The following is a 56,651-nucleotide window of genomic DNA, read 5'->3' as shown; positions in this document are numbered from 1 at the left end:
GGCGCGCGCCGCGCTGACCGCGAGCGCCGCGCCCGTGCAGGACCCCGTGGCCCGGCTGGTCGAGTCGCGCGGCGACCAGGTGGTCAACACCTTCTGGCTGAAGAACATGCTCCTGGTACGCGCCTCGCCCGCCACCCTGCGCGCCCTGGCGGGCAACGACCTGGTCGACCGGATCATCCCCAACTTCACGCTGACCGCCCCCGAGCCGGGCAAGCACGCCCTGCCGGCGACGGCGCAGGCCACGACCTGGGGCGTCGCCAAGATCGGCGCGGACCGGGTGAGCGCCGAGCACGGGCTGACCGGCAAGGGCGTGCGCGTGGCCGTGCTGGACACCGGCATCGACGCCGCCCACCCCGACCTGGCCGGCCGCCTCGTCACCGACGACGCCGCGGACCCCAGGCACCCGGGCGGCTGGATCGAGTTCGGCCCCGACGGCACGCCCGTCGCGAGCGAGCCGCACGACAGCAGCTACCACGGCACCCACGTGGCCGGCACGATCGCGGGCGGCGACGCCTCCGGCACGCGGATCGGGGTCGCGCCGGGCGCCGAGCTGATGGCCGGGCTGGTCATCCCCGGAGGGCGGGGCACGCTGGCGCAGGTGGTCGCGGGCATGCAGTGGGCGCTGGCGCCGTACGCGGCGGACGGGACCCCTGCGGGGCGCCCGGCCGACGTGGTGAGCATGTCGCTGGGCGTCGAGGGGTACGCCGACGAGCTCGTCGAACCGGCCAGGAACATCCACCGGGCCGGGGCGTTCCCCGCCTTCGCCATCGGCAACGACTGCGTGCCGGGCCGCTCGGCCACGCCGGGCAACGTGTACGAGTCGGTGTCCGTGGGCGCCACCGACGTCGACGACGACGTGGCCGACTTCTCCTGCGGCGGCGTGGTCGAGCGGGGCGACTGGTTCGACGCGCCGCCGGAGTGGCCGGACTCGTACGTCGTACCGGACGTGTCGGCGCCCGGCGTGGACGTGGTGTCGGCCGTCCCCGGTGGCGAGTACGCGGCCCTGAACGGCACCTCGATGGCCACCCCGCACGTGTCCGGCACGGTCGCCCTCATGCTCGAGGCCCGTCCCGGCCTGACCGTGGACGCGGCCACGGAGATCCTCACCGGCACGTCCGTGTCGGACGACCGCTACGGCCCGCGCCCGAACCCCCGCGTCGGCCAGGGCCGCATCGACGCCTACGCCGCCGTCGCGGAGGCGGCGCTCACGAGCGGCGTACGCGGCGTCGTCACCGACGAGCGCACCCGCCGGCCGCTGGCCGGGGTGCGGGTCGCCAGGCCGGACGGGCGCGGCGTCGAGACGGACGCGGAGGGCCGCTTCGAGCTGCGGCTGCCGGCCGGGGACCACGGGATCACGCTGTCCCGGTTCGGCTACGAGAGCGAGCGGGTCCCCGTCCGCGTGCGGGCCGACCGGCTCACGGAGGCGAGCCCGGCGCTGACGCCGACGCGCAGGGGCACCATCTCGGGCCGGGTGACCTACGGCCCGACGGACTCGGCGGTGCCCGGCGCCACGGTCACGGTCCTCGACGTGCCCGACCGGCTGACCGCGGCCACCGGCCCCGACGGCCGGTACACCCTCAAGGACGTCCCCGTCGGCGACTACCGGATCGCCGCGCACGCACCGGGGGTGTCGCGCTCCGAGCCCGTGCCGGTCGGGGTGAGCCGGGGCCCGGCCACCGCGGACGTGACGCTGCCGCGCGTGCCCGCCACCGAGCGGGTGTCGCTGGGCTCCGACGGGCGGCAGGGCAACCACGAGGCGTGGTGGCCCGAGCTGAGCGGCGACGGCTCCGTGGTGGTCTTCGCCAGCCCGGCGTCGAACCTGGGCGAGGACGAGGACACCAACGGCGAGCTGGACATCTTCGCCACCGACCTGCGTACGCGGGTGACGAAGCGGATCTCGGTGCCGTCCGGCGGCGGGCAGGGCGACGCGTTCTCGCTGTCGCCGACGATCAGCCAGGACGGGCGGTTCGCCGGGTTCAACAGCGGCGCCACGAACCTGGTGCCCGGCGACACGAACGGCCAGACCGACGCGTTCGTGCACGACCGGCAGAGCGGGACGACGGAGATGGTGTCGGTGTCGCCGGCCGGTGTACCCGGCGACGGCCTGTCGGGCTCGCCGCGGCTGAGCGCCGACGGCCGGTACGCGGTCTTCGTCAGCGACGCCGCCGACCTGGTGCCCGGTGACACGAACGAGCGTACCGACGTGTTCCTCCGCGACCGGCGGACCGGCACGACCGAGCGCGTCTCCATCGGGCAGGACGGCTCCCAGGCGGACGGGCATTCGCGCGAGGCGACGATCAGCGCCGACGGCCGGTACGTGGCGTTCCAGAGCGACGCCGCCGGCCTGGTGCCGGGCGACGGCAACGGCGTGATCGACGTGTTCGTGCGCGACCGGGAGACCGGGACGGTCAAGCGGGTCACGGGGCCGTACCCGGAGACCGAGAGCAGCGCGCCGGTGATCAGCGCCGACGGCACGGCCGTGGCCTTCGGCAACGGGGTGGGCCTCGGTGAGCTGTACGTGCACGACCTGGCCACCGGAAGGTCGGATCTGGTGTCGGTGACCACGGACGGCAGGCCGGCGAACGCCATGTCGTTCGCGCCCTCGCTCAGCGGCGACGGGGACAAGGTCGCCTTCTACAGCGACTCGGGCCTGCTCGTCGCCGGCGACGCCAACGGCCGGAACGACGTGTTCGTGCGCGACGTGGCGGCCGGCACCACCACCCGCGTCTCGGCCGGGCTCCAGGGCGAGGAGGGCGACGGCTACTCCGACCTGCCGTCGATCAGCGACGACGGGCGGTACCTGGTCTTCGAGAGCACCTCCGCCAACCTCGTCGAAGGCGACACCAACCGGCGCTCGGACGTGTTCGCGCACGACCTGGTGGCCGGGCCCGAGGCGCTGTTCGCGGTGGCCGGGCTGGAGGTGGCGAAGGTCCCCAGGACCGGGGACGTGCGCGTCTCGGCGCTGGTGAAGAACGTGGGCGAGCGGGCGGGCTCGTACGAGGCGGTGCTGCGGGTGAACGGGGTGGTGGAGCGGCGGCGTACGGTGGCGCTGGACCCGGGCCGGAGCACCACGATCGCCTTCGACGTGCACCGGAACGCCCTGGGCACCTACACGGTGGAGCTCGGCCCGCTGACCGGCCGATTCACGATCCCGTGACGGCTCGCTCCGGGCGGTTCACGATCGAGGACCGGCCGGAGGGGGGAGTTCGCCTGAGCCCCGCACGATGAGGCGGGTCGGCACCGTCGCCCGGCGGGCGCGGGACCGGTCGCCGTCGAGCCGCGCCAGCACCAGCTCGGCCGCCGCGGCCCCGACGGCGGCCGGGTCCTGGGCCACGACGGTCAGCGGCGGGTCGAGCACCTCGGCCAGCGGCAGGTCGTCGAAGCCCACGAGCGCCACGTCCTTGCGCCCCGCCCGCGACAGCGCCACCACCGCGCCCATCGACGCGAAGTTGTTGCCCGTGAAGACGGCCGTGGGCGGGTCGGCGAGTGCTAAGAGCCGCAGGGTGGCGGCCGCCGCGGCCTCCATGTCGTGACCGGTCTCCACCAGCGACCGGTCGAACGGCAGACCCGCCTCCTCCAGCGCGTCGCGGTAGCCCTGGAAGCGTTCGCGGCGGGTGTAGAGGGTGGCGGGCACGTCGGCCACGAAACCGATCCGGCGGTGGCCGTGGGAGATCAGGTGCGCCACCCCGGCCCTCGAGCCCTCCCGGTTGGCGCTGACCACGCAGTCGGCCGTCAGCCCGACGGCCGGGCGGTCGAGGAAGACGATCGGCAGGCCGGCCACGCGCTCGGAGCGCAGGTGGCGGTGGTCGCCGGCGGCGGCGGGCACGACCATGAGGCCGCTGACCCTGCGGGCCAGGAACGTCGCGATCAGCGACTGCTCCAGCCCGGCCGTCTCGTCGGAGGAGCCGACGATGAGCGTGAGCCCGCGGGCGCGGACGGCGCTCTCGACGCCGCCCGCCACCGTGCCGAAGAACGGGTTGCCCATCTCGGGGATGACCAGGCCGATCGCGGCGTCCCGCGCGCCGACGCGCATGTTGCGGGCCATCAGGTTGGGCTGGTAGCCCAGCTTCCTGACCGCCTCCATGACGCGCTCGCGGGTCTCGACCGCGACCGGGCCGTCGTCGTTGAGCACCCGCGAGACCGTTTTCGCCGTGACGCCGACCTCACGCGCCACATCTGTCATCGTCGGACGCCGCATTTCGCCCATGCTAGTGGCCCACGTCAGGACAGCCCGATCGCCTTGGCCGCGCTCGCGTCGCGCACCACGGACTTGCCGTCCGTCACCTGGAGCGCGCCCGTCATGATGGCCACCACCTCGGCCATGCTGTGGTCGCCGGGGTTGATCTCGGCGACCCGGCGGCCCAGCCGCTGGACGTGGATGCGGTCGGCGATCTCGAACACGTGCGGCATGTTGTGGCTGATCAGCACGACCGGCGTGCCACGGTCGCGGACCTGCTTGATCAGGTCGAGCACCTGGCCGGACTCCTTGACGCCGAGCGCGGCCGTCGGCTCGTCCATGACGACGACGTGCCGGGCCCAGGCGACCGCCCTGGCCACGGCCACACCCTGCCGCTGCCCGCCGGACAGCGACTCGACCGGCTGCGTGAGCGAGCGCAGCCCGATCTTGAGCTCGGCCATGTACTGGGCCGACTCCCTGCGCATGCGTTTCTTGTCGAGCATGCGGAAGACCGTGCCGAGCACGCCCGGCTTGCGGACCTCCCGGCCCAGGAACATGTTCGTCGCGATGTCGAGCGAGGCCGCGATCGCCAGGTCCTGGTAGACGGTCTCGATGCCGTGCCGGCGGGCGTCGAGGGGGTCGCGGAAGCGCACGGGCTCGCCGTCGAGGCGGATCTCGCCGGAGTCGGGCTGCACCGCGCCGGTCAGCGCCTTGATCAGGCTGGTCTTGCCGGCGCCGTTGTCGCCGATGACCGCGAGCACCTCGCCGGGCATCAGGTCGAAGTCGGCGCCGTCGAGCGCGGTCACGTGCCCGTACCGCTTGACCAGGCCGCGAGCCTGGAGCACCGGGGTGGTCATCGGGTCCTCCTGCGGGAGAGCTGGTCGACGGCGACCGCGAGGATCACCAGGATGCCGGTGATGAGCGTCTGGTAGATCGACGGTACGCCCATGAGCTGCAGGCCGTTGCGGAACACCCCGACGATGAGCGCTCCGACGAGCGTCCCCAGGACCAGGCCCCGGCCGCCGAACAGGCTGGTGCCGCCGAGCACGACCGCCGTGATGCTGTCCAGGTTGTCGGTCTGGCCGGCCTGGGGGTCGCCGACTCCGGTACGGGAGACGAGGAGCAGGGCGGCGATGCCGTACACGAGGCCGGCCAGGGTGTAGACGCCGATGGTCAGGCGGCTCGTCCTGATGCCGGTCAGGCGGGCGACCTCGGGGTTGTTGCCGAGGGCGTACACGTGCCGGCCCCACGCGGTGGAGCCCAGCAGGTACGCGAACAGCAGGAACAGCAGGATCGTCAGCAGCGACCCGTAGGTGACGTTCGTCTGCCCGACCTGGAACGTCTGCCCCAGGAACGTCAGCAGCGCGGGCAGGTCCGTGACCGTCTGCTCGTTGGAGTAGATGTGGGTCAGGGCGAAGACCACGTTCAGCATGCCCAGCGTCACGATGAACGGCGGCAGCGAGATCCGTGTCACCAGCAACCCGTTGACCAGCCCGAACCCGGCGCAGACGGCCAGCCCGGCGGCGACGGCGAGCAGCGGCGGCAGGCCGCTCTCCACCGCCAGCTTGGTCATCACGATCCCGCCGAACGCCATGATCGCGCCGCACGCCAGGTCGATGCCCGCGGTCAGGATGATCAGGGTCTGGCCGATGGCGAGCGTGCCGACCACCATGACCTGCTGGATGATCAGCGAGAAGTTGGAGCCGGTGAAGAACTGGTCGGTGTTGAGCCCGAAGAACAGGCAGGCGAGCAGCAGCGCGGCCAGCGGCCCGGCGACGGGCGTGCTGATCAGGCGGCGCGGCAGCGTGGCTTCCATCACGGCCATGCTCAGCCCCAGCAGTTGGCCAGGCCGAAGGCGGTGTCCTTGCCCTCGACCCCGGAGACGGCCTTGTCGGTGATCAGGGTGACGCCGGTGTCGGTGTACCCGGCGGCCTTCTGACCGCCCTTGGCGAACGTGGCCACGGCCTTGACGCCGTCCTCGGCCATCTTGAGCGGGTACTGCTGGCTCGTGGCGGCGATCTGTCCCGACTGCACGGCCTTGGTGCCGGTGCAGCCGCCGTCCACGGAGACGATCAGCACGTCCTTCTCACGCCCCTTGGCCTTCAGCGCCGTGTACGCGCCCAGCGCCGCGGGCTCGTTGATGGTGTAGACGAGGTTGATGTCAGGGGCCTTCTGCAGGCAGTTCTCCATGGCGGTCTGGCCCTTGGCCTGGTCGCCGCGGGTGTCCTGGGAGCAGACGATGGACGGGTCGCCCTCCGCGACGCCGAACCCCTTGAGGAAACCGTCGTGCCTGAGCTGGCCGACCGTGATGCCGGGGGCCAGGTCCAGCGTGGCGATCTTGGCGGGTTTGCCGGCCATGGCGCCCTTGGCGTACTGGCCGATCAGCTCGCCCGCCTTGAGGTTGTCGGTGGCGAACAGCGCGTCGGTGGCGTCCTGCGGCTCGGTCGGGGTGTCGAGCGCGATCACCATCACCCCCGCGTCCCGCGCCTTCTTGATCGCCGGGACGATGGCCTTGGTGTCGCTCGGCGTGATGAGGATGCCCTTCACGCCGGCGGCGACCATGTTCTCGATCGCGGTGATCTGGGCGGCGTTGTCGCCGTCGAACTTGCCCGCGGCGCTCATCAGCTCCATGCCGTTGGCCTGGGCGGCCTTCTGCGCGCCTTCCTTCATCTTGACGAAGAAGGGGTTCGTCTCGGTCTTGGTGATCAGGCCGACCTTGGCCGCGGAGGAGGAGGTGCTCTCCCCGCTCCCGCCGCTTCCGCCACAGGCGGTGACGAGGAGGGCCGTGGCCAGAAGTCCAGCCGAAAGCTTTGCAATCATGGGCGGTTCCTATCAGGGGGTACTCGATGTCATCGTTGACATATGTCAACGTTGACATCCGCTGTGCTGCGATGATGAACTCCGATTCGAGAAACGTCAATGCCCCCATGCCGTAACAAATCGGCAACGTGCCCCCGAAAGGCAGACCCGATGATCGCTGTCCTGGGCGAGTGCGTCGCCGACGCGTTCCTTACCCGGCCCTCGGCCTCCGACACACCCACGACAGACAGCGCCCTTGACACGAACGGCCTTTCCGCGGTCGGCGGCACCCTGACGAGCGGCACCTCCACCGTGGCGGTCGGCGGCTCCGGCGCGGCGGTCGGCGGCTCCGCCATGGCGGACGGCGGCTTCGCCGCGACCAGCGGCACCTCCGCCGCCACGGGCGGCCGTTCCGCCACGGTGGGCGGGTTTTCCGGGGTGGCGGGCGGGTTTTCCATGGCGGGTGGTGGGCTGACGTTGCGGGTGCTGCCCGGGGGTGGGCCGGCCAACACGGCAGTGGCGCTGGCCAGGCTGGGCGACCCCACACGCTTCCTCGGCCGCCTCTCCCGGGACGCGTTCGGCGAGCTGTTCCGCGCCCGCCTGACCTCCTCAGGCGTGGACCTGACGGCCGCCCCGGAGGCCGCGGAGCCGAGCACGCTGGCGGTGGCCGCCCTCGACGCGCACGGCCACGCCGAGTACACCTTCTACGCCGACGGCACCGCCGACTGGCAGTGGACCCCGTACGAGCTGGACCTGGCCCGGCTGAGGCCGCTCACCTGCCTGCACACCGGCTCCCTGGCCCTGGTCAGGCCGCCCGGCCGCGAGGCGGTGGAGGCCTTCGCCAGGGCGGCCGCCCGTGAGGCGACCGTTTCCATCGACCCCAACGTCCGCCCCAGCCTCGCCGCCAAGGACGACTACCAGGTGGAGCGCTGGTGCGCGTTCACCGACATCCTCAAGCTCAGCGAGGACGACCTGGACTTCCTGCTGCCGGGCGCCTCCCTGGAACGTGCCTGCGACACCTGGCACGCGGCGGGCGCCCGGCTGGTCGTCGTCACCCGCGGCGCGGCGGGCGCGCTGGTGTCTCTGGACGGCGAGCGGGCCGAGGTGCGTGCGCCGAAGGTGGAGGTCGTGGACACGGTCGGGGCCGGCGACTCGTTCACGGCCGGGCTCCTGCACGACCTCGGGGCGAAGGGGCTGCTGGGCGGCCGTCTCGACGGGCTCGGCCTGGAGGCGGCGGTGGAGGCGGCGACGTTCGCGGCACGCGTGTCGGCGCTGACGTGCTCGGTCGCGGGCGCCAACCCCCCATGGGCCCACCAGCTCACCGAAAGATGATCAAGCTCTGACGCAGCCCTCCAGGTCCTCCAGCAGGTGAGGCACCACCAGCTCCTCGGGCACCGCCACCCCGTGCGCGCGCATGGCCGGGGCGAGCCCCGGGTCCCAGGGCGCGTCGGTCACCCGGCCGGGTGCGAGGGCGGAGGGCGGGCAGCCGTCCAGGGCTCGCAGGTAGTCGGCGGTGGACATGCGCCACGGCACGGCGCCGGTCTTGGCCATCGTGTACGCGGCGATCCGCAGCCCCTCGCCGTCGAAGTCGCCGTGATAGTGCAGCCGAGCCCCCGGCAGCGAGCGCAGCAGGCGGACGGCGGCGCTGTTGGGCCAGCCCGAGGTGCAGACCATCGGCGGGCAGGAGGCGCCGAACCGCTGCTGGGCCAGGGCCAGGACGGTCGGGTTCTCGACGACCCGGATGTCCCGGTCCGGCAGGCGCAGCGGCTCTCCGAGCTGGGCGAGGGTGATCACGCTGGCCTCGCCGTCCCAGATGCGCAGCACCCGGGCCAGGGCGGTGTCGCCGGCCGGGCGTAAGCCGGCGACCAGCACCGTCGTGGACAGGGCGTCGCAGGCCACGCCCGCCCGCTCCCACAGCGCCCGCCTCGCCTCGGCGCCCTCCGGGGCGGGGACGTCGTACAGGATGGACAGGGATTTGAGGACCAGCGACGACAGGCGGGTGCCCTCGTCGAGGGCGTGCGGGTCGCCGGTCACGGCGGCGGCCACCGCCGCCAGCGGGCGGCCCGCGGCGGGCAGCGCCTGCAGCACGGCCAGGGCCCGTTCGAGCAGGTCGCGGCCCGCGCGTACGGCGGACAGCGCCAGCAGGGCGGGCTCGGCCACGACCGCCGGATGCGTGGCGAACCAGTCGAGCAGGGCCGCGCGCTCCTGCCGCCGCTCCGCCCGCCTGGCCCGGCGGTCGTCGACGGGGCCGATCACCGCCTCGGCGACGGTGCGTACGTCGAGCCCCAGCGCCCCTTCGAGCCGGCCCACGTCGATGGTGACGGCCGGGCCCGGGTAGCGGTCGAGGCCGAGCAGGTCGGCGACGGCGGCCTGCTGCTCGGCGTCGAGCCCGGACACCCTGACCCGGCTGACCCGGTGGCCGGAGGAGAGCCGCTCGTGCAGGGCCTGCCAGACGGGCCGCAGCTCCGCCGCCCGCAGCCGGTGGGGGACCTCGGTCATTCGCCCGGCACCGTCCGGTAGCCGTTCCACACGAACCGCGCCGTCGTCACCGCGTCGTCCCCGTCGCCCGTGATGAGCTGGTGGATCGCGATCCCGTCGAGCTCCCGGTATTCGCACCACTCGTGGTCGGAGGTGAGCACCAGGTCCAGCCCCAGATCCACCAGCAGGTCGAACACCTGCCCCCGGTTCGTCTTGTCCACGCCCACGAACACCTCGTCCAGCAGGATGAACCGCGGGCACCCCGGGTCGGTCTGGTAGTGCGCGGCCACGGCGGCGAACAGCGGCAGGTGCAGGGCGATCGCCTTCTCCCCGCCCGACAGCGCCCCGTGCAGCTTCCGTGTCAGGTCCTGCCAGCCCTGCCCGTCGCCCCGGTCGAGCCTGACCACGAAGCGGTGCCAGGCGGTGTAGTCGAGCACCTTCATGAGCTGGTCCTCCCAGCTCGCCGAGGAGTTGTCGGCCCGCGCCTCCTCCACGCGGTCCCTGAAGAAGAGGTAGAGGGCCTCCTTGTCGGCCTCGCTGAGCCCGGCCGGGTCGCGCAGCAGCAGGTCGCGGGCGGCCCGGGTGCCGGCCGACTGGGTGGGATCGACCTGCCACACCAGCCGCACGGCCACGCGGGAGGCGGTGCGGACGCGTTCGAGGCGCTGGTTCATGCCCTCGACCAGCGCGGTCGCCTGCCTGATGCGGTCGGCCAGGTGCCGCCGCGTGTCGCCGGCCAGCGTGCGGTCGAACAGGTCCCGCTCGGCCTCCGTGATGTCGGAACGCCGCTCGTCGCGCTCCTTGCGCAGCGCCTTGCTGAGCGCCGCCGCCCCCGCCCGGACGCCGCTGACGGTGGCGGTCAGCACCTGCACGTCCTCGTCCGGCGCCAGCTCCAGATCGGCCCGGTCGGCCAGGATCTCCCTGGCGTGGTGGAAGGCGTCCTGCAGCCGCGCCTCGGCCTCCCTGACGTTCTTGTGCTCGTACGGCACCGCCGCCAGCTCCTCGGCCACGGCCCTGGCCGCCTCCAGGACGGCGCGCACCCCGGCCTCGGGGGCCAGCTCGATCGTCACCCGCGCGTCGGCGGGCAGATGGCCGGCCGCCAGGCGCCGGAACCGGTCGGACACCTCGTCCCGCGTCAGCCCCGCCTCGGCGTGCCTGTCCTCGGCGATGCCGAGCTCGCCCTTGAGCCGGCCGAGCCGGGCGTTGAGCCGGGCCAGCTCGTCGTTGACCGACTTGATGCGGCGGCGGCACGCCTGGTAGGCGGTCTGGGTCTCCTGGAGCTGTTCGAGGACGCGCAGGTGCTCGACGCCGACCGTGGACTCGATCGCGGCCAGCCGCTCGGCCAGCACGACGGCGCCGGCCGCGGCCTCCTCGGCGCGTTCGACGGCCTCGACGGCGAGCCGCTCGTAAGCGCGGGCCGTCTCGGCGGCGAGGTCCGCGCGTTCCCTGGCGGCGCGGGCGTCGGCGCGCCGGTCGTGCCAGACGGTGCCGGTCGTCTCGGCCGTGCGCAGGGCCGCTTCGAGGTTGTCGAGCGCGGGCAGCCCGGTGGGCAGGGCGTGCCCGGCCGCCAGCTCGGTGAGCCGCCGCAGCGACCGGCCGACCTCCTGCTCGCGTTCGTGCAGGCGCCGCTCGTAGGCCCGCAACTGGTCCTCCAGCAGGGCCACCTTCTTCACCGCGCCGTCGAGGGCCTGGACCGCGTCGGCGTAGGACTTCCTGTCGGGCCTGCGGCGCACCTCGGCGGTCAGCGTGTCACGGTCGCCCTCGACCACGGCCATCAGGTGGTCGCACTCGGCGATGCGGCCGGCCAGCTCGCCGAGCCGGTCGTCGAGCTCGGCGACGCGGCGGCGCCTGGCGCGTTCGCGGGCGGTGGCACCGATGTAGGAGGGCTCGGGCTTGACCCAGCGGCCCGTGGCCGGGCCCAGCCGCCAGGTGCCGTCGGCGCCGATGACGGCCGGGTGGTCGACGCCGATCGCGGTGGGCGCGAAGGCGATCCCGGACAGCACCGTTTCGGCCTGGACCGGGGAGTCGACCTCGGTGAGGAGCACGTGGGCCAGGCTGTAGCCGGGGGCGGGCCTGGACAGCGCGGCCACGGCGAACGCGTCGTGCTCGCCCGGGTCGAACCCGCCGTCGGGCCGCAGCCACAGGTCGAGCAGGCCCGCGGCCTCGAGCCCGGCCTCCACCCCCGCCTGGGCGACCGGGTCGAGCCCGGACCGGAACGCGACGGCCCGCCACAGCGGGGTGCCGGGGCGTCCGGACCTGGAGGCCGTACGGGTGTGCGGGGCGGGCGGCTCCAGCACGGTCTGGTCGCCCAGCCGCTCGCGTTCCTGGGCCAGCTCGGCCCGCTCGGCCGCCAGCCCTTCGCGCAGCCCTCTCAGGTGCTGCTCGCGGGCGGCCAGCTCGACGGCGGCCATCGTCCGGGCCGTGCTCACCAGGTCGTCGGCGCGCTCGAAGTCCTCGGCCCAGCCGGCCAGCGTGCCGGGGTCGAGCTGGAGCTGGGTGCAGCCGCCCGCCCACTCGGCCAGCGCGCCGGACAGGTCGGCGGCGCGCTCGTCGCGCAGGCGTTCGGCCTTGTCGTGGGCGGCCTGGGCGCCGGCGAGGTCGTCGCGGGCCTGGTCGCGGTCGTGCTCGGCGACGGTGCGGCGGTTGATGGCCTCGTCGTGGTGGAGGGCCCCGGCCCTGACCTCCCTGATCTGGGCGCCCCGGCTGGTGACGGCGGCCCGCAGCAGCTCCCTGGCCCTGCGCACGGCCCCGTCACTGTCGACGACGTCGGCCTCGTCCTGCGCGGATCGGGCGCGCCCAGGCTCGTTCTCCGTGGATCGGGCGCGTTCGTGCTCGTCCTGGGCGGATCCCGCTCGTTCGGCCTCCTCGTGGACGGTGAGGAGGCCTGCGCGTTCGGCCGCGTGGCGGGCCTCCGCGCGGGCGCGGTCGGCGAGCCGCCCTGCCGTACGGGCCGTGCCGGCGGCCTCCGCGGACAGCTCCTGCTTGCCCGTGACCGACCGGGCCGCCTCCCCCGCCTGGTCGCGCAGCCGGGCCGCCGCCTCGTGCGCCGCCTGCGCCTGCGTACGGAGCCGGTGCAGGTCACCCCCGGCCCGGTAGGCCTCACTCTCCTTCAGCCCGTCGACCTGCGCGGCCAGCGCCAGTTCCTGGGCCTCCTCCTCCCCCAACCGCAGCGTGGCGGCGTGCAACTCGGCCTCGGCCTCCTTGAGCCCCTCCCGCCGGGCCTTGGCCTCCGCCGCCGCCGCGTCGATGGCGTATCCCGCCGAGGTCACCGCCGCCGCGGCGGCCCGCAGGACGCGCTGGGCGTAGCCGCGCTGCCGGGTGGCGAGCCGGTCGGCCTCCTCCACGTCGCGGTCGAGCAGGCGCAGCTCCTCGCGCTGCCGGTCGAGCCGCTCGAACCCCTCCGCGATCTCGTGGATCTCGCCCTCTCCCAGGGGCGGCAGGGCGCTGGACAGCAGGTCGGACAGCAGCCCGGGGTCGAGGCGCTCGGAGAGCTTGGGGGTGCGGAGCTGGCGCAGCGCGGTGAGGAGGGAGTCGTAGCGCTGCTCGTTGAGCGCCCGGTAGAGCGTCTGGCGCACGACCGTACGGTAGGACTCGGCGGACTCGTGGACCTTGCCCGACGCGCCCAGCTCGTCGGCGAGCTGGGCCTTGGTCAGCGGCTGGCCGCCCTCGCCGGTGAGCCGGATGCCGTCGGGGGTGTCGACGCGGGCCTCGGCGGTGAAGTAGGCGGCGGTGACGTTCTTGGTGTGGATGGTGGCCTGGAGCCGGGCGCCGCAGGTGAACCAGCGGCCGTCGGCGTGCCCGAACTCCAGCCACACGTAGCCGACCCGGGTGGCGCCGCCCGCGCCGTCGCCCATGAGGTTCCAGTGCATGGTGCGCTCGGTGCCGCCGAACGTGGACAGCCTGCTCGGCTTCAGGCTGGCGTCCAGCACGTACGGGAGCAGCAGCTCCAGCACCTTGGACTTGCCGCTGCCGTTGGGCCCGCGCAGCAGCAGCCGGCCCCGGTGGAACTCGAACACCTCGTCGTAGTAGCGCCACACGTTGAGGATCCCGGCCCGCACCGGAGTCCAGCGGGCGTCCACGCCGTGCCCGGCGCGCGACGGGGTGAGCTCGGTGACTGTCATGAGTCCTCCTGGATGGCCGCGCCACGGTCGACCCGGTAGCGGGCCGCGGCGGGCAGGGCGGTGACCTCGTCACCCGTACGGCGGGCGAGCCCGAACCACTCGAGCACCTCCAGCGCGTCGGCGGCCAGCCGCGGCCCGCCGCCGTCGGACTGGTAGGCCTTGGCCCACTGCGGGAACCGGCCCAGCAGCCCGGTGGCCTCGGTGTCGAGCCGGGCCGTGGTGACGGGGCCCGAGGTGACGAGCAGGTCGAGCATGAGCAGGGCGGCCACCTTGGCGTGGCTGCTGTCGTCGGGGAACTTCGTGTCGGTGGCCGTCGCGTCGGGATCGACGAGCAGGAAGCCCTCGGCGCGTTCCTCGAGCACGAACCCGGCCTCTTCGGCGGCGCGGCGGAGGATCTGGCGGCCGGTGAGGGAGGCGGCGTAGGCGAGCTGGGCGGGGGTCAGGTCGTCGCGGTAGACGACGGGCTCGTCGAGGAGGCCCCGGATGAGGGAGTGGCGGGCCCACAGGTTGCGCTGGGTCTCGGTCGGCTCGTCGCCTCCGTAGCGGGCCTCCACGGTGAGGGCGTCGAGCGGCTCCGCCGCGCGGGACGGCGGCATCGGGGCGGCCAGCAGCCTGATGACGCGGGTGGTGTCGACCCGGTAGAGGACCTTGGCGTCCTCGTCGTCGAGGTAGGAGTCGGTGGCGCCGTCCATGGCGGTGACGGCGCCGAAGTGCTCCAGCAGCTTGAGGGCGTCGACGAACGCGGCCCGCTCGTCGTTCCTGACCGGGTCGAACGCCGGCACGTCCGCCTCCACCGCGGCCGCCTGAACCACCCGCTGGGCCAGCATGCCGATGGTGGTGACGGGCGAGGTGAGCAGCTCGGCCGCGCACAGGCACAGCAGCGTGTAGCGGCGGCGGTCGAACGGCGCCCTCGTGCTGCGGCGGCGCCGGGCGGGCCGGGTGGCGCTCGCCTCGGAACGGACCTTGACCAGGCGCGCGTAGCCCTGGCGCGACTCGACGACGAGCCGCCAGCCGCAGAAGTAGTCGAACCACTGGATCAGCGGCTGCCGGCGTTTCCTGATCAGGTCGAAGGCGGCGGGATCGTCGTGCAGGGAGACGAGCGGCCGCCCGAGCAGGGTCCTGATCGCCCGCGCGATCTCCTCCTTCTCGGCCCTGACGAGCTGGTTGGCCAGACTGCTCACGCGCCCGCCACCCGCCCGTGCCGCTCCTCGGCCCCGGGGCCGCTCGCCCGCCGGTCACCGGCGTCGCCCAGCGAGCGCACGTCGATGAGATAGTCGGGCCCCCGGAACCAGCCCTCCGAGGTGCGCAGCACCGCCACCGCCCCGTCGTCGGGAGGCCGCAGCACGATCTCCACCCTTCCGTCGGAGGTGACCGCGCGCCGGAACCCGGTCGAGTCGGGCCGCTCGGCCAGCGCCCTGCCGAGCAGGTCGAGCAGCCGGCCGAACGTGTCGTGGCCGAGCTTGCCCAGCCGCGACAGCCGCATCGCGCCCGTCGTGGCCAGGGCCGACCAGGCGGCCTCCAGCTCGGCCCGCTCCTTCTCGGCCCGTGCCCTGCGCTCGGCCCGCAGCGCCGTCACGTCGCGCACCCTTCCCGTGCGCCCCATCCGCTCCGTGCGCCCCCGTGACCGCAGCAGCGCCGACACCTCGACCGGCTCCGCCTCCGCCCACGGCACCCCGGCCGGGATCAGCTCGGCGTCGGCGTGCCCGAGATGCGCGTGCCGGGCGGAGCCGAGCCCGAACGCCGCGTCCCACAGCCGGTGCGCGTCGTCCTCGCCGGCCGCGGTGGCGAACCAGCGGGCCAGCGTACGGAAGTCGGCGGCGGCGCTGGAGGAACGGCGGCGCGAGTCGGTGATCCGGTCGAGCACCTGCAACAGCGACACGATCGCCCGCCGCGCCACGTCGTGGAGCTGCCGCACCCGCGGCACGCCGCCGTCCTCGGGCGCGAACCACGACCGCAGCCCCTCCCATCGGGCCGCCCGCGCCGCCAGCCACGGCGTCACGGGATCGGCGCCCGGCACCTTCGGCAGATCGGCCCCGTCGAGCGCGCGGGCGTGCAGCACGCTCACGCCGTGGGCGGCCACCGCGCGCAGCGCCGCCGCGATGGTGTCGCCGCGCTGCTCCAGGTTGGTCACGAACTCCTGGAGGTAGGCCACCGTGGCGGCCTTGACCTCGTGAAAGGTCGCCAGGTCCGTGCCCTCGACCCGCAGCAGCCGCTGCAACTCGCCGTTGAACTGCTTGGTGTTGCCGCGCAGCCCGTCGAGGTGCCCCTCCAGCTCCTGAAGGCTGGTGAAGACGCGCCGGTTGCGGCCCGGGTCGGGGTCGCGCAGCAGGTCGTCGAGCTCCCCCAGCCGGTCGGCGACCGCGTCGAGCACGGCGGTCTGCAGCGCCCCCGCCGACGCCAGCATCGCCATGGCGTGCTGCACCCCGGCGAACGCGGCCTCTCCGCGCTTGGTCAGCGAATATTGCAGGTTCTTGCGTTCGTACTCCTCGGCGGTGGCGAAGCTGCCCGCGTGATTGAAGATCACGTCGAGCAGTTCCCAGCCGACGAGCTGCTTGAGCGTCCCGGCCAGGTCGGGCTCGGCGACCGGCGCGAACCACCCCACCGCGCGCAGCCGCTCGTGCACCTCCTCGACGGTCAGCGCCGTCTCGAGCCGTTCGTTGGCCTCCCCGAAGGCGTAAAGGACCGCGGTGTGCAGGTCGGCCCGCTCCGTGGTGGTGAACCGGAACATCTCCGGCGGCACCCGTGGCAGCTCCGCCATGGCCCCACTCCCCTCGCCCCATGACTCCCCACGCACGCAACCGTAGCGGGAGAGGCCGACGCGACGGCTGCGGTTTGCGAGCAGATCACAGGGGTACGGCGTCCGCATTAGAACCTGGGGGGCGATATGGCGGAGTTCGAGGCGACGCGTGGGATGCCCGCAGACAGCATGATCGTGTTCGGGATCGCGTCCGATTTGGAGGTCATGGACCGATGGATCCCGCAAGGCCTCTCGGTCCACGGCAGCGGCCCCGGCATCGTCGAGGCCGACGGCCCCCTGGTGCCCGGCTCCGGCAAGCATGAGGGCCTGCTCCGCACGTCCGAGGAGCAGCTCCGGGTGGAGTGGGGCGGGCGCGACCATCCCGGCTACGCGGGCTGGCTCCAGGTGGCCGACACGGCCGACGGCGCCAGCGAGGTGACCCTGCACATCAGCCTGCTCGACGAGCCCGACTCCGGGGAGCGGGCCGGGAAGGTGCGCACGCTGCTCGACCGCTCCCTCGACCAACTGGCCGAGGAGGTCCGCCTCCGGGTCGACGACGGCTCCCTCTGAAGAAAGGCCGTGTGACGGCCGTCACAGTCGACCGGCCTGACGCCCCCGCGGGCCGTCGAACCATGGTCTCCCGGCGCCCGGATGCGCCGGCGGATGCCCGCGCGCGCTCGTCCGGCCAGGCCGGGTTTCGCGGCGAAAAGGATCTCGTTTCCGATCAGAACCGCAGGTAAAAGAATGCGCGCCCGGCTTCCCGGGGTCGCTTGCATCCGATCCGTTCAGGTACCTTTAAAGGATTCCGCAAGCTTTAGAGCGCACTTTCATCCTATGCATCGACTGATCAAAACCCTTGCGCCTGTGATGGCAGGCTTGATCGCTTTGACCGGTTTCTCGGGCACGGCTCAAGCTGCGACGCCCGGGCGGCTCGACGGTTTCTACGCACAGCGTCTCACCTGGTCCGGGTGTGGCGGCGGCTATGAATGCGCCTCACTCCGGGTGCCACTCGACTATTCGACGCCCGGCGACCGGCAGATGAAGATCAATATGATTCGCCTGCCCGCCACCGGAAAAAAGATCGGCTCGCTACTGGTGAATCCAGGTGGGCCTGGAGCGTCGGGTGTGGACTTTGTGAAAGGAAACAAGTCCATTGTTTCGGCGAGCCTCCGGCAGCGGTTCGACATCGTCGGATTCGACCCGCGCGGGGTCGGCGGGTCCTCACCGGTGCGGTGCATGGCGCCGATCGAACTGGACGCGTTCTTCGCCGTCGACCAGACCCCGGACACGCCTGGCGAGGAGAAGCTGCTCAAGCGGTGGAACCGGACCTTCGCCCAATACTGCGCGAAGAACGCGAGCAAGAAGCTCCTGGCCAACGTCACGACCGTGAACGCGGCGCGCGACATGGACGTGATGCGGGCGGCGCTGGGTGAGCAGCGGCTGTCCTACCTGGGATTCTCGTACGGCACCTACCTCGGCTCGATCTACGCGGACATGTTCCCGAAGCGGATTCGCGCGATGGTGCTCGACGGCGCGGAGGATCCTTCCCAGACGATGGACGACTTCGCCGTCGACCAGGACAAGGGCTTCCAGGTGGCGACCGCGTCGTTCCTGCGCGACTGCTTCAAGACCAAGGGCTGCCCGTTCAAGAAGCACTCGGTCAAGGCCGCGCTCAAGCAGCTCGACCTGCTCTACCAGCGGGCCGACCTGGCCCCGCTGCGCAACGCGTACGACAGCAGGCAGGTCAACGAGGCCGTCGTACGCGCGGCGGTGGACTACTCGATGTACTCCACGCGGCTCTGGCCCCGGCTGCGGCAGGCGCTGACGGACGCCTACAAGGGCGAGGGCGCCCGGCTGCTGCTGCTGGCCGACGAGAGCAACGGGCGGCGCACCAACGGCAGCTACGACAACGGGTTCGAGGCCCTCATGGCCATCAACTGCGTCGACCACCCCGAGAGCCCCTGCCCCTACTGGCCGGTCAAGGGCACCCGCTACCCGAAGAAGGTGCGGGCCGCGGGTTCGCCGCCGATCGTGGTGGTGGGCACGACGCGTGACCCCGCGACCCCGTACAAGCTGGCCAAGGCGCTGGCGGCACAGTTGGGCAACGGCGTGCTGCTGACGAACGACGCCGACGGGCACACCGCGTACGCCGGGAGCTCGTCCTGCCTCGACCGGCAGATCGACCGCTACCTGCTCACGGCGCGGGCTCCGCGGCCCAACGCCTGCACGAAGGCCTGAGCGAAAGCCAGTCCCACACCACGGTGTGGGACTGGTCAACCTCTGTCGTGCCTGCGTGGCGGCGGCCCGGGGCGCGGGAGAGATTGGGCACGGACGGACGTAGCCGGAAATTCCGGCTGGAAGTCCGAAAGAGCCCGAGGAGCCCATGGAATCGCTGCTGATTCTGCATGCGGTCGCGGCGGTCTGCGCTCCCTGGCTCGCCGCGCGCATCGGGCGCGCCTCCCTGTTCGTCGTGGCCGTGGCCCCCGCGGCCGGTTTCGCCTGCACCGTCTGGCTGGCGGCGCGCGGCCTGCCCGCCTACGAGAGCACCCCGTGGGCTCCGGTCATGGGCCTGGAGCTGTCTTTCCGCGCCGATCCGCTCGCCGTGCTGATGATGTCGCTGGTCACCGGGGTCGGCGTGCTCGTCCTCGTCTACAGCGCCCGCTACCTCCCGCGGGGCGACGACGGGCTCGGCCGCTACGGCGGCGTGATGGTGGCCTTCGCCGGGTCGATGCTGGGGCTGGTGACGGCCGACGACCTGCTCCTGCTGTACGTGTTCTGGGAGCTGACCACGGTCTTCTCCTACCTCCTCATCGGCTACGACCCCCTCAGCAGGATGAGCAGGCAGGCCGCGATGAAGGCGCTGTCGGTCACCACGCTCGGCGGCCTGGCCATGCTCGCCGGGTTCGTCCTGCTCGGGCAGGCGGCGGGCACGTACCAGATCTCGGAGATCGTCGCCCGGCCCCCTGACGCCGGCCCGGTGGCCCTGGTGCTGGTGCTGGCCGGCGCGCTGTCGAAGTCGGCGATCTTCCCGTTCAGCACGTGGCTGCCGGCGGCGATGGCCGCGCCGACGCCGGTGTCGGCGTACCTGCACGCGGCGGCCATGGTCAAGGCCGGCGTGTACCTGCTGGCCAGGCTGGGCCCCGCGTTCGGCGACCTGGCGGTGTGGCGGGCGGTGGCGGTGCCGCTCGGCGTGCTGACGATGCTGCTGGGCGGCTGGCGGGCGCTGCGCGAGACCGATCTGAAGCGGCTGCTGGCCTTCGGCACGGTCGGCCAGCTCGGCTTCCTGACCGTGCTGTTCGGTTCCGGCACGCAGGCCGCGGCCCTGGCCGGGGCGGGCCTGCTGCTCGCGCACGCGCTGTTCAAGGCGGCGCTGTTCCTGGTGGTGGGCATCGTCGACCACGCGGCGGGCACCCGGACGCTGGGCGAGCTGAGCGGCGTGGGGCGGGCGATGCCGTGGGTGTGCGCGGCGGCGGTGCTCGCGGGGGCGTCGATGGCGGGGCTGCCGCCGCTGGCGGGGTTCGCGGCCAAGGAGGCGGCGCTGGAGGCGCTGCTGGACGCGCCGCTCGCGCTGGCGGGCGTGGTGGCGGGGTCGGCGCTGACGGCGGCGTACACGTTGCGGTTCCTGTGGGGGGCCTTCGCCGGCAAACCGGGCGTCGAGGCGCGGCCCGTGCACCGGGCGCCCGCGGCCATGACCGTCCCGGCCGCGCTGCTGTCGGTGCTGGGGCTGGTGCTCGCCCCCCTGGCCGGCTGGTACGCCGGCGCCGTGTCCGGCTTCACGGGGACCTACCGGGACCCTGGGCACGAGGCCCATCTCGCGGTCTGGAGCGGGTTCACCCTCCCGCTGCTGCTGTCGGCGGCGGCCCTGGCGGCCGGGGCGGCGTTGTTCCTGGCCAGGGAGCCGGTGGCCAAGGTGGGCACGGCGCTGCACGTGGTCGACTCCAGCCGGCTCTACTGGGCGGCCGTACGCCGTCTCGACCGCTTCGCCATCCAGCTCACCGGCCTCATCCAGCGCGGCTCGCTGCCCGACTACCTGATGCTCACCCTGCTGGCCACCGTCGGCGTCGGCCTGTTCTCCCTCCTCTATGGCGGCCCGCCCCGCCTGCCCCTCCCGCTCGTCGCCTGGCAGCGCCCCGAGCAGCCCGTCGTCACCGTGCTGCTGGTGGCGGCGGCCGTGCTGGTGCTGTTCTCCCGGGCCTACATCCTGCTCGCGGTCGTCGTCGGCCTCACCGGCTACGGCACGGCCCTGCTGTTCCTCGCCCACGGCTCCCCCGACCTGGCGCTCACCCAGTTCCTGGCCGAGACGCTCAGCCTGGTGGTGTTCGCGCTGGTGCTGCGCCGGCTGCCGATCGACCCGGTCAAGGGACGGCTGCCGGTCGCGCTGCGGCTGGTGATCGGGCTGGCCGTGGGCGTGGTGGCCGCGGGCGCGGGCATGCTGGCGATGAGCGCCCGGACCGTCGAGCCGGTGGGCGCGCTCATGGGCACGGCGGCGGAGGAGGCGGGCGCCCGCAACATCGTCAGCGCGCTGATCCTCGACATCCGCGCCTGGGACACGATGGGCGAGGGCACGGTGCTCGTCGTGCTGACGCTGGGCGTGACGAGCCTGGTGTTCCTGCGGCGCAGGTCGTACAGCATCGTGCGGGCCGCAGGCGGGCACCGGCCGGAGCGCACGCACTGGCTGGCGGCCACGCTGCCGCGCGGGCAGCGGGCGCTGGCGTTCGAGGTGGCGGCCCGGCTGACGTTCCACACGGTGCTGCTGTTGTCGGTGTTCCTGCTGTTCATCGGGCACAGCGGAGTGGGCGGTGGGTTCGCGGGCGGCATCGTGGCCGGGCTGGCGATCACCGTGCGCTACCTGGCGGGCGGGCGCGACGAGCTGGCCGCGGCCGTGCCGGTGCACGCCGGCGTGCTCATGGGGGCGGGCCTGACGCTGTCGGCGGGCACGGCGCTGGTCGGACTGCTGTTCGGCCGCGCGGCGCTGGACATGCTGGCCACGGACGTGGACGTGCCGCTGGTGGGCCACCTGCACCTGTCCACGGGCCTGCTGTTCGACCTCGGCGTGTACGTCTCCGTGATCGGCATGGTCCAGGACGTGCTGCGCGCCCTGGGCGCCGAGCTGGACGGCCAGATCGAGACCGAGCCGGCGGAGGAGAGCGCGTGACGATCGCCCTGCTGCCGTTCCTGGCCTGCTGCGTGCTCATCGCGACCGGCGCGACGCTGCTGCTCGAACGCAGCCTGGTACGCATCCTGGCCGGCGTCATCGTGCTCGGCAACGGCGTGAACCTGCTGATCGTCACCGCGGGCGGCGACGCCGGCGGCCCGCCCTTCGTCGGCACCCCCGGCATGGCCGACCCGGTGCCGCAGGCCATGGTGCTCACCGCCATCGTCATCACCCTGGGCGTGACGGCGTTCCTGCTGGCCCTCGTGCACCGCTCGTGGCAGCTCACCGGGAGCGACGAGGTCCAGGACGACACCGAGGACCGCCGCGTACGGCTGCGCGCCCGCCGCGGCGAGCTGGGCGACGCCGTACGCGCCCGGCGGGACGCCTACCGGCGGCTGGTCGTCGAGCAGCGGGCCGAGCTGGCGAACCTGGAGGCCGAGCAGGCCGAGCGGGAGCGGCTGGAGGAGGCCGACCTGGAGCGGCGCATCGCCCGCGTGCACGACGAGCTCGAGGAGTGGATGCGCCGGCTGGAACAGGAGGGGATCTCCCAGGAGGAGCTGGAGCAGCGCCTGGAGGAGGCCGGGCTGCGCGAGGACGCGGCCACCATGGACAACCTGCAGCGCATCGACGAGCTGCGTGAGGAGCACTCGCGCGGGCGGGAGGCGCAGGCGGCCAGGGAGCGGGCGCTGCGCAGGAAGCTGAAGGCGCGCCAGCGGGACGCGCGCAGGCAGATGCGGGCGGCCATCAGGGAGGAACGCGAGCGGCAGGCCCTCGCGCAGGACCCCGAGCTGGAGGGCGACGACTGACCATGGACGCCCCGATCCCGCTCGAGAGCCTCGTCTGCGTGCCCGTGCTGCTGCCGCTGCTGGCCGCCGGGGTGAAACTGGCGATCGGCGGCCGGCTGCGGCGGCTGCAGTCGCTCATCAGCCTCGGCACGCTCGGCCTCTCGCTGGCCGTGGCGATCGTGCTGATGATCGCGGCCGACGAGCGCGGCCCGCTGGTGACCGAGCTGGGCGGGTGGGCCGCCCCGATCGGCATCTGCCTGGTGGCCGACCGGCTCTCGACGCTAGTGCTGGTGGTGTCGTCGGCGGTGACGCTGTGCGTGATGGCGTACTCGGTGGTCAACGCCTATGACGAGCAGGAGCACGACGCTCCCATGGCGATCTTCCATCCGGCGTTCCTGGTGATGGTGGCGGGCGTGGCGGACGCGTTCCTGTCGGGTGACCTGTTCAACCTGTTCGTGGCGTTCGAGCTGCTGCTGAGCGGCTCGTACGTGCTGCTCACGTTCGGCGGCACCGAGTCCAGGATCCGGGCGGGCGCCACGTACACGCTCATGGCCCTGGCCTCGTCGATGCTGTTCCTGATCGCGCTGGCCATCTCCTACGGCGCCACCGGGACGCTCTCCCTGGCGCAGCTCGCCGAGCGGTTCGCCACGCTGCCGGAGCAGGTCAAGCTGCTGGTGGAGCTGACGCTGCTGCTGGCGTTCGGGATCAAGGCGGCGATCTTCCCGATGTCGGCGTGGCTGCCCGACTCTTACCCGACCGCGCCCGCCCCGGCCACGGCCGTGTTCGCCGGGCTGCTCACGAAGGTCGGCGTCTACTCGATCATCCGGCTGGAGGCGCTGCTGTTCCCCGGCGGGCCGGTGTCGACGCTGCTCATGTGGGTGGCGCTGGCCACGATGCTGGCGGGCGTGCTGGGCGCGGTCGCGCAGACCGACCTGAAGCGGATGCTGTCGTTCACGCTGGTCAGCCACATCGGCTACATGGTGTTCGGGGTGGGCCTGTCCACCGTGGCCGGGATGGCGGGCGCGATCTTCTACGTGGTGCACCACATCACCGTGCAGACGAGCCTGTTCCTGGTGACGGGGATGATCGAGCGGCGCACGGGCACCACGTCGGTGACCCGGCTGGGCGGCCTGATGCGGGCCACGCCGCTGATCGCCGTGCTGTTCTTCGTGCCGGCCATGAACCTGTCGGGCATCCCGCCGATGTCGGGCTTCCTCGGCAAGCTGATGCTGGTCCAGGCGGGCCTGGCCGACGGCCGCTGGCTGCCGGTCACGCTGGTGGTCGCGGGCCTGGTCACGAGCCTGCTCACCCTGTACGCCGTCGCCAAGGCGTGGGGCAAGGCGTTCTGGCGCGGCCCGCGCGGCGACCGGGTGGGCCAGGTCCTGGAGAGCGAGGAGAACACCGGCGAGGACCCGACCGTCACCACGGCCACGCTGCCCGTGGCGCTGCCGCTCTCGGTGGCGGCGCTGGTCGCGCTGGGGCTGTCGTTCACGGTGCTGGCCGGGCCGCTGTCGGCGCTGGCCGAGCGGGCGGCGACGGAGCTGATGGCCCGCGAGCCCTACGTCACGGCCGTCCTGGGGGGAACGCGATGAACCGGTACCGTCTGGCGCCCCGGCTGCTCGGCCGGCGCGTGCCGTTGCCGCTGGTGGCCTGGCTGACGCTGGTGTGGGTGACGCTGTGGGGCGAGCTGTCGCCGGGCAACGTGCTGGGCGGGCTGGCGGCCGGGCTGGTGGTGACGTGGCTGCTGCCGCTGCCGATCCTCGACCCGGGCGTCCGGGTCCATCCGGTGGCGCTGGCGCGGTTCCTGCTGCACTTCTCGTGGGACATGGTGACCTCGACCGCGCGGGTGGTGTTCTGGGTGGCGCATCCCGGGCAGCCGCCGGCGCAGATCGTCCGCGTGGGGCTGCGCACGTCGTCCGAGTCCATGACCGTGCTGGTCATGATCGCGCTGTCCACGGTGCCGGGCAGCCTCGTGCTGGAGGCCTACCCACGGGAGCTGGTGCTGCACGTGCTGGGACGGCCCGGCGACGTCACCGAGGCCGTGCGGGCCGACGTGGCGGGGCTGGAGTCGCGCATCGTGGCCGCGTTCGGCACCCGCCACGATCGGGAGGAGCTGCGATGACGGTGGTGTACCTGGTGACGCTGGGGCTGCTCGGGTGCGGGGCCGCGGCCTCGCTCTACCGGGTGGCGCGCGGGCCCTCGATGCTGGACCGGGCGGTGGCGCTCGACGTGGTGACGTCGCTGTCGATGTGCGGCGCCGGGGCGTTCGCCGTGGCCAGGGACGACTATTCGGACCTGCCGATCCTGCTGGTGCTGTCGCTGCTGGGGTTCGTGGGGTCGGTGTCGCTGGCCCGGTTCTTCTCCGGGAGGTCGCGGTGATGGACGTCCTGGCTGCGGTCTGCCTGCTCACCGGCGCGGTCCTGGCGCTGTCGGCCGGGGCCGGGCTGGTGCGCTTCCGTACGACGCTGGACCGCATGCACGCGGGCACGAAGCCGCAGGTGCTCGGCGTGCTGCTGGTGTTGCTGGCCATGTGGCTGCACCGGCCCACCTGGGCGAACGCCGGCCCGCTGGTGCTGGTCGGCATCTCCCAGGTGATCACCGTGTCGGTGGCGGCCTACATGGTGGCGCGGGCCGCGTACACGCGTCAGTCCTGTGACGACGACACCGAGCTGCCCCCGGAGCCTCCGGAGCGATCAGAGGGCTGACCGTCGGACGACCGGTCCATCGACGGCTGGCCGAACCAGGTCCACAGGGCCAGCGCGGCCAGGACGCCGGCGGTGACCCAGGCCAGCGTCGCGTCGAACAGGTAGTCGATCACGAACATCGTGGACGTGGTCATCGAGACCGCCAGCGACAGCGCCCCCAAAATGCCGTAGATGTTGGAGCGGCGTACCAGCGTCTCCTTGAGGCCCTGGCGGAACAGCACGCGGTGCTGCGCGGTCGGCGCGATGTAGAAGATCGACGCCAGCGCGGCGCTGCACAGCGCCGCGTAGTACAGCCACCGGTCGGCCTGGTCCAGCCGGGCGAACGACGAGGAGAAGGGCACGGTCAGCAGGAACGCGAACAGCACCTGCACGCCGGTGACCGCCACGCGGGCGCCCTGAAGGAGCTCCACGAAATTCCGGTCCGCGCGCTCCTCGTGCGACTCGTTCTTCAACGCCGCCTCCCGCTTGTCGACGAGAGAGTCCTTCTTCCGCGTCAAACGGAGCTAAAACCTCGCCATGAGGATCTTGGCGGGCGTGAGAGGGAGGTCGCGGATCCGGTGGCCGGTGGCGTGGTGCACGGCGTTGCCGATCGCGGCGGCGGTGCCCACGATGCCGATCTCGCCGATGCCCTTGGAGCCCATGGGATTGAGCTCGTCGTCGTGCTCCTCCAGCCAGTGCGCCTCCACGCCGGTCGCGTCGGCGCAGGCGGGCACGTGGTACTGCGCCAGGTCGCGGTGCAGGAAGCCGCCGAACTCCGCGTCGGTCAGCGTCTCCTCCATCAGCGCCATCCCGAGCCCCATGGTCATGCCGCCGAGGAACTGCGACCTGGCCAGCTTGGCGTCCACGATGTGGCCGCAGGCGAACACGCCGAGCAGGCGCGGCACCCGCACCTCGCCGGTCACCGCGCTGACGCGGACCTCGGCGAACTGGGCGCCGAAGGCCTGCCTGGCCAGCTTGGCGGCGTTCCTGACCTCCTCGGTGGTGTCGGCGCGGCCCTCCTTGCCGTCGCGCAGGAGCTCCTCGCAGGCCCGTACGACGGCCGTGCCCCACGAGGCCGTGCCCATGGAGCCGCCCGCGACGGGCGCGTCGGGCAGGGCGCTGTCGCCGAGCTCGAGGTGCACCCGCTGCGGGGCGACGCCCAGCGTGTCCGCCGCGATCCTGGTCAGGACCGTGCGCGCGCCGGTGCCGATGTCGGCGGCGGCCACCTGGACGAGGAAGTCGCCGTCGTCGCGCAGGGTGGCCACGGCCTTCGACGGGCTGCGGTACGCCGGGTAGGTGGAGGCGGCCACGCCGGTGCCGACCAGCCACTCCCCCATGCGCCTGATGCCGGGCCGCGGGTCGCGCGCGTCCCAGTCGAAGCGGCGGGCGCCCTCGCGCAGGCAGGCCACCAGGTGGCGGGAGCTGAACGGCAGGCCGCTGCCGGGCTCGGTGTCCGGCTCGTTGAGGACGCGCAGCTCCACCGGGTCGATGCCGGCCGCGCAGGCCAGCTCGTCGAGGGCGGACTCCAGGGCGTACATGCCGGGGCACTCTCCCGGGGCGCGCATCCACGACGGGGTGGCCACGTCCAGCCGGACGAGCCGGTGCGCGGTGCGCAGGGCCGGGGTGGCGTACATGACGCGGGCCGGGAGCGCGGTCTGCTCGGCGAACTCGACCAGCGTGGAGCTCTGCTCGTACGCCACGTGCTCCAGCGCCGTCAGCCTGCCCCCCGCGTCGGCGCCCAGCCGCAGCCGCTGGATGGTGGGCGTGCGGTAGCCGGTGACGTCGAACATCTGCTGCCGGGTCAGCGCGATCTTGACCGGGCGGCCCACGGCCCTGGCGGCCAGGGCGGCCAGCACGGCCTGGGGCCTGGTGCTGCCCTTCGAGCCGAAGCCGCCGCCCACGTGCCTGGCCACCACGCGCACGCCGTCCGGCGGCAGGCCGAGCGTCTTGGCGAGGGTGTCGCGGTCCGAGGTGGTGCCCTGGATGCTGTCGTACACCAGGAGCCGGCCGTCCTTCTCCCACAGGGCCACGCACGCGTGCGGCTCCATCGGGTTGTTGTGCAGGACCGGGGTCGTGTAGGTGACGTCCACGGTCGTCGCGGCCTCGGCGAGCCCGGCCTCCACGTCGCCGTGCCCGGTGTCGGCGGGGAAGTTCGGGTTGACGACCTCCGGCTTGTAGAGGCCGGGGTGGTCGGCGCGCAGGGTCACGTCGTGGTCGCCGGGGTCGTACTCGACGCGGACGGCCGCGGCGGCGGCGCGGGCGTTCTCGTAGCTGTCGGCGACCACGGCGGCGACGATCTGGCCGCGGTAGGCGACCTCCCGGCTCTGGAAGAGGGCCAGCTCGCCCTCGACGCCCTCGGCCAGGGGCGGCGGGTCCTCGCAGGACAGCACGGCCAGCACGCCGGGCAGTTCGAGCGCCGGGCCGCCGTCCACGCGCTTGACGCGGCCCTTGGCGATGCGCGACTGCACGGCGTAGGCGTGGGTGAGGCCCTCGGCCGGATATTCGGCGGCGTACGTGGCCAGTCCCGTGACCTTGACGCGGCCCTCGATGCGGTTCACGGTGCCAGCTCCTCCAGCGTCGAGACGATCAGGTTGCGGGCCAGCGGCACCTTGTACGCGTTGCGCGGCAGCGGCCGGGCCGGCTCCAGCTCGGCCTCGGCCGCCTCCAGGAACGCCTCGCCGGTCGCCGGCCCGCCGATCAGGGCCTGTTCGGCGCGTTCGGCCCGCCAGGGCACGTGGGCCAGGCCGCCGAGCGCGATCCGGCACGCGCCCACCGTGCCGTCGGGCCGCACGTCGAGCACGGCCGCGATCGAGACGAGCGCGAACGCGAACGACGCCCGCTCGCGCACCTTGCGGTAGAGGGAGGCGCCCGGGGGCGGCGGGGGCAGCTCCACGGCGGTGATCAGGTCGCCGGGTTCGAGCACGGTGTCCCGCTCCGGCTCGTCGCCGGGCAGGCGGTGCAGGCCGGGCATGGGGATGATCCGGTCGCCGGCCGGCCCCGTGACGTGCACCTCGGCCTCCAGGGCGGCCAGCGCGACCGCCATGTCCGACGGGTGGGTGGCCACGCACGCGCCGGACGTGCCGAGCACGGCCAGGCCCGCGTGGTCGCCCTCGATCGCCGGGCAGCCGGAGCCGGGGCGGCGCTTGTTGCACGGCCTGGTCACGTCCTGGAAATACGTGCACCGGGTGCGCTGCAGCAGGTTGCCGGCGACCGTGGCGACGTTGCGCACCTGGCCCGACGCGCCGCTGAGCACCGCGCGGGCCAGCATGGGGTAGCGGGCGCGGATCAGGGGGTCGAAGGCGAGGTCGGTGTTGCGCACGGTGGCGCCGACGCGGACGCGGTCGCCCACGGCCTCGATCCGGTCGAGCGGCAGCCGGCTGACGTCCACCAGCCGCTCGGGCTCGGCCACGCCCAGCCGCATGAGGTCCACCAGGTTGGTGCCGCCGCCCAGGTACATGGTGCCGGGGCCGAAGGCGCGCACCGCCTCCGTCGTGCTGGCGGCGCGGGCGTAGTCGAAGGGCTTCACGGTGCCACCTCGGCGATCGCGCTCACGATGTTGACGTAGGCGCCGCAGCGGCACAGGTTGCCGCTCATGCGCTCGCGGATCTCCTCGGGTGTGAGGCCGGGGTCGGCGGTGATGTCCTCGGTCACGACGCTCGGGCCCGGCTCGCCCAGCATGCCCAGGGCCGAGCAGAGCTGCCCCGGCGTGCAGTAGCCGCACTGGAAGGCGTCGTGCTCGATGAAGGCGGCCTGCAGGGGGTGCAGGTCCTCCCCGTCGGCCAGCCCCTCCACGGTGGTGACCTGCGAGCCGTCCACGGCCACCGCCAGCGCCAGGCAGGAGTTGGCCCGCCGCCCGTCGATGAGGACCGTGCAGGCCCCGCACTGCCCGTGGTCGCAGCCCTTCTTGGCGCCGATGAGGCCGAGTCTTTCGCGGAGCAGATCGAGCAGCGACATCCGCGGATCCACGTCCACCGCGCGCGGTACGCCGTTCACCTGCAGGGTGATCTCCATGGCGCACGACTACCCGACCTCCAGAAGAGACAACCTCTGAGCGCGGTAAAGCCGTTCATCCCGATGCGTCCGTTTTGCACTGAAGGTGGCGGGTAGCCCGGCGTTCATGGGCCGGGCCATGGACGAACAACTGACCGAGTCGGCGGCGGTGATGACCGTCAACGCCGGCTCGTCAAGCCTGCGCCTCGACCTCGTCCAGGGCGGGTGCGTGCTGGACAGCGCGCACGCCGAGCGGGCCGTCGACCCCGGCGCGGCCGCGGAGGAGGTGGCCGCGTTCCTCGGCGGGCACTTCGACCGCGACGTCCGGGCCGTGGCGCACCGGCTGGTGCACGGCGGCGACCTCGTCCGCGGGCCCACCGTGGCCGACGACGAGACGATCGACGGGCTGCGCGGCCTGACCAGCCTGGCGCCGCAGCACCTGCCGCCCGCGCTGGCCCTGCTGGAGGCGGCCCGCGAGCAGCTCCCCGCCGTGCCGCACGTGCTCTGCCCCGACACGGCCTTCCACGCCGGCCTGCCCGAGACGGCCGCCGTCTACCCCCTTCCGCAGGAGTGGCGCGACCGGTACGGCCTGCGCCGCTACGGCTTCCACGGCCTCTCGTACGCCTGGGCCGCCGACCGGGTGACCGACCTGCTCGGCCGGCCGCTGTCCGAGCTCCAGCTCCTGCTGACCCATCTCGGCGGCGGCTGCTCGGTGAGCGCGGTGTCGGGCGGGCGCAGTCTGGACACCTCGATGGGGTTCACACCGCTGGACGGCATGCCCATGAGCAAGCGCTCGGGCAGCGTCGATCCCGGGATGCTCATGTGGCTGCTGACCGAGGGCCACCTGAGCGCCGGTGAGCTGGCCGAGGGGCTCGAACGCCGCTCCGGGCTGCTGGGCCTGTCCGGCGGGCGCTCGGGCGACACGCGCGACCTGGTGGCCGCCGGGCGCGACGGCGACGAGCGGGCCACGCTGGCCCTGGAGGTCTTCGCCCACCGGGTGAGCAGGGAGATCGCCGCCGCCGCGACCTCGCTCGAGCGCATCGACGCGCTGGTGTTCACCGGCGAGATCGGCTGGGATCAGGCCGAGGTGCGCGAGGCCGTCTGCCGCCGCCTCGGGCTGCTCGGCGTCCGGCCCCCCGCACAGGGCAACCGCCACGACGACGGGCCGGTCAGCGCGTACGACGCGGCCGTCCCCGTCCTGGTGGTGCAGGTACGCGAGGAGCTCCAGCTCGCCCGCGAATGCCTGCGCATCCTCGCGGAGGAGGAGGAATGACCCACACCGACGAGGTACGGCGCTCCGCGCTGCCGCTGAACACCGCCGACGACCTCGGCCCGCTCATGGAACGCGTCGGCGCCGCCCGGTTCGTGCTCATCGGCGAGGCCAGCCACGGCACGCACGACTTCTACGCCTGGCGCGACCGGCTGACCCGCCGGTTGATCGCGGAGAAGGGGTTCGGCTTCGTCGCCGTCGAAGGCGACTGGCCGGACTGCGAGCGCGTCGACCGGGCCGTCACCGGCGACACGGACCCGTTCGAGGCCCTGTACGCCTTCCGCCGCTGGCCCACGTTCATGTGGGCCAACGAGGAGGTCACCGACTTCTGCCGCTGGCTGCGCCGCTGGAACAGCGACCTGCCGCCGGCCGGGCGCTGCGGTTTCCACGGGCTGGACGTCTACAGCCTGTGGGACTCGCTGCGCGCCGTCCACCGCTACGCCGCCCTCCACCTGCCCGAGCGGATGGAGGCGGTGATGGAGGCCCTGCGGTGCCTCGAGTCCTACGGCCACGACCCGCGCCAGTACGCGTCGGCCACCCGGCTGGTGCCCGGCACGTGCGAGGACGAGGTCGTCACCCTGCTGTCCGAGGTCGTCCGGGCCGCCCCCGACGACCTCGGGGTACGCCAGAACGCCGAGATCGTGGCCGGGGCCGAGCGCTACTACCGGGCCATGGTCCGCGGCGGCCCCGAGTCGTGGAACGTCCGGGACCTCCACATGGCCGACACCCTGGACCGCCTGGCGGGCGAGGAGGGGGCCAAGGGCGTCGTGTGGGCGCACAACACGCACGTCGGCGACGCCCGCGCCACCGACATGGCCGCCGCCGGGATGACGAACCTGGGCCGGATCGCCCGCGAGCGGCACGGCGACGACGCGGTGGTGCTGGTGGGGTTCGGCACCCACCGGGGCTCGGTGGTGGCCGCGAACCGGTGGGGCGCGCAGCACCACGTCATGCGGGTGCCGCCCGCGCGCCGGGCGTCCCTGGAGGCGCTGCTGCACGAGGCGGACCTGCCCGGCGGCCGGGCGCTGTTCATCGCGCCCTCCGGCGAGCGCCCGTACTGGTACGACGAGCCGCTCGGGCACCGTGCCGTCGGCGTCGTCTACGACCCCGGCCGCGAGGAGTGGGACAACTACGTGCCCACGGCGGTGGGCCGCCGCTACGACGCCTTCCTCTGGCTGGAGGAGACCAGGGCCCTGCATCCGATGCACGCCGAGCCGTGGGGCGACACCGAGCTGGAGACGTATCCGACGGCCATGTGAGCCATTGTCGGTGGCGGGTGGTTTGATCTCTGCTGTGGAGGCGTCGGTCGAGCAGCTCGTCTACGTCCGGGAGGACGAATACACCGTCGCGCGCATGAGCGCCGACGGCGAGCCCGACTTCGTGGCCACCGGGCGGGCGCTGGCCGGCGTCCAGCCGGGCGAGACGCTGCGGCTGCACGGCGACTGGGGCCGGCACGCCCGCTACGGCCGGCGGTTCGCGGTCGCCGGGTGCGAGCGGGTGACGCCGTCGTCGGTGCGGGCCATCCGGATCTACCTGGGGTCGGGGCTGATCAGGGGCATCGGGCCGCGGCTGGCCTACGCGATCGTCGACCATTTCGGCGAGGCCACGCTCAAGGTGATCGACGGCGAGCCGGGGCGGCTCACCGAGGTCGTCAACATCGGCCCGCTGCGACAGGGGCAGATCGTCCAGGCGTGGCAGGAGCAGAAGGCCATCGCCGCGCTGATGGTGACGCTGCAGGGGCTCGGGGTCAGCCCGCTGCTCGCGGCCAAGATCTACCAGGTGTTCGGGCAGGACGCCGACGAGGTCCTGACCACCGACCCCTACCGGCTCATCGGGCGGGTCAGGGGCATCGCGTTCCGCGTCGCCGACAAGATCGCGCTGCAGTCCGGGGTGCCCGAGCGCAGCCCGCAGCGGGTCAAGGCGGCGCTGCTCGACCGGCTGGAGTCGGCGGCCGGCCGCGACGGCCACTGCTTCGTGCCGGTGTCCGCCCTGGTCAGGGAGACGGCTGAGCTGATCGAGCAGGACCAGGAGCTGGTGAGCCCGATGGTCGACGCGCTGGTGGCCGACCGGCGGGTGGTCGTGGAGTCGGCGCCCGACCAGCCGGGGCAGGTGGTGGCCTACGCCAAGCACGTGCACGCCCGTGAGATGGCGCTGACCGCCCAGCTCACCGCGCTCATGGAGGCCCGCTCGACGCTGCCGCTGCGCTCGTTCCAGGAGGACCCAGAGCTGCACGAAGACCAGCGGGCGGCCGTCACGATGGCGCTGACCAGCACCGTCTCGATCATCACCGGCGGCCCGGGGTGCGGCAAGAGCCACACGGTCAGGGCCATCGCGGCCACCGTGCGCGCCGGGGGCGGCACGGTGACGCTCACGGCGCCCACCGGCAAGGCCGCCAAACGGCTGTCGGAGCTGACCGGGCTGCCCGCGATGACCGTGCACCGGATGCTGGCCCAGCAGCCCGACCCCGATCCGGAGACGCTCTTCGACGAGCGGCCCTCGCAGGCCGACCTGATCGTGGTCGACGAGGCGTCCATGCTCGACCTGCACCTGGCCACCCGGCTGACCTCCGCCGTCCAGCCGGGCAGCCACCTGCTCCTGATCGGCGACAGCGACCAGCTCCCCAGCATCGGCGCCGGCGACGTCCTGGCCGACCTGCTGCGCGTGACGGCGATCCCCCGGGTCCAGCTCACCCACGTGTTCCGGCAGGCGGGCGGCAGCGGCATCATCGACGCCGCCCACCGCATCCGCGCGGGCCGCCTGCCGGGCACGCCGGGCGGCGGCGGCTTCTGGTTCGAGGAGCTCGACGACCCCGAGCAGGTGGCCAGGCGGGTGGCCCACCTGGCCATGGTGGCGATCCCCCGCAAGCAGAACGTCGAGCCGGGCCAGGTGCAGGTGCTGTGCCCGATGCGCAAGGGCGACACGGGCGCCACCGCGCTCGGCCGGTTGATCCAGGATCGGCTCAACCCGGCCGCCGACGACAAGCCCGAGCACTGGTCGGGGGCGACGGTGTTCCGGGTGGGCGACCGGGTGATGCCGATCCGCAACAACTACGACAAGGGGGTCTTCAACGGGGAGACCGGCACGGTGACGGCGGTGGTGCCAGAAGAGCGGGTGGTCGAGATCCGCACCGACGACGGCGAGAGCGTGCGCTACGGCTTCGACGAGCTCGACGACCTGACCCACGCCTACGCGATCAGCGTGCACCGGTCGCAGGGCAGCGAATACCCGTTCGTGGTCGCGCCGATCGTGGCCGAGTCCGGCGGCATCATGCTGCGCCGCAAACTGCTCTACACGCTGGTGACCAGGGCGAAGGCGTGGGTGGTGCTGGTGGGCCAGCGAGAGGCGCTGGAGCTGGCGGTGCACCGGCTGGGCCACCGCCGCAACACGGGCCTGGCGCGCCGGCTGTCGCTGAGCCTCGGCGGCTGATCGCCGGGGGGCGGCCCCGGCGACGCGCGGTTCAGTCGCCCTTCCGATAGTCGCCGTCCGCGAAGTGGGCCAGCAGCTCCTTGCTGTGCGATCCCAGCGCCTCGGGATGGACCCGCCAGAGCGCGTACGCCTCGGCGTACATCTCCGTCGCGGACTTGTCCCCCTCGAAGAACTTCTTCGTATAGGGCGTCAGGTCGATGCCGACGCCCTTGCCCTTGATGAGGTCGACGAGGTTCTGTTCACGGTTGGTGACGGGCCCGCCGATCCTGACGTACTTCTTGCGCCACAGGGACATGAGGATCTGCAGATCGGCCCAGCGGCCGAGCTCGTCGGTGTAGGTGAGCCAGGGTCGGTGGTCCACCTTCCCCGCCAGGGCGATCTTGATCTTCCGGTACTCGCCGGGATCGAACATCCCCCCTGTCCCGTCTCTGCCGATCATGTCCCGGGCGTAGTCGTACCAGCTCTTCAGCTCCCGGTGCTCGGCCTGGAGCTCACCGCCGAGCGCCTTGGCCAGGCCGGAGTCCCTGCCCGCCGCCATCTCCTGCACGGCCTGGGCGAACGCCTCCATCTTCGGGCCCAGTCTCCGGCAGGCGGCGATCTTCTGCTCCGCCTCCGGATCCTTGGCCGCGGCGAGGTTGAAGGTCTCGCGGACGAGCAACTCCGCCGCGTCCGCCTCCTTGAGGTCCTGGTAGCGAAGCTGGATGCCCTTCTCGCAGGGCGCGTCCGACGGCAGCGAGCTGTTCTGCGGATAGGAGAGACCGCTGAAGATCTGCAGGGCCTGGTCCGCGATCGCCCGGGACTCGGCCCTGCGGACCTGGCTTTCGACCGCGTGGCCGACCTCGTGCAGAATGACCTGGATGCTCGGCGGGCAGGCGACCGAGCCCTCGCTGCCCCCGTAGAAGCCCCGGTCGTCGTCGGCGAACGCCGCGTCCGTCAGGGTGAGCGTGCCCCAGTCTCCCGAGACCGCTCCCACCGCGTGCGAGAACCTGCCCTGCGTGTGAGCCCCCCACCTGTCGGCGTCCAGCCGCGAGACGCGCTGCACCTGGACCCCGCGCAGGGCCGGCCGGTCCGGGCCGGGGACGAGGGCCAGCGCGTGGTGGAGCTTGGTCAGCTCCGCCATGGTCCAGGTGCCGCCGATGCCCGCGAGGTCGTAGTTTTTCGTGATGAGGGCCGCCAGGTCCTCGAAGGACCTGCGCGGATCCTGGCCGCCGAGCGGAAGACCGCGCCCGACGAGGGTGGCCTTCCCGTTGAGGTTCTCGTCGTAGTGCAGGATGACCTGCCCGCCGGCAGGGCTGCCGGGGATGGGGAGGATCACCCGGTAGGTCATGTTGCGCCTGTTCACCGAGCAGTAGTGGGCGAGGAGCCACAACAGGGCGACGCGCTCCGTCTCCGTGGTGTCCTTCGGCCCCCAGACCTCGTGCTTCCTGCCATTGAGCGGGCTCGCGGCGACCTTGTCGCGCGCCACCTCTGTGCCGAGGTCGCCGGGCAGCGTCACCGGCGGAAGCCCCGTGATCTCGTAGTTGATGCGGTTCTGGCCGACCAGCATGGGTTAGTCCTTTTTCGTGGATTCGTGGTTACGTGGCCGTTTGGGCAGTTGGGCGGGCTGGAGCGGGGCGAACTCGTCCCACCGGTCGCCCGGACCCGGGTTGGCCCTGGTGTCGGCGCCGAAGACGAGCTTGGCGATCCCCCAGGCGGCGTTCAGCCCCGACTGCAGGGCGTGGTTGACCCAGCCGGCCGACCAGGAGATGTCGTCGCCCGCGAGGAACAGGTTGTTGGCCGGTTCCCCGGCGACCTTGTTCTTCATGAAGTGGGAGAACAGGTTCCACTGCAGCTCGTACTGGCCGGGGCGGTTGAACTTGCACAGGCCGCGGAAGTTGGGCTCGTTCTCCCAGGAGATCGTCACCGAGTTGTCCGGCCGGCAGTTCGACCAGATGGCGTGGGAGAGCTGGGGGTGGATCCTCGACAGCTCACGGTCGAAGAGGGTCACGCGCTCGGCGAGCGTGGAGGCGCTGACCTTCATCGCGTCCTCGGCCCAGGTGTAGCTGAGGGCGACCGCGGCGGCGTTGCGGCCGGGCGGCACGGGGCCGTACTGGCCGTAGTCGAAGACGTAGGTGGCGCGGGGCAGGCTGTCGGAGAGCGTCACCCCCATCTGGTAACGGCCCGCGCCGTCCTTCCAGAACGGCGCCGGCATCATGGAGAAGGTCTTGGCCGACTGCCAGTAGCTGGTCTTGTGAATGGAGCTCCACAGCTTGTCGCCGAACAGCGGGACCTGGCCGGAGTTCGGCGGGTAGTTGCGCGGCATCGCGATCTGCGTCTCGACGGCGTGCAACTGCGGGGTGAGCAGGACGGCCTGGAAGGTCGCCGTGGCCCCGCCCTCCAGCGTGAGGTCGATCCAGCCGGGCTGCGCATGGCTGCCCTCCATGGCGATGACCCGGCCGCGCGGCGGGCCTCCCCCGTGCAGGGCGGCCAGGGTGGTGCCCTTGGCCCAGTAACGGATGTCGGCGGGGGCGTGGGTCCAGAACCCCTCGGCGAACGCGCTCGAACCCTCCACCAGCAGCAGTTGGTCGGAGTCCATGCCGGTCACGAGCATGCGCAGCATCTCCAGCCAGGAGATGTCGTAGAAGGAGTCCCAGCCGCCGGTGCCGAACCCGACCAGCCCGAAGACGCGGATCTGCTCGCGCGTCATGGTGCCGCTCTCCACCAGGAACTCGAAGAAGCTCGTGCTGTCGTAGCGGCGCACGAGCGGGTTCCAGATCCGCTTGACGCCCTCGGTGTCGCCGCTCTCGATGGCCTTGACCAGGTCGGTGAAGCCGATCTGCTCGAGCGCGTCGTTCCACGCCTGGCTGATCTGGGCGAACAGGGGGAAGCGCCGCTGGAAGTCGTCGATGTTGGCGGCCGAGAACTGCTTGCCGTCGATGTCCACCGTGGTCAGGCCCACGGCCTCCTCGGTGAAGGGGTCGGGGAAGAGCTTGTAGGTCAGGCCGAACTGCTCGGCGTACTGGTGCTGGGTGACGGCCGAGCTGGGGAAGCGCATGCAGCCCATCTCCGCCTTGGCGGGGTCGGCCGGGTTCAGCGAGAGGGTGTGCATGCGGCCCCCGACGCGCGGGCGGCCGGCGGCGTCGGTCTCCGCCTCGAAGACGACCGGCCGCAGGCCGATGCGCATGAGCTCGTACGCGGCGCACAGGCCCGCGGCGCCCGCGCCGATGACGGCGACGGTCCTGCCCTGGGCGGCCTGGGGCAGGGTGCCGATGAACTTGCGCTGCCCGTTCTGGTCCGGGGCGAGGTAGTCGCCGTAGTCGAAGGGGAAGTCGGGCAGCCGGTCGACGGCCTGGGTGGTCCGGATGGAACGTGGCCGGGACGGGATCATCGAATACCTCCAGTGGTGGTGATGACGGGGAAGCCGCCGGACAACCGCTCGTACGCGGCGGCGGCACGGAGCAGGGTGGCCTCGCCACCGTGGCGGGCGACCAGCATCAGGCCCACCGGCAGCCCGCCGACGAGGCCCGCCGGGACGCTGATCGCCGGATGCCCGGTCACGTCGAACGGGCAGGTGTTGGGGATCATCTCCAGCGCACGGCCGGCCTGCTCGCGCAGCGACGCCCCGGGCGACGGGAGCGGCGTGGCGGTCATCGGCAGCGTGGGCATCGCCAGCACGTCCACCCGGGCCAGCGCCGCGTCGTAGGCCGCGGTGAGCCGGCCGGTGAGGGCCCGGGCCGTGGCGTAGTGCGCGCCGCCACCGGTGCGGATCATGTGGGCGCCGAGCAGCGCGACCAGCTTGACGGTGACCGACAGCCGCGCGGCGTGCTCGCGGGACCCCTGGTGCAGGGCGGCGGCGAGCCGCGGGTCGCAGCCGGCGACGGCGCCGCCGGCCAGGTCGACGAGCTGCGTGGTGGCGCCCTCGACGACGATGACGGTCCACAGGTGGGTCGCGTCGCGATGCTCGGGGACGCTGACGTCGCGCACGTCGGCGCCCGGCCCGACCAGCCGCCCGGCGAAGGCGCGCACGGCGTCGTCCACGGCGGGGTCGCTGCGTCCCGGCCAGCCGAAGCCCTCGGCGAGCAGCCCCACCCGCAGCCCGCCGGCGTCGCCTTCGACAGCGGGGCGGTAGTCGGGGACCGTGGTGCGGGGGTCCTGGCGCGGGTCGCGGCCGTCGGGGCCGGCGATGACCGACAGCATGGCGGCCACGTCGGCCACGGTGCGCGCCATGGGCCCGAGGTGGTCGACGCTGGGCTCGATCGGCACCGATCCGGTGCAGGGCACCAGGCCGTACGTCGGCTTGAGCCCGACGACGCCGCACCAGGCGGCGGGGATGCGCACGGATCCGCCCTGGTCGCCGCCGATCGCGAGGTCCACCTCCCCGGCGGCGAGGAGGGCGGCGCTGCCGGAGGAGGAGCCGCCGGCGCTGCGGGTGAGGTCCCAGGGATTGCGTACGGGGCCGGTGGCGGAGGTGTGGCTGCCGCCGGACAGGCACAGGTCCTCGCAGACCGACTTGCCCACCACCTCCGCGCCCGCCTCGAGCAGCCGGGTGACCACCGTGGCGTCCTGGCCGGGGACGAAACCCTCCAGCGCGGCCGAGCCGCCCGACATGGGCACGCCCGCCACGCACACGTTGTCCTTGACGACGACCGTGCGTCCGGCCAGCGGACCCGTGGGCGCGCCTTTGATCGAGGTGCGCCGGTACCAGGCGCCCAGACGGTCGCCCTCCGGCCGGTGGCCGGGGTCGCGGTGCGGTACGGCCTGCTCAAGGGCCGCCGCCTGGCGTTCGACGACGGCGTACGACTCGAAGGTCTCGGTGATCAGTTCGTGGCAGGCGGCCAGGTCGTCGGCGGTGAGGCCGAAGCCATAGCGGTCGGAGATGGCAGCGAGGTCGGCGGGGGTGGGGGGCAGGGCACGCATGCTGTCCTCCAGGCGGTCGGTTCGACTGCCGCGGACGCTATGTGGAGCACTCCCGATATGTCAATGAGTCGCGACGTATTGACTTTTTAGTCACGGCATTTGGGTACGGCCGTAGCCTCGTGCACGAAGCCGCCCGGAACCGCTCGTACCAGGTGCATGTCCTGCTCCAGGAGGTCGAGGCGGGCCACCCTGATTCGGCCCCTCGGGCCCCGGAGCGTGCTGCCGGGCATCGCGCGGCCGATGTCGGCGGGCTCGTCGCCGCGCGTTCGGCGGGCCGCCGCGGCGTACAGGAGCACGGCCTCGTAGAGCGACTCGCTGATGCTCGACACCGGCGGGGCCACGCAGCCGTAGCGCTCGCGGTAGCGGGCGAGGAAGGCGCGGTTGTCGGCGATCGGGAGTTGCTGGTAGTAGCCGAAGGCGGTGTAGAGGCCCGTCGCCGCCGCGTCGCCGGCGTGTTCGCGGGTCGCCTCGTCCAGGGCGAGCGAGAGCGTGCGCACCCGCGCGCGCAGCCCGGCCGCGTGGCAGGCCCGTTCGAAGAGGGCCTCGTCGGCGCCCACGAACGTGGACACGACCAGGTCGGCCCGCGACCGCTCGATGTCCTCGACCAGCGGCTCGAACCGGCGGGTGCCGATCCTGGCGTAACGCTCGCCCGCCACCTCGCCGCCGGCCGCGTCGATGATCCGCCGCGCCTGCCGGTTGCTCGCCCTCGGCCACACGTAGTCGTTGCCCGCCAGGTACCAGCGCCGCCCGCCGCACTCCCGCATCAGGTACGGAACCGCGAGCGAGAGCTGCCCCGCCGGCCGCTCCCCCAGCCGCAGCAGCCCGTGACCGGTGCGGCCGCCCTCGTTCACCGGCGTGTAGATCAGCAGGACACCGGCCGCGCGGGCGATGGGCTCGATGGCGGCGAACGTGGCCGAGGTGACGTTCGTGAACACGGCCCGGCAGCCCGCCCGGACGAGCCACCGCATCCGCGCCGCCCCCACGCGCGCGTCGGTGGCGTCGTCGGCCACGACCAGCCGCAGCGGGTCGCCGCGCACGCCGCCGTCGGCGTTGGCCTCGGCCACGGCCATGCGGGCCAGGTTCTCGCTGGCCGCGGCGAAGACGCTGGCCGAGCCCGACAGGCTGACCAGCAGCCCGATCGGGTGCGTGCCCGGCTCGGCGTCCGGGCCCGGCACGTCGTATCCGCTCCTGGCCAGCAGCCACTCGATGCCGCTGTCGTCGATCTCGGCCACGATCCTGACCTTGGTGCCCGTCCCGTCGGGGACGAGCGTGCAGACCACCCGGCCGCGCCACGGCGTCTCGTGGGCCAGCACCACGCGGCTGCCCGGTCGTACGGAGACGATCCGGCCGGTGGCCTCCAGTGTGCCGTCGCCGCCGAACCTGGCGGGCCAGGGGATGCGGAAGCTCACCACGGCGCCCGGCCGCAGGGTGTCGAAGGCCGCGTCGAACAGCCACCCGGCGCCCGTGCCCTGTCCGAACAGGGCGAACACGTCGCCGGGAGGAGCGTTGACGCGGGTCTCCTCGTTTAGGAAGATTCCGCCCACTTCGTCGCCTCGCTCTGGTCAGGCGGAGCCTCGTGCTCCATCCTGTCTCTGAGCGCGGCGAGAGAGCCCTGATACAGGCCCCGCAGGAATTCCACCATGTCCTCGGCGGGTTTCCTGGCCAGTGAGTAGTAGCGGAAGCGGCCGTCGCGGCGCTCGTCGACCAGGTTGGCCACGCGCAGCACGCGCAGGTGGCTCGAAACCGTGGTGCGGCCGACGTTGGTGATGGCCTCGGAGATCTCGGAGGCGGCGCATTCGCCCCGCTCGGCGAGCAGGCGCAGGATCCGGCGGCGGGTGCCGTCGGCCAGCGCCTCGAACGCGAGATCCTCGGGGTCGGCCATCTCACTCCCGTCGTGACGATGCTTCAAGAATCATCGACATGATAGATCGCCGCCGTGGACGGCGGCAAGGCCATTACGGCCCGGCGGTCAAGCCGGTCAGGAGGCCGGCCAGGAGTTCGGCCAGGTGCCGGCCCTCGCGGCCGGTGCCGGAGTGGGCGATCTGGGTGCGGCAGGAGAAGCCGTCGGCGAGGATGACCCGGCGGGGCTCCGCCGCGCGGAGCGCGGGCCACAGGCCCTCCTCCGCGCAGGCCACGGAGACGTCGTGGTGCCCGCGTTCGAACCCGAAGTTTCCGGCCTGTCCACAGCAGCCCGAGTCGAGCACGTCCGTACGGACGCCGAACCGGTCGAGGACGGCCCGGTCGGCGTCGTACCCCATGACCGCGCTCTGATGGCAGTGCACCTGCGCGAGCGCCGCCCCGCCCGGTGAGGGCGGCCGCCAGTCGGGGGCGTGCCGTTCGAGCAGCTCGGCCAGCGTCAGCGTCCGCTCCGAGACCAGCCGGGTCTGCGGGGTGTTGAGCAGTTCGGGCCCGTCGGAGCGGAACACGGCGGTGCAGCTCGGCTCCAGCCCCACCACCGGCACCCCGGACTCGGCCCACGGCAGCAGCGCCCGCACGCTGCGCGCCAGCACCCGCCGGGCCACGCCGAGCTGCCCGGTCGAGATCCACGTCAGCCCGCAGCACAGCGCCACCGGCGGCACGTGCACCGCGAACCCGGCCGCCTCCAGCACCTCCACCGCCGCCCGCCCCACCCGCGGGTCGAAGTTGTCGGTGAAGGTGTCCGCCCACAGCACCACCCGCCCCCGCGTGCCGGGGCCCGCCGGCCCGCGTCTTCGGAACCAGTCCCTGAACCGCTCGTCCGCGAACCGGGGCGGCTCCCGCCGGGCGGAGATCCCGGCGGCGGCCTTGAACAACCGCGACAGGACCGGCGCGTGCGTGAGGGCGTTCACGGCCCGGGGAGCGGCGGCGGCCAGCGCCGCCCACAGCGGGAGCCAGCCCATCGAGTAGTGGGCGGCGGGGCGGAGCCTGCGCCGGTAGTGGTGGGCGAGGAACTCGGCCTTGTACGTGGCCATGTCCACGCCCACCGGGCACTCCGCCCGGCAGCCCTTGCAGGCCAGGCACAGGTCGAGCGCGTCGCGCACGGCCGCGGACCGCCAGCCGTCGGTGATCACCTCGCCGCGGGCCATCTCCTCCAGCAGCCGGGCCCGCCCGCGCGTGGAGTGCTCCTCCTCCCGCGTCACCCGGTAGCTGGGGCACATCACGCCGCCCTCGGACGCCGGCCTGCGGCATGTGCCGATCCCGACGCAGCGGGTGGCGGCGTGGCCGAAGCGCCCGTGGTCGTCCGGGTAGCCGAAGAACGTGCGGCGGGGCTCCAGCGGGTAGAAGTGCCGCTGGGCGAGGTCCTGGTCGAGGCGGCGGGGGTGGACGACCCTGCCGGGGTTCATCCGGTCACGGGGGTCGAAGACGGCCTTCAACCGGCCGAACGCCTCCACGAGGCCGTCGCCGAACATGCGCGGCAGCAGCTCGGCCAGGGCCTGCCCGTCGCCGTGCTCCCCCGACAACGACCCGCCGTAGGAGGCGACCAGGTCGGCGGCCTCCTCCGCGAACGCCCGGTACGTCGCGATGCCGTCGTCGGTGTGCAGGTCGAGCGGCAGCCGGCCGTGCACGCAGCCCTGGCCGAAGTGGCCGTACAGGGCGGAGTCGCGGTAGCCGTGGCGGCGCAGCAGCCGGTCGTAGTCCCGCAGGTACGCCCCCAGCCGCCCCGGCGGGACCGCCGCGTCCGACCACCCCTCGTACGTCTGCCGCCCCGCCGGCGGGTACGCCTCCACGCCCAGCCCCGACTCGCGCAGCCCCCACAGCCGGTCCTCCCTGGCCGGATCGCCCAGGAACAGGTGCGTGGGCGCGGGCACCCGCTCCCGCCGCCCCACGTCGCGCATCATGACCTCGGCCCGCTCGCGCGCCTCCGCCGGCGTCTCCCCGCCGAACTGCACGAGCAGCCACCCCGCCCCGGCGGGCAGGTCGCGCAGCGCGGGCTCGCCCGGATGCTCGGCGCGGGCCAGCCGGCACATGATCTCGTCCATGGCCTCCAGCGCGAGCGGCCGGTGCGCGGCCACGGCGGGCACCGCGTCGGCGGCCTGGAAGATGTCCCCGAACCCGAGCACGGCGAGGGAGCGGGCGGGCGGCCTGGGCACCACGGCCAGCTCCGCGCGCAGCACGGTGACGAGCGTGCCCTCGCTGCCGACCAGGGCGCGGGCCAGGTTGAAGCCGTTCTCGGGCAGGAGCTGGTCCAGGTTGTAGCCCGACACGCGCCGCTCCAGCCTGGGGAAGCGGGTGCGGATCAGCTCCATGGTGTCGTCGCGCAGGTCGCGCAGGCCGCGGTAGATCTCGGCCACCCGCCCGCCCTGGGCCTGGACGCGGGCGTACTCCTGCTCCCCGGTCGGCCCCACCCACGCGCGCACACCGTCGTAGGTGAGGATCTCCAGGCGCAGCACGGAGTCCGCCATCTTCCCGTACGCCTGTGCGGACGCGCCGCACGAGTCGTTGCCGATCATGCCGCCGATCGTGCAGGCCGCATGGCTGGACGGCCTCGGCCCGACCATCAGCCCGTACGCCCCCAGCACCCGGTTCACGTCGTCCAGCACCGCCCCGGCCTGCACGACGATCCGCCGCCGCACCGGGTCCACGGACTCGACCCGGCCGCAGTGCTTGGACCAGTCGATGACCACGGCCGCGTTGCAACACTGCCCGGCCAGGCTGGTGCCGCCGCCCCGCGACAACACCGGCACGTCCCCGCCCCGGCAGACCGCCACGGCCGCCGCCCCGGCGTCGAGGCCGCGCGGCACGACGACGCCGATCGGGACGTGCCGGTAGTTGGACGCGTCCCTGGCGTAGGCGGCACGGCTGCCCACGTCGAAGCGCACTTCGCCGTCCACGGCCTCCTCGAGGCGCAGGCGCAGCGTCTCGACGTCGATCTCGCGCCGCGCGGGCGGGCGGGTGGCGGGCGTGGCTTCGTGCCGGGCCGGGCTGTCCATGTCCCGGCCCGTACCCCGGCCGCCTCACGGGGGCCTCAACCGCGCGCCAAGGCGGGCCCTAGACTCCGAGCAGGTCGGTCAGGTCGTCGGCGTGCTCCTCCTCCTCCAGGATCGACTCCATGAGCCGCCGGGTGGTCGGGGCGCCGTCGCCCAGCCAGCGGATGATCTCCTGGTAGGTGGAGATGACGATGCGCTCGGCGTACAGGTTCGCCTCCAGCCGCGCGCGCAGGTCGGTCGGTGTCCGCGGGGACCTGGTCGTCGGTGTGGGAGCGCTGGACGAGCTTGGCCGGGTCGAAGTCCGGCTCCCCGCCGAGCCGGCTGACCCGTTCGGCGGCCCGCAGCGCGTGGTCGAGCTCCTCCTTGGCGTGCTCGGTGAACTCCTCGGCCACCTGCGCGCGGTCGATGCCCTTGGCCGAGATGGCGTGCCTGGTGTACCTGAGCCGGCACACCACCTCGGTCGCGATCACGTCGTTGAGCACGTCGACGATCTTCTTCGGGTCGCGCCCGAAGGTCTGCGTGATCGGCCCGTCCTTCCCCCCGGCGAGGAGTTCCCCTGGTCAAAGGTAACTTTGGGCGGCCTTCCCGCCCGGCTGCGACACCCGGCGCACGATCATCCGCCTCCGGTCATGCCAGAATGGGCGGCAAATGTCAGCCGATTCCCTGGCCCGCGCCACCGCCTCCCTGCACGGACTCCTCGTGGGCGACGCCCTCGGTTCCCAGTTCTACGTCCCGGCCAACCGGCAGGCGCTCACCGAACGCGCGCTGCCGCCGGGGCCGTGGCAGTGGACGGACGACACCGAGATGGCCTGCTCGGTCCACCGCGTCCTGGCCGGCCACGACGGCATCGACCAAGACTCCCTGGCCGCGGGCTTCGCCGCCCACCACGACTTCGACCGCGGCTACGGCCCGGCGACCGGCCGGATGCTCCGCCTGATCCGCCAGGGCGGCGACTGGCGGGCGCTGGCCTCCGAGCTGTTCGACGGGAAGGGCTCGTGGGGCAACGGCGCCGCCATGCGGGTGGCTCCGGTGGGGGCGTGGTTCGCGGGGGACCCGCCGCGGGCGGCGGCGCAGGCCCGGCTGTCGGCCGAGGTCACGCACACGCATCCGGAGGCGGCGGCGGGCGCGATCGCGGTGGCCGTGGCCACGGCCGTCGTCTCGGCCGGGCCGCGGCCGGCTCCCGGGCGGCTCCTCGACCAGGTGCTCGAGCACACGCCGGCCGGCCTCGTCCGCGACGGGATCGCCGAGGCCCGGCACCTGCTGACGATCGGCGATCCGGTGCTCGCGGCGCGGGCGCTCGGCAACGGCCGGGAGGTCTCGGCCCAGGACACCGTCCCCTTCACCCTGTGGGCCGCCGCGCGCAACCTCGGCGACTACGCCGCGGCCTTCTGGACGACGGCGGCCGCGGGCGGGGACGTCGACACGACGTGCGCGATCGTGGGCGGGATCGTCGGCGCCGGGACGAGCCCGCCACGGGAGTGGCTGCGGCTGTGCGAGCCGCCGCCGGACTGGGCGGACGTCCCATGGCCGGATTCGGGCGCATAGCCGAAATCCGGTTGGCCGGAACCTCCGCCGCGCGGGAGCATTGGTGACGATGATGATGACGATGGACGAGCGGCGCATGGTGCGCATTTCCAAATACCTGGCCAGGCATCTGCGGCACGACCCGCAGCGCATCGGCCTCACCCTCGACCCCGGCGGCTGGGTGCCGATCGCGGAGCTGCTGCGGGCCGCCGCCGAGCACGGGTTCCCGATCACGGCCGAGGAGCTGCGGCAGGTCGTGGCGGCCAACGACAAGCGGCGTTACGCGATCGAGGACGGCCGAATCCGGGCCAGCCAGGGGCACTCGGTGCCGGTGGATCTCGGCCTGCCCCTGACCGAGCCGCCCGAGGTGCTCTACCACGGCACCGTCGCGCGCTTCCTGACGGCGATCAGGCAGGAGGGGTTGCGGCCGATGAGCCGGCACCACGTGCACCTGTCGCCCGACCGGGAGACGGCCACGCGGGTGGGCTCGCGGCGGGGCGTCCCGGTGGTGCTGGTGGTGGCGGCCGGAGTGATGCACGCCGACGGGCACGCGTTCCGGCGCAGCGCCAACGGGGTCTGGCTGGCCGACCACGTGCCGCCCGGCTACCTGCGCTTCCCGTCCTGAAGCCCGTCGCGGGCGTCCTGAGCGGTCTCACGGGCGTCTCTGGGAGGGTGTCGCGGGCGTCATGAATCGCGGGCCTCTTGGAGGGTGCCGCGGGCGGCCATCAGGGCGAAGCCGAGCAGGTTGAGGCCCTGCCAGGTGGCCGGGGCGGCGGCCCGCTCGTCTGACGCCGTCAGGCCGATGCCCCACACCCGGTCCTGCGGGCCGGCCTCCACCAGGACGCGGTTCGCGGTGCCCAGCAGGAACCCGCCCAGTTCCGCGCTCTGCCCGAACGTGGCCACGTTGCCGCGGACCACGATGGCGAAGCGGCCGGCGTTCCAGACGTCCTCGTCGAAGCCCCGTACGGTGCGGCCGATCGCCTCGGCCACCGTCATCGGGAGCTTCTCGGACATGCCCCCTACCGTGCCACATGCCGGGCGGCCCGCCCGATCCGGTCGGAGATCGCGCGCAGCACCGGCACCAGCTCCGGCGGATCGAGCACGTCGAACTCGAAGCCCTTGGCCGCGATGTAGACGGCCAGCTCGTCCAGGGAGTTGGACCCGGTGCTGTAGAGGCACGTGCGCTCGTCCACCGCCTCCAGCCGCCCCGCCCCGGCCGAGGTCCGTGGCGCGACCGACGCGAGGGGCGCGTGGAAGAGGATGCGGGCCTGGTAGCGGTAGGGGGCGGAGCTGATGGCGCGGGACACGTACACGGCCGCGTCCTCCTCCGGCAGCGGCCGCGGCTCGAACCGGGCGCCCGGCATCCCGGGCGGCTCCTCGACCCGGTCGACCCGGAACGTCCGCCAGTCGTCCTTGGCCACGTCCCACGCCAGCAGGTACCAGCGGCGCGGCGTGTGCACCAGCCGGTGCGGCTCCACCTCGCGCGTTCTGCCCTGGTAGCGCAGCCTGACCCGCCGCCGGTCGCGGCAGGCGGCGGCGAGCGCCGTCAGCAGGTCGGCGCCGACCGCCGGGACGTTCGCGCCCGCCAGCGGCACCGTGGCGGCCTGGAACGCGCTCACCCGGTGCCGCAGCCGCGACGGCAGCACCTGCTGCAGCTTGGTCAGGGCCCGCAGCGAGCCCTCCTCGATCCCGGCGACGCTGCCGGTCGCGGCCGTGCGCAGGCTGATCGCCACGGCCACCGCCTCGTCGTCGTCGAGCAGCAGGGGCGGCAGGGCCGCGCCCACGCCGAGCCGGTAGCCGCCGGCCACGCCCGGGGTGGCGTCCACGGGATAGCCGAGGTCGCGCAGCCGGTCGATGTCGCGCCGCACGGTGCGCAGGCCCACCTCCAGCCGTTCGGCCAGCTCGCCGCCCCTCCAGTCCCTGCGCGACTGGAGGAGGGAGAGCAGGCGGAGCAGCCGGGCCGAGGTCTCCAACATGGGACTCATTGTGACCGTCGATTGGTGCCAGAAGCTGACACCAATGCTTTCTACCGTCGGGGACATGACGAACACCGACATCCGGCCGTACCGGATCGAGATCCCCCAGGCGCGGCTCGACGATCTGCGCGACCGGCTCCGGCGTACGCGCTGGGCCCCCGAGCTCCCCGGCACCGGCTGGGAGCGCGGCGTACCGACGGGCTACCTGCGCGACCTGGCCGGTTACTGGGCCGACGGCTTCGACTGGCGCGCCCAGGAGGCGGCGCTGAACGCGTACCCGCAGTTCTTCACCACGATCGACGGGACCGGCGTGCACTTCCTGCACGTCCGCTCGGCCGCGGCCGATGCCACGCCGCTGCTGCTCCTGCACGGGTGGCCGGGCGGGGTGGTCGAGTTCCTCGACGTCATCGGCCCGCTCACCGCCCCGGGCGACGACGGCCCCGCCTTCCACCTGGTGATCCCGTCGCTGCCCGGCTACGGCTTCTCGGGCCCGCTCACCGAGGCCGGCTGGACCGACGGCCGCACGGCCGCCGCGCTGGTGGAGCTGATGGCCAGGCTCGGCTACGACCGGTACGGCGTCCAGGGCGGCGACGTCTCCGCCTTCATCGCGCCGCTGATCGGCCGGGCCGCGCCGGAGCGCGTCATCGGCGTGCACGTCAACGCGCTGCTGACGTTCCCGACCGGCGATCCCGAGGTCATGGGCTCGCTGTCGGAGACCGAGCGCGGGCGGCTGGCGGGGATGGAGGAGTGGCAGGAGAGGCTGGGCGCGTACATGCGGCTGCAGGGCACCAGGCCGCAGACCCTCGCCGCCGCGCTGCACGACTCCCCCGCCGGGCAGCTCGCCTGGATCGTGGAGAAGTTCCAGGACTGGACGGACCCGGCCGCCAAGCTGCCCGAGGACGCCGTGGACCGGGACCGGATCCTCACCGACGTGAGCGTCTACTGGTTCACGGAGACGGCGGGCTCGTCGGCGCACACCTACTACGAGCGGTTCAACGACGTCGGCGCGTGGGGGCCGGTCGAGCGCGGCACCGTGCCGACGGCGGTGGCCGTGTTCCCCCGAGACCTCTCGATTCGTCCGCTGGCCGAGCAGGTGCACAACGTGGCGCGCTGGTCGGAGTTCGGCCACGGCGGCCACTTCGCCGCCCTGGAGACGCCGGACGTGCTGGTCACGGAGCTGCGCGCGTTCTTCGCCGAACTCGATCGATGAGGACCGGGCGGTCGGGCGGTAGAGAGTCGGGCGGTAAAGAAAGGCATGCGTTTCGCGGCGGCTATCGGGAGCCGCCGCGGGTAGCCCGCGCCGCATGACGAAGAAGGAGCCGTCCCCGGGTGACGAGGTCACCTGGCGCAGCCACGGCAGCACCGCCAAGGGCAAGGTCGAGAAGAAGGTCACCAAGCGGACGAAGGAGGCCGGCCGTACGGTCGCCGCCTCTCCGGAAGAGCCCCAGTACGTGGTGCGCAGCGAGAAGAGCGGCCGGAAGGCCGTGCACAAGGGTCCGGCGCTGCGCAAGGACGGCACATGAGCGGGCGGACGGCCGGGCGGACCGGCAGGCGCGCACACGGGCGGACCGGCGAGCGTACGAACGCGAAGACGAACGGGCAGCCGGCCGCCGAAACCGACGCCCAGGCCGACGGGGACCGGCGGCGGGTCGCGGACGAGTTCGGCAAAGCCGTGAACATGACCGCCGGCGAGCTGGAACGCTGGCTGGACACCGACGAGTCGAAGTCGGTGGGCCAGAAGGACGGCGGCGGCGAGTCGGTCGGCCACGAGTCCGGCCGGAAGATCATCGAGCTGCTGCGGGGCAAGCGGTCCGACCGGACGGACGCCGACTACGCGCACATGAGCAAGGTGGTCGGCTACGTCCACCGGCACCTCGCGCAGCGCCCGTCCGGCGACGTGACGAAGACCCGGTGGCGGTACTCACTGATGAACTGGGGCCACGACCCGATCAAGTGAGCATCCCGTGTCAAGAACGCATGGTCACGGCGTCAAGGAGGCGCAGGTACGCTGGCGCTCCCGAGGGCTGTTACGGTAGTGCGCGGTGCGCCGGGAAGTCTGGTCGGCATGAACTGGCGGCTGGAGTCTCTCGGGGGAGGCATTCGCGATGCGTGGCCCGTGTTGGGGAGCCGGATGATGCTCGGGCTGTCCTCGTTCTCGTCCAAGTTCCGTCACCCGGCACAGGTCGTGGTGGCCGGGTTCGGCCTGGCCGTGGCCATCGGCACCGTCCTGCTGTCGCTGCCGATCTCCACCGCCTCCGGCGAGCCCTCCGACTGGGTGGCCGCGGTGTTCACCTCGACCTCGGCCGTCTCCGTGACCGGGCTGGCGGTGGTCGACACCGAGGGGCACTGGTCGGTGTTCGGCGAGGTGGTGATCGCCGGGCTGGTCCAGGTGGGCGGGCTGGGGATCATGACGATGGCCACCCTGTTCACCCTGCTGCTGTCCGGCCGGTTAGGGCTGCGGGCCACGATCGCGGCGCAGGCCGAGACCAAGACGCTGAGCACGAGCGACGTACGCCGGGTCGTGCGCAAGGTGGTGCTGTTCAGCCTGGTGTGCGAGGTCGTCGCCGCCGTCCTGCTCACCGGCCGCTTCGTGATCGGCTACGGCGAGCCGTTCGGCCGCGGCGTCTATCTGGGCGCCTTCCACTCGGTCATGGCGTTCAACAACGCCGGTTTCGCGCTCTGGCCCGACAGCCTCATGCGGTTCGTCACCGACCCGTGGATCTGCCTGACCATCGCGATCGCCACCATCGTCGGCGGGCTCGGCTTTCCCGTGGTCTTCGAGCTGGCCCGCACCTGGCGGCACCCGCGCAAGTGGACCGTGCTCACCCGCATCACCGTGGGCGTGACCGTCGTCCTGCTCTCGCTGGGCACGCTGGCCTTCCTGATGACCGAATGGCGCAACCCCGAGACGCTCGGGCCGCTCGACGACCCGGGCAAGCTGCTGGCGGCGTTCTTCACCGCGGTCATGCCGCGCTCCGCCGGGTTCAACACCCTCGACATCTCCGAGATGTACCCGTCGAGCTGGCTGGTCACCGAGCTGCTGATGTTCATCGGCGGCGGCAGCGCGGGCACCGCGGGCGGGCTCAAGGTGACCACGCTCGGGCTGCTGGTCTTCGTCGTGTGGGCCGAGCTGCGCGGCGAGAGCCGGGTCAACATCGGCCACCGCAGGCTGCCGGAGGCCACGCAGCGGCAGGCGGTCACGATCACGACGCTGGGGGTGGCGCTCGTGGCCGCCTCCACCTACGTGCTGCTCGCGCTCACCCCGCACGGGCTCGACCAGGTGCTGTTCGAGGTGGTCGCGGCGTTCGGCACCGCGGGCCTGTCCACCGGCATCACCGCCAGCGTGGGCACGGCCGGGCAGTTGCTGCTGGTCGTCCTGATGTTCATCGGCCGGCTCGGCCCGCTCACCCTGGGCTCCGCGCTGGCCCTCAACAGGCGTGCCCGCCACTATGAGCTACCCGAGGAGCGAGTCATCGTTGGCTGATCACAAGAACAACCCGGTGGTCGTCATCGGCCTGGGCCGGTTCGGCACGTCGCTCGCGCTGGAGCTCACCCGGCGCGGCACCGAGGTCCTGGCCATCGACCACCGGCCGAAGATCACTCAGAGCCTGTCCGGGCAGATCACCCAGATCGCGACCGCGGACGCCACCGACATGGAGGCCCTGCGCCAGCTCGGCGTGCCCGACTTCTACCAGGCGGTGGTGGCCGTCGGCAGCGACGTCGAGGCCAGCATCCTGGCCACGTCGCTGCTGGCCGAGCTGGAGATCAACGACATCTGGGCCAAGGCGGTCAGCACCCAGCACGGCCGGATCCTGAGCCGCATCGGCGCCCACCACGTCGTCTTCCCCGAGCACGACATGGGCGAGCGGGTGGCCCACCTGGTGAGCGGGCGCATGCTCGACTACATGCAGGTGGACGCCGACTTCGCGCTGGCCAAGACCACTCCGCCGAAGGAATACGTCGGCATCCCGCTGGGCCGCTCCAACCTGCGCCGCAAATACGGCGTCACGATCGTGGCGGTCAAGCCTCCGGGCGAGGAGTTCACGTACGCGACCGCGGACACCGAGCTGACCTACGGCGACGTGGTCCTCGTCTCCGGCCGCACGGAACAGGTCGAACGCTTCGCCGAACTCCCCTGAGGTCCGCCGGGGCCGACGGAGGCAAGATCCACGGCCTCCCCGGCCCCAGCGACCCGGACACGACCACCCCACGCCGTCCTGCTGGGCCTCCCCTTTGGGCCTCCCGCGTGCGACACCGGGCACGCCGGCCGCTCGGGGTGCCCTTGGTGTGAAGCCGTCGAGCCGCACCACCACCTGGCCTACATGCCGGGTGCCGTCGTGCCAGGCGGAGGGATGCCGCGCGGAGGGGGTTGATGTGCTTCTCCGACAGGGCGGAGGGCGGGGTTAGGCTGTGGTGCGGAGGCCACATGCGTGCACGCGATCTCGCCGTCGAGTTCCCGGCGGTCACCCTGGACACCCCGGCCCTCGAGGCCGCCAGGCTGCTGGCCGAGCGCGACCTGCCGGGGCTCATCCTGGTCGACGAGGACGCGCGGCCGCTCAGCATCCTGCCCGGCACACAGGTGCTTCGGCTGGCCGTGCCGGCGTACTGCCAGGACGATCCGGCACTGGCCCGGGTGGTGGACGAGGCCCACGCCGACCGGTTCCTGCACCGGCTGGGCGGCAAGACCGTCCGCGAGTGCCTGCCGGAGCAGCCGCGCGAGCTGCCGGTGACCGACCCGGAAGCGACGGTGCTGGAGATCGCCGCCTTGATGGCCAGGACGCGCAGCCCGCTGGTGGCCGTGATGGACGAGAAACGGCTGATCGGCGCGGTCACCCTGCAGTCGCTCCTGGACCACGCCCTGGGGGTTTGACCCCGCCCTCAGCCGCAGCGGGCCCGGTGTGCTTGCCGATCGCGGGGCCGGCCGCGTCGTAGGGTGGTTCCATGGGGAAGACCGCGGCACGACAGCCCGTACCCGCCCGGCGTGCGGACGCCGAGCGCAACATCGCCGCGATCCTGGAAGCGGGGACCCGGCTGCTCAGTGCCGACCCCACCGCCAGCGTGGCCGAGATCGCCAAGGCCGCCGGGGTGGGCCGGGTGACGCTGTACGGGCACTTCCCCTCGCGGGAGGCGCTGGTCGACGCCGTGCTCGACCACGCGGTGAGCCTGGCCGACGCGGTGCTGGGCGACGAGTCGATCGACACCCTGCCCGCGCCGCAGGCCATGGCGGCGCTGCTGCGGTCGTCCTGGGAGATCCTCGACCGGCATCGGCGGCTGTTCACGGCCGCCGATCGGGTGCTGGCGACCGAGCGGATCAGGGAGCACCATGAGGCGCCGCTGCGCCGGGTGGAGCGGCTCATCGCGCGGGGGCGGCACGATGGGGACTTCCGGCTCGATCTGCCGCTGCCGTGGCTGGTGACGACGTTCTTCTCGATCATTCACAGCGCCGCCCAGGAGAGGGAGACGGGGCGGCTGGCCGCCGAGGAGGCGGAGCAGGTGCTGGTCAAGACGATGCTGTCGCTCCTCGCGCAGCCTGCCGGCTGACCTTCGGAGGAATAGGGCCGGGCCCTTTCCGCAGCGTTCAAAACCCTACCCGCGTATGGTTCATGCGTGCTAACTTGAACATCACTGTTCAAGTTAAGGAGTTGCGCATGAGTCTGGACACGACTTCCGCCACGGCGCGGACCGGCGGCGGGTGGGCCGTGCTGGTGCTGCTCTGCCTGGCGCAGTTCATGCTGATCGTGGACATCACCGTCGTGCAGGTGGCCCTGCCCACCATCGGCGCCGACCTGGCGCTCGGCCGGGAATCGCTGACCTGGGTGGTGACCACGTACACGCTCTGCTTCGGCGGGCTCATGGTGCTCGGCGGGCGGCTCGCCGACTCGCTCGGCGCGCGCCGGACGCTGCTCGCGGGGCTGGGGCTGTTCACGGTGGCCTCGCTGGTCTGCGGGCTGGCGGGGAGCGGTGGCGTGCTGATCGCCGGAAGGGCGTTGCAGGGGGTCGGCGCCGCCCTGCTGTCGCCCGCCGCGCTGGCCGTCATCACGAGCACCTTCCACGGCGAGCGCCGTGGGCGGGCGCTCGGCGTGTGGGCCGCCATCGGCGGTACGGGGGCGGCACTCGGCGTGCTGCTCGGCGGGGTGCTGACGGCCGGGCCCGGGTGGGCCTGGGCGTTCTTCGTCAACGTGCCGATCGGCGTGCTGGTGCTGGCCGCCGTGCCGGTCGTGGTGCCGCCTGCGGCCGGGCGGCGGGAGCGGCTCGACATTCCCGGCGCGGTCATGGTCACGGTGGCGACCGGGCTGCTGATCTACGGGCTGGTGGCGGCGGGCGACGCGGGCTGGACGGCGGCGGGCACGGTGCTGCCGCTGGCCGGGGCGCTGGTGATGTACGTCCTGTTCGTGATCGTCGAGAAGTCCGTACGGTCGCCGCTGATGCGCGCCGAGACGCTGGCCCGCCGGCCGGTGATCTCGGGGACGTTCGTCATGCTGGTGGCGACCGGGCTCATGCTGGGCCTGTTCTTCCTCAGCTCGCTCTACCTGCAGCACGTGCTCCGATTCAGCGCGCTGGAGACGGGGCTGATCTTCCTGCCCGTGGCCGTCGCGATCACGGTCGGCGCCCAGGCCGGCGGGCGGCTCATCGGCAGGCTCGGCGGGCGGCCGGTGGCGGTGGCCGCGTTCGCGGTGACGGCGGCGGGCGCGGCGCTGATGACGCGCATCTCTCCGGACGCGAGCGCGTACACCACGCTGTTGCCCGGCTTCACGCTGGCCGCGCTGGGCATCGGGCCGGCGTTCGTGACGGCCACGACGACGACCATGGCCAACGTTCCTCCCGGCGAGAACGGTGTCGCCGCCGGGGTCATCAACACCTTCCACGAGCTGGGTGGTTCGATCGGGGTGGCCGTGGTCTCGACGGTCGCGGCGGCGAGCCTGGCGCCCGGGTCGGGGGCGGGCGCGGCGGGCTTCGTCGACGGGCTCGTCCTGTGCGCGGTGGTGGCGGGCGTCGCGGCCGTGGTCGCGCTCGGGCTGGTGCCTCCGGGCAAGCCGCCGGCGGCTTTCGTCGGGCACGGCCACGGCCACGGGCACTGAGACGGGCGGCTGAGACGGGCGGCTGAGGCAGGCGCTGGGACGGGCCCGGCGCGGGTGCTGGGACGGGTGCTGGAACAGGCTCCGACACGGGTTGGACACGGGCGCTGACGGACGGCACACGGCCTGGTGGCGGGGTTCGCCGAAGATCGCGCGCGGCGGCGCGATTCTCCCGCGACACACGGAAAACCGGGATTTCGCCGACGACTCCGGCGGTCTATCCTTCATTGATGGTCATGTTCCGCCGGCGAGAACGGTGAAGCCGTAGATGCCACCATTAACGTTGGCGCACCAGCACCTGCCCGGGGTGACCGTGCTCGCCGTCACCGGTGAGATGGACGCCACCAATCGAGCCCAGCTCGAGGGCTACCTCCGTGACGTCCGGAGAGAGCCGCCGCAACGGCTGGTGTTCGACCTGTCGCAGGTTCCCTTCATGGACAGCTCGGGCCTGCACGTCCTGCTGACGTGCACGACCGACTGCCTCAAGAAGGGGGGCGCCGTCCACCTGGCCGCCGTGCAGCCGTTGCCCGCCCGGCTCTTCGAGATCACGGGCGTCCTGTCGCACGTGCCCGTGCACGGCACGGTCGAAGACGCCGTCACCGCCGCGCTGACCTCCTCGGAACGCTCCATCTGAGGCCGGCTCAGGATCCCCCGGCGGGCGACCGCGTGGGCGGGTGCCAGGCGTGGACGTTGCCGTCCGTCCAGCGTTCCAGCAGCTCGGCGTCGTGGCTGACGGCCAGCACCCCCGCCCCCGTACGCTCCCGGTAGGCCTCGACCTTGTCGATGGCCGCGTAGTCGCCCCTGACCGGGGAGTTGTTGGCCGGCTTCAGCACCTGCCCGTAGGTGTAGGCCACGTCGGCGGCGGTCAGCGCCCGCCCGTCGTGAAACGTGACACCCTGCCGCAGCGTGAAGGTGACCTCTTTGCGCGTCACCTCGGGCAGCGACTCGGCCAGCGCGGGCTGGAGCTTCAGATCCGGGGTGCGCCGGACCAGCCCGTCGAAGATCAGCGAGCCGCCGTCCACCGCGTACCCGAGCACCGGGTTGAGCGAGTCGGGCTCCGAGCCCAGCCCCAGCACCGCCGTGTCCTGCGCGGCCGTCACCCCTGCGGACGGTTGCGAAGGAGCCGAGCATGCGCTCAGCGCCAGGACAATCGCCCCAAAAAGGGCCAATCTGCGCGTCATGGCCGCGACTTTAAAGCGAATCTGATGCTATTGAAATAAACTTGCAATAGCGAAGAAGCCACCCCTACATATGCGGACGAAACCTCCCCTCATCGCGTGTTCACGTCCTGTGATAGGTAGATGACAACTTGCCGCTATCGCACGGGGACGGCTCGTCCGGCTAATCTCTCCGCTACCTGAGGAAGTCCGGGCGAGTACGGAGGACCGGTCATGAGCGATCCCACCGTCGGCACGTCCCGTTCCGCCGCGCGGAACAAGCGCGCCCGAGGCCCCGGTGAGAGGGGTGAGGAGCCCGAGCTGAGGCGACTCCTCGCCGGGCTCACCGCGGTCCGCGACGGCGACTTCCGCACCCGGCTGCCCGACGACGCCGACGGGCTGCTCGGGGAGATCGCGTCGGTGTTCAACGGGATGGTGGACCAGCTCTCCCTGTTCACCTCCGAGGTCACCCGCGTGGCCCGCGAGGTCGGCACGGACGGGCGGCTGGGCGGCCAGGCCGACGTGCCGGCGGTGTCGGGCACCTGGAAGGACCTCACCGAGTCCGTGAACGCCATGGCGGGCAACCTCACCGACCAGGTACGCAGCATCGCCCAGGTCACCACGGCCGTGGCCAAGGGCGACCTGTCGCAGAAGATCACCGTGCACGCGCGCGGCGAGATCCTGGAGCTGAAGAACACCGTCAACACGATGGTCGACCAGCTCTCGTCCTTCGCCGACGAGGTCACCCGGGTCGCCCGCGAGGTCGGCACCGAGGGCCAGCTCGGCGGCCAGGCCGACGTGAAGGGCGTGGCCGGCACCTGGCGCGCGCTGACCGACTCGGTGAACTTCATGGCCGGCAACCTCACCGACCAGGTCCGCAACATCTCGCAGGTGGCGACGGCGGTCGCCCGCGGTGACCTGTCGCAGCGGATCACGGTCTCGGCCCGGGGCGAGATCCTGGAGCTGAAGAACACCCTGAACACGATGGTCGACCAGCTCTCGTCCTTCGCCGACGAGGTCACCCGGGTGGCCCGCGAGGTCGGCACCGAGGGCAACCTGGGCGGCCAGGCCACCGTCCGGGGCGTGTCGGGCACGTGGAAGGACCTGACGGAGAACGTCAACGTCATGGCGTCCAACCTGACCAGCCAGGTGCGCAGCATCGCCCAGGTGGCGACGGCGGTCGCGCGTGGCGACCTGTCACAGAAGATCACCGTCGAGGCCAAGGGCGAGGTCGCGGCCCTGGCCCAGACGATCAACACCATGGTCGACACGCTCGGCGCGTTCGCCGACGAGGTCACCCGGGTGGCCCGGGAGGTCGGCACCGAGGGTCAGCTCGGCGGTCAGGCGCGCGTCCCGAACGTGGCCGGCACCTGGAAGAACCTCACCGACAACGTCAACTCGATGGCCGACAACCTGACCAACCAGGTACGCAGCATCGCCCAGGTCACCACCGCCGTGGCCAAGGGCGACCTGACCCGCAAGATCGACGTGGACGC

General features: G+C 72.9%; 47 protein-coding genes (1 of these 47 running past the window's edge). 25 read left to right on the top strand and 22 right to left on the bottom strand.

Annotation, left to right across the window (positions count from 1 at the left end):
• Positions 1-3,157, top strand: partial view of a S8 family serine peptidase gene (locus tag AB0I15_RS53770; RefSeq protein ID WP_358115184.1) — the 3' portion only. Its footprint begins 257 nt before the window's first position; 3,157 of the gene's 3,414 nt are visible here — the last part of the coding sequence; its start codon lies off the left edge, out of view; its stop codon occupies positions 3,155-3,157.
• Between the two features lie 18 nt (positions 3,158-3,175).
• Here AB0I15_RS53770 and AB0I15_RS53765 read toward each other — a convergent pair whose 3' ends face one another.
• The 4 genes from AB0I15_RS53765 to AB0I15_RS53750 are packed head-to-tail and all read right to left on the bottom strand — an operon-like array spanning position 3,176 to position 6,997.
• Complete coding sequence (locus tag AB0I15_RS53765; protein WP_358115181.1) at positions 3,176-4,198, bottom strand: LacI family DNA-binding transcriptional regulator; 1,023 nt, start codon at positions 4,196-4,198, stop codon at positions 3,176-3,178.
• A 23-nt stretch (positions 4,199-4,221) separates the two neighbouring features.
• Complete coding sequence (locus AB0I15_RS53760; protein WP_358115178.1) at positions 4,222-5,034, bottom strand: ATP-binding cassette domain-containing protein; 813 nt, start codon at positions 5,032-5,034, stop codon at positions 4,222-4,224.
• Positions 5,031-5,993 carry an ABC transporter permease gene (locus tag AB0I15_RS53755; protein ID WP_358115174.1) on the bottom strand — a complete coding sequence of 321 codons (963 nt, stop codon included), beginning with the start codon at positions 5,991-5,993 and terminating at the stop codon, positions 5,031-5,033. Before AB0I15_RS53755 ends, AB0I15_RS53760 begins: the two co-directional genes overlap by 4 nt.
• 11 nt (positions 5,994-6,004) lie before the next feature.
• Entirely contained in the window at positions 6,005-6,997 is a 993-nt protein-coding gene (locus AB0I15_RS53750) for a sugar ABC transporter substrate-binding protein (RefSeq protein ID WP_358115172.1), read from the bottom strand.
• 150 nt (positions 6,998-7,147) lie between these two features.
• Here AB0I15_RS53750 and AB0I15_RS53745 point away from each other — a divergent pair, with 150 nt between their 5' ends.
• Entirely contained in the window at positions 7,148-8,308 is a 1,161-nt protein-coding gene (locus AB0I15_RS53745) for a carbohydrate kinase (protein ID WP_358115169.1), read from the top strand.
• Here AB0I15_RS53745 and AB0I15_RS53740 read toward each other — a convergent pair whose 3' ends face one another.
• Genes AB0I15_RS53740 through AB0I15_RS53725 form a run of 4 tightly spaced genes read right to left on the bottom strand, consistent with a single transcriptional unit; the run spans position 8,309 to position 16,330 of the window.
• Positions 8,309-9,475 (bottom strand): TIGR02679 family protein, encoded by a 1,167-nt coding sequence (locus AB0I15_RS53740; protein ID WP_358115166.1) that lies wholly within the window; start codon positions 9,473-9,475, stop codon positions 8,309-8,311.
• On the bottom strand, positions 9,472-13,572 hold the full coding sequence (locus AB0I15_RS53735) for a TIGR02680 family protein (protein WP_358115163.1): 4,101 nt from the start codon (positions 13,570-13,572) through the stop codon (positions 9,472-9,474). The genes AB0I15_RS53740 and AB0I15_RS53735 overlap by 4 nt, the downstream gene beginning before the upstream one ends.
• Positions 13,569-14,753: a TIGR02678 family protein gene (locus AB0I15_RS53730; RefSeq protein WP_358115160.1), complete on the bottom strand. Its 1,185-nt coding sequence runs from the start codon at positions 14,751-14,753 to the stop codon at positions 13,569-13,571. Before AB0I15_RS53730 ends, AB0I15_RS53735 begins: the two co-directional genes overlap by 4 nt.
• Complete coding sequence (locus AB0I15_RS53725; RefSeq protein ID WP_358115157.1) at positions 14,750-16,330, bottom strand: TIGR02677 family protein; 1,581 nt, start codon at positions 16,328-16,330, stop codon at positions 14,750-14,752. The genes AB0I15_RS53730 and AB0I15_RS53725 overlap by 4 nt, the downstream gene beginning before the upstream one ends.
• A 126-nt stretch (positions 16,331-16,456) precedes the next feature.
• On the opposite strand from AB0I15_RS53725, the gene AB0I15_RS53720 reads away from it, so the two are divergent.
• From AB0I15_RS53720 to AB0I15_RS53685, 8 genes are all read left to right on the top strand, one after another.
• The gene (locus AB0I15_RS53720; RefSeq protein ID WP_358115154.1) at positions 16,457-16,879 is read left to right on the top strand and encodes an SRPBCC family protein; all 423 of its coding nucleotides are present in this window, start codon (positions 16,457-16,459) and stop codon (positions 16,877-16,879) included.
• 81 nt (positions 16,880-16,960) lie between these two features.
• Complete coding sequence (locus AB0I15_RS53715; RefSeq protein WP_358115151.1) at positions 16,961-18,547, top strand: alpha/beta hydrolase; 1,587 nt, start codon at positions 16,961-16,963, stop codon at positions 18,545-18,547.
• A 145-nt stretch (positions 18,548-18,692) separates the two neighbouring features.
• On the top strand, positions 18,693-21,464 hold the full coding sequence (locus AB0I15_RS53710; protein WP_358115149.1) for a Na+/H+ antiporter subunit A: 2,772 nt from the start codon (positions 18,693-18,695) through the stop codon (positions 21,462-21,464).
• Positions 21,461-22,270: a Na(+)/H(+) antiporter subunit C gene (locus tag AB0I15_RS53705; protein ID WP_358115147.1), complete on the top strand. Its 810-nt coding sequence runs from the start codon at positions 21,461-21,463 to the stop codon at positions 22,268-22,270. Before AB0I15_RS53710 ends, AB0I15_RS53705 begins: the two co-directional genes overlap by 4 nt.
• 2 nt (positions 22,271-22,272) lie before the next feature.
• On the top strand, positions 22,273-23,841 hold the full coding sequence (locus AB0I15_RS53700) for a Na+/H+ antiporter subunit D (RefSeq protein WP_358115144.1): 1,569 nt from the start codon (positions 22,273-22,275) through the stop codon (positions 23,839-23,841).
• Positions 23,838-24,371: a Na+/H+ antiporter subunit E gene (locus AB0I15_RS53695; protein WP_358115142.1), complete on the top strand. Its 534-nt coding sequence runs from the start codon at positions 23,838-23,840 to the stop codon at positions 24,369-24,371. The genes AB0I15_RS53700 and AB0I15_RS53695 overlap by 4 nt, the downstream gene beginning before the upstream one ends.
• Positions 24,368-24,628 carry a monovalent cation/H+ antiporter complex subunit F gene (locus AB0I15_RS53690; RefSeq protein WP_358115139.1) on the top strand — a complete coding sequence of 87 codons (261 nt, stop codon included), beginning with the start codon at positions 24,368-24,370 and terminating at the stop codon, positions 24,626-24,628. Before AB0I15_RS53695 ends, AB0I15_RS53690 begins: the two co-directional genes overlap by 4 nt.
• Positions 24,628-24,954, top strand: coding sequence for a monovalent cation/H(+) antiporter subunit G (locus AB0I15_RS53685; RefSeq protein ID WP_358115136.1), 327 nt, complete (start codon positions 24,628-24,630; stop codon positions 24,952-24,954). Before AB0I15_RS53690 ends, AB0I15_RS53685 begins: the two co-directional genes overlap by 1 nt.
• On the opposite strand, the gene AB0I15_RS53680 is transcribed toward AB0I15_RS53685, so the two are convergent.
• The 4 genes from AB0I15_RS53680 to AB0I15_RS53665 are packed head-to-tail and all read right to left on the bottom strand — an operon-like array spanning position 24,894 to position 28,944.
• A complete protein-coding gene (locus tag AB0I15_RS53680; RefSeq protein WP_358115133.1) occupies positions 24,894-25,451 on the bottom strand; it encodes a DUF6328 family protein in 558 nt (185 codons plus the stop codon). The genes AB0I15_RS53685 and AB0I15_RS53680 overlap by 61 nt on opposite strands.
• 6 nt (positions 25,452-25,457) lie before the next feature.
• A complete protein-coding gene (locus AB0I15_RS53675; protein WP_358115131.1) occupies positions 25,458-27,491 on the bottom strand; it encodes a xanthine dehydrogenase family protein molybdopterin-binding subunit in 2,034 nt (677 codons plus the stop codon).
• The gene (locus AB0I15_RS53670; RefSeq protein ID WP_358115128.1) at positions 27,488-28,459 is read right to left on the bottom strand and encodes a xanthine dehydrogenase family protein subunit M; all 972 of its coding nucleotides are present in this window, start codon (positions 28,457-28,459) and stop codon (positions 27,488-27,490) included. The genes AB0I15_RS53675 and AB0I15_RS53670 overlap by 4 nt, the downstream gene beginning before the upstream one ends.
• Positions 28,456-28,944, bottom strand: a complete 489-nt coding sequence (locus AB0I15_RS53665; RefSeq protein ID WP_358115125.1) for a 2Fe-2S iron-sulfur cluster-binding protein — start codon at positions 28,942-28,944, stop codon at positions 28,456-28,458. Before AB0I15_RS53665 ends, AB0I15_RS53670 begins: the two co-directional genes overlap by 4 nt.
• Positions 28,945-29,062: 118 nt before the next feature.
• Here AB0I15_RS53665 and AB0I15_RS53660 point away from each other — a divergent pair, with 118 nt between their 5' ends.
• The 3 genes from AB0I15_RS53660 to AB0I15_RS53650 are packed head-to-tail and all read left to right on the top strand — an operon-like array spanning position 29,063 to position 33,619.
• Complete coding sequence (locus tag AB0I15_RS53660) at positions 29,063-30,196, top strand: acetate/propionate family kinase (RefSeq protein WP_358115121.1); 1,134 nt, start codon at positions 29,063-29,065, stop codon at positions 30,194-30,196.
• Entirely contained in the window at positions 30,193-31,452 is a 1,260-nt protein-coding gene (locus AB0I15_RS53655) for an erythromycin esterase family protein (protein ID WP_358115118.1), read from the top strand. Before AB0I15_RS53660 ends, AB0I15_RS53655 begins: the two co-directional genes overlap by 4 nt.
• Positions 31,453-31,474: 22 nt before the next feature.
• Positions 31,475-33,619: an ATP-dependent RecD-like DNA helicase gene (locus tag AB0I15_RS53650; protein ID WP_358115115.1), complete on the top strand. Its 2,145-nt coding sequence runs from the start codon at positions 31,475-31,477 to the stop codon at positions 33,617-33,619.
• Positions 33,620-33,650: 31 nt separating this feature from the next.
• On the opposite strand, the gene AB0I15_RS53645 is transcribed toward AB0I15_RS53650, so the two are convergent.
• The 7 genes from AB0I15_RS53645 to AB0I15_RS53615 form a co-directional block, all read right to left on the bottom strand.
• A complete protein-coding gene (locus AB0I15_RS53645; RefSeq protein ID WP_358115112.1) occupies positions 33,651-35,165 on the bottom strand; it encodes a hypothetical protein in 1,515 nt (504 codons plus the stop codon).
• A gap of 3 nt (positions 35,166-35,168) precedes the next feature.
• The gene (locus AB0I15_RS53640; RefSeq protein ID WP_358115109.1) at positions 35,169-36,986 is read right to left on the bottom strand and encodes an FAD-dependent oxidoreductase; all 1,818 of its coding nucleotides are present in this window, start codon (positions 36,984-36,986) and stop codon (positions 35,169-35,171) included.
• Positions 36,983-38,515, bottom strand: coding sequence for an amidase (locus tag AB0I15_RS53635; protein WP_358115107.1), 1,533 nt, complete (start codon positions 38,513-38,515; stop codon positions 36,983-36,985). Before AB0I15_RS53635 ends, AB0I15_RS53640 begins: the two co-directional genes overlap by 4 nt.
• 86 nt (positions 38,516-38,601) lie before the next feature.
• Entirely contained in the window at positions 38,602-40,059 is a 1,458-nt protein-coding gene (locus AB0I15_RS53630; RefSeq protein WP_358115105.1) for an ABC transporter substrate-binding protein, read from the bottom strand.
• The gene (locus tag AB0I15_RS53625; protein WP_358115102.1) at positions 40,041-40,397 is read right to left on the bottom strand and encodes a metalloregulator ArsR/SmtB family transcription factor; all 357 of its coding nucleotides are present in this window, start codon (positions 40,395-40,397) and stop codon (positions 40,041-40,043) included. The genes AB0I15_RS53630 and AB0I15_RS53625 overlap by 19 nt, the downstream gene beginning before the upstream one ends.
• A 73-nt stretch (positions 40,398-40,470) precedes the next feature.
• Positions 40,471-43,425 carry an FAD-binding and (Fe-S)-binding domain-containing protein gene (locus AB0I15_RS53620; protein ID WP_358115099.1) on the bottom strand — a complete coding sequence of 985 codons (2,955 nt, stop codon included), beginning with the start codon at positions 43,423-43,425 and terminating at the stop codon, positions 40,471-40,473.
• A 35-nt stretch (positions 43,426-43,460) separates the two neighbouring features.
• Positions 43,461-43,904 (bottom strand): ferritin-like domain-containing protein, encoded by a 444-nt coding sequence (locus tag AB0I15_RS53615; protein ID WP_358115096.1) that lies wholly within the window; start codon positions 43,902-43,904, stop codon positions 43,461-43,463.
• Between the two features lie 166 nt (positions 43,905-44,070).
• Between AB0I15_RS53615 and AB0I15_RS53610 the strand changes: the two genes are divergently transcribed.
• Together AB0I15_RS53610 and AB0I15_RS53605 are read left to right on the top strand one after the other, a co-directional pair.
• Complete coding sequence (locus tag AB0I15_RS53610; RefSeq protein ID WP_358115093.1) at positions 44,071-44,967, top strand: ADP-ribosylglycohydrolase family protein; 897 nt, start codon at positions 44,071-44,073, stop codon at positions 44,965-44,967.
• A gap of 61 nt (positions 44,968-45,028) precedes the next feature.
• On the top strand, positions 45,029-45,571 hold the full coding sequence (locus AB0I15_RS53605) for an RNA 2'-phosphotransferase (protein ID WP_358115230.1): 543 nt from the start codon (positions 45,029-45,031) through the stop codon (positions 45,569-45,571).
• Between the two features lie 59 nt (positions 45,572-45,630).
• On the opposite strand, the gene AB0I15_RS53600 is transcribed toward AB0I15_RS53605, so the two are convergent.
• Both AB0I15_RS53600 and AB0I15_RS53595 read right to left on the bottom strand, forming a co-directional pair.
• Entirely contained in the window at positions 45,631-45,960 is a 330-nt protein-coding gene (locus AB0I15_RS53600) for an NADAR family protein (protein ID WP_358115090.1), read from the bottom strand.
• A gap of 5 nt (positions 45,961-45,965) precedes the next feature.
• Positions 45,966-46,922 carry a WYL domain-containing protein gene (locus AB0I15_RS53595; protein ID WP_358115087.1) on the bottom strand — a complete coding sequence of 319 codons (957 nt, stop codon included), beginning with the start codon at positions 46,920-46,922 and terminating at the stop codon, positions 45,966-45,968.
• A 64-nt stretch (positions 46,923-46,986) separates the two neighbouring features.
• Between AB0I15_RS53595 and AB0I15_RS53590 the strand changes: the two genes are divergently transcribed.
• The 9 genes from AB0I15_RS53590 to AB0I15_RS53550 all read left to right on the top strand — a co-directional run bounded on the left by AB0I15_RS53590 (position 46,987) and on the right by AB0I15_RS53550 (position 54,632).
• A complete protein-coding gene (locus tag AB0I15_RS53590; protein ID WP_358115084.1) occupies positions 46,987-48,132 on the top strand; it encodes an epoxide hydrolase family protein in 1,146 nt (381 codons plus the stop codon).
• A 94-nt stretch (positions 48,133-48,226) separates the two neighbouring features.
• Positions 48,227-48,445 carry a DUF2945 domain-containing protein gene (locus AB0I15_RS53585; protein ID WP_358115081.1) on the top strand — a complete coding sequence of 73 codons (219 nt, stop codon included), beginning with the start codon at positions 48,227-48,229 and terminating at the stop codon, positions 48,443-48,445.
• A complete protein-coding gene (locus AB0I15_RS53580) occupies positions 48,442-48,879 on the top strand; it encodes a DUF3140 domain-containing protein (protein WP_358115078.1) in 438 nt (145 codons plus the stop codon). Before AB0I15_RS53585 ends, AB0I15_RS53580 begins: the two co-directional genes overlap by 4 nt.
• Before the next feature lie 174 nt (positions 48,880-49,053).
• On the top strand, positions 49,054-50,406 hold the full coding sequence (locus AB0I15_RS53575; protein WP_358115075.1) for a potassium transporter TrkG: 1,353 nt from the start codon (positions 49,054-49,056) through the stop codon (positions 50,404-50,406).
• Positions 50,399-51,061: a TrkA family potassium uptake protein gene (locus AB0I15_RS53570; protein WP_358115072.1), complete on the top strand. Its 663-nt coding sequence runs from the start codon at positions 50,399-50,401 to the stop codon at positions 51,059-51,061. Before AB0I15_RS53575 ends, AB0I15_RS53570 begins: the two co-directional genes overlap by 8 nt.
• Positions 51,062-51,348: 287 nt before the next feature.
• Positions 51,349-51,792, top strand: coding sequence for a CBS domain-containing protein (locus AB0I15_RS53565; RefSeq protein ID WP_358115069.1), 444 nt, complete (start codon positions 51,349-51,351; stop codon positions 51,790-51,792).
• Positions 51,793-51,863: 71 nt separating this feature from the next.
• Positions 51,864-52,463 (top strand): helix-turn-helix domain-containing protein, encoded by a 600-nt coding sequence (locus AB0I15_RS53560; protein ID WP_358115067.1) that lies wholly within the window; start codon positions 51,864-51,866, stop codon positions 52,461-52,463.
• A 107-nt stretch (positions 52,464-52,570) separates the two neighbouring features.
• Positions 52,571-54,001, top strand: a complete 1,431-nt coding sequence (locus tag AB0I15_RS53555) for an MFS transporter (protein ID WP_358115064.1) — start codon at positions 52,571-52,573, stop codon at positions 53,999-54,001.
• Positions 54,002-54,266: 265 nt separating this feature from the next.
• On the top strand, positions 54,267-54,632 hold the full coding sequence (locus tag AB0I15_RS53550; RefSeq protein ID WP_358115061.1) for an STAS domain-containing protein: 366 nt from the start codon (positions 54,267-54,269) through the stop codon (positions 54,630-54,632).
• A 7-nt stretch (positions 54,633-54,639) separates the two neighbouring features.
• Here AB0I15_RS53550 and AB0I15_RS53545 read toward each other — a convergent pair whose 3' ends face one another.
• Positions 54,640-55,098 (bottom strand): ABC transporter substrate-binding protein, encoded by a 459-nt coding sequence (locus AB0I15_RS53545; protein WP_358115058.1) that lies wholly within the window; start codon positions 55,096-55,098, stop codon positions 54,640-54,642.
• A 291-nt stretch (positions 55,099-55,389) separates the two neighbouring features.
• Between AB0I15_RS53545 and AB0I15_RS53540 the strand changes: the two genes are divergently transcribed.
• The coding region (locus AB0I15_RS53540; protein WP_358115055.1) for a HAMP domain-containing protein at positions 55,390-56,651 on the top strand (1,262 nt) is incomplete at its 3' end.

The sequence above is a fragment of the Nonomuraea sp. NPDC050643 genome, assembly GCF_040654715.1.
Classification (GTDB): domain Bacteria; phylum Actinomycetota; class Actinomycetes; order Streptosporangiales; family Streptosporangiaceae; genus Nonomuraea.
Note: the sequence above shows the minus strand (reverse complement) of the source record. Positions and strands in the feature narration are given on the sequence as shown.

What these genes read in the sequence shown, in the direction of transcription:
- AB0I15_RS53765 (WP_358115181.1), bottom strand. Translation starts at nt 4,198, where the DNA reads ATGCGGCGTCCGACGATGACAGATGTGGCGCGTGAGGTCGGCGTCACG.
- AB0I15_RS53760 (WP_358115178.1), bottom strand. Translation starts at nt 5,034, where the DNA reads ATGACCACCCCGGTGCTCCAGGCTCGCGGCCTGGTCAAGCGGTACGGG.
- AB0I15_RS53755 (WP_358115174.1), bottom strand. Translation starts at nt 5,993, where the DNA reads ATGGAAGCCACGCTGCCGCGCCGCCTGATCAGCACGCCCGTCGCCGGG.
- AB0I15_RS53750 (WP_358115172.1), bottom strand. Translation starts at nt 6,997, where the DNA reads ATGATTGCAAAGCTTTCGGCTGGACTTCTGGCCACGGCCCTCCTCGTC.
- AB0I15_RS53745 (WP_358115169.1), top strand. Translation starts at nt 7,148, where the DNA reads ATGATCGCTGTCCTGGGCGAGTGCGTCGCCGACGCGTTCCTTACCCGG.
- AB0I15_RS53740 (WP_358115166.1), bottom strand. Translation starts at nt 9,475, where the DNA reads ATGACCGAGGTCCCCCACCGGCTGCGGGCGGCGGAGCTGCGGCCCGTC.
- AB0I15_RS53735 (WP_358115163.1), bottom strand. Translation starts at nt 13,572, where the DNA reads ATGACAGTCACCGAGCTCACCCCGTCGCGCGCCGGGCACGGCGTGGAC.
- AB0I15_RS53725 (WP_358115157.1), bottom strand. Translation starts at nt 16,330, where the DNA reads ATGGCGGAGCTGCCACGGGTGCCGCCGGAGATGTTCCGGTTCACCACC.
- AB0I15_RS53720 (WP_358115154.1), top strand. Translation starts at nt 16,457, where the DNA reads ATGGCGGAGTTCGAGGCGACGCGTGGGATGCCCGCAGACAGCATGATC.
- AB0I15_RS53715 (WP_358115151.1), top strand. Translation starts at nt 16,961, where the DNA reads ATGCGCCGGCGGATGCCCGCGCGCGCTCGTCCGGCCAGGCCGGGTTTC.
- AB0I15_RS53710 (WP_358115149.1), top strand. Translation starts at nt 18,693, where the DNA reads ATGGAATCGCTGCTGATTCTGCATGCGGTCGCGGCGGTCTGCGCTCCC.
- AB0I15_RS53700 (WP_358115144.1), top strand. Translation starts at nt 22,273, where the DNA reads ATGGACGCCCCGATCCCGCTCGAGAGCCTCGTCTGCGTGCCCGTGCTG.
- AB0I15_RS53695 (WP_358115142.1), top strand. Translation starts at nt 23,838, where the DNA reads ATGAACCGGTACCGTCTGGCGCCCCGGCTGCTCGGCCGGCGCGTGCCG.
- AB0I15_RS53690 (WP_358115139.1), top strand. Translation starts at nt 24,368, where the DNA reads ATGACGGTGGTGTACCTGGTGACGCTGGGGCTGCTCGGGTGCGGGGCC.
- AB0I15_RS53685 (WP_358115136.1), top strand. Translation starts at nt 24,628, where the DNA reads ATGGACGTCCTGGCTGCGGTCTGCCTGCTCACCGGCGCGGTCCTGGCG.
- AB0I15_RS53665 (WP_358115125.1), bottom strand. Translation starts at nt 28,944, where the DNA reads ATGGAGATCACCCTGCAGGTGAACGGCGTACCGCGCGCGGTGGACGTG.
- AB0I15_RS53660 (WP_358115121.1), top strand. Translation starts at nt 29,063, where the DNA reads ATGGACGAACAACTGACCGAGTCGGCGGCGGTGATGACCGTCAACGCC.
- AB0I15_RS53655 (WP_358115118.1), top strand. Translation starts at nt 30,193, where the DNA reads ATGACCCACACCGACGAGGTACGGCGCTCCGCGCTGCCGCTGAACACC.
- AB0I15_RS53645 (WP_358115112.1), bottom strand. Translation starts at nt 35,165, where the DNA reads ATGCTGGTCGGCCAGAACCGCATCAACTACGAGATCACGGGGCTTCCG.
- AB0I15_RS53640 (WP_358115109.1), bottom strand. Translation starts at nt 36,986, where the DNA reads ATGATCCCGTCCCGGCCACGTTCCATCCGGACCACCCAGGCCGTCGAC.
- AB0I15_RS53635 (WP_358115107.1), bottom strand. Translation starts at nt 38,515, where the DNA reads ATGCGTGCCCTGCCCCCCACCCCCGCCGACCTCGCTGCCATCTCCGAC.
- AB0I15_RS53625 (WP_358115102.1), bottom strand. Translation starts at nt 40,397, where the DNA reads ATGGCCGACCCCGAGGATCTCGCGTTCGAGGCGCTGGCCGACGGCACC.
- AB0I15_RS53620 (WP_358115099.1), bottom strand. Translation starts at nt 43,425, where the DNA reads ATGGACAGCCCGGCCCGGCACGAAGCCACGCCCGCCACCCGCCCGCCC.
- AB0I15_RS53610 (WP_358115093.1), top strand. Translation starts at nt 44,071, where the DNA reads ATGTCAGCCGATTCCCTGGCCCGCGCCACCGCCTCCCTGCACGGACTC.
- AB0I15_RS53605 (WP_358115230.1), top strand. Translation starts at nt 45,029, where the DNA reads ATGGACGAGCGGCGCATGGTGCGCATTTCCAAATACCTGGCCAGGCAT.
- AB0I15_RS53600 (WP_358115090.1), bottom strand. Translation starts at nt 45,960, where the DNA reads ATGTCCGAGAAGCTCCCGATGACGGTGGCCGAGGCGATCGGCCGCACC.
- AB0I15_RS53595 (WP_358115087.1), bottom strand. Translation starts at nt 46,922, where the DNA reads ATGTTGGAGACCTCGGCCCGGCTGCTCCGCCTGCTCTCCCTCCTCCAG.
- AB0I15_RS53590 (WP_358115084.1), top strand. Translation starts at nt 46,987, where the DNA reads ATGACGAACACCGACATCCGGCCGTACCGGATCGAGATCCCCCAGGCG.
- AB0I15_RS53585 (WP_358115081.1), top strand. Translation starts at nt 48,227, where the DNA reads ATGACGAAGAAGGAGCCGTCCCCGGGTGACGAGGTCACCTGGCGCAGC.
- AB0I15_RS53580 (WP_358115078.1), top strand. Translation starts at nt 48,442, where the DNA reads ATGAGCGGGCGGACGGCCGGGCGGACCGGCAGGCGCGCACACGGGCGG.
- AB0I15_RS53575 (WP_358115075.1), top strand. Translation starts at nt 49,054, where the DNA reads ATGATGCTCGGGCTGTCCTCGTTCTCGTCCAAGTTCCGTCACCCGGCA.
- AB0I15_RS53565 (WP_358115069.1), top strand. Translation starts at nt 51,349, where the DNA reads ATGCGTGCACGCGATCTCGCCGTCGAGTTCCCGGCGGTCACCCTGGAC.
- AB0I15_RS53560 (WP_358115067.1), top strand. Translation starts at nt 51,864, where the DNA reads ATGGGGAAGACCGCGGCACGACAGCCCGTACCCGCCCGGCGTGCGGAC.
- AB0I15_RS53555 (WP_358115064.1), top strand. Translation starts at nt 52,571, where the DNA reads ATGAGTCTGGACACGACTTCCGCCACGGCGCGGACCGGCGGCGGGTGG.
- AB0I15_RS53550 (WP_358115061.1), top strand. Translation starts at nt 54,267, where the DNA reads ATGCCACCATTAACGTTGGCGCACCAGCACCTGCCCGGGGTGACCGTG.